This window comes from Bradyrhizobium tropiciagri, assembly GCF_001189845.1.
Taxonomy (GTDB): domain Bacteria; phylum Pseudomonadota; class Alphaproteobacteria; order Rhizobiales; family Xanthobacteraceae; genus Bradyrhizobium; species Bradyrhizobium tropiciagri.
Genome location: NZ_LFLZ01000041.1, coordinates 1 through 57,671, shown reverse-complemented (window position 1 = coordinate 57,671; position 57,671 = coordinate 1). Strand labels below are relative to the sequence as shown.

55 protein-coding genes and 2 pseudogenes are annotated in these 57,671 nt (G+C 60.2%); 16 read left to right on the top strand and 41 right to left on the bottom strand.

The features are described 5' to 3' along the window. Positions 1-166 precede the first annotated feature (166 nt). The 7 genes and pseudogenes from AKN84_RS27860 (at position 167) to AKN84_RS27830 (ending at position 8,352) form a co-directional block, all read left to right on the top strand. Positions 167-1,132, top strand: a complete 966-nt coding sequence (locus tag AKN84_RS27860) for a sugar-binding protein (protein WP_083633148.1) — start codon at positions 167-169, stop codon at positions 1,130-1,132. Positions 1,133-1,195: 63 nt separating this feature from the next. After that, on the top strand, positions 1,196-2,722 hold the full coding sequence (locus tag AKN84_RS27855; RefSeq protein WP_050423746.1) for a sugar ABC transporter ATP-binding protein: 1,527 nt from the start codon (positions 1,196-1,198) through the stop codon (positions 2,720-2,722). Then, positions 2,719-3,780 (top strand): ABC transporter permease, encoded by a 1,062-nt coding sequence (locus AKN84_RS27850; RefSeq protein ID WP_050423745.1) that lies wholly within the window; start codon positions 2,719-2,721, stop codon positions 3,778-3,780. Before AKN84_RS27855 ends, AKN84_RS27850 begins: the two co-directional genes overlap by 4 nt. 307 nt (positions 3,781-4,087) lie before the next feature. Beyond that, a complete protein-coding gene (locus AKN84_RS27845; protein ID WP_050423744.1) occupies positions 4,088-5,440 on the top strand; it encodes a carbohydrate porin in 1,353 nt (450 codons plus the stop codon). 40 nt (positions 5,441-5,480) lie between these two features. Next, positions 5,481-6,245, top strand: a complete 765-nt coding sequence (locus tag AKN84_RS27840) for an ATP-binding cassette domain-containing protein (RefSeq protein WP_050423743.1) — start codon at positions 5,481-5,483, stop codon at positions 6,243-6,245. Then, complete coding sequence (locus AKN84_RS27835; protein ID WP_050423742.1) at positions 6,245-7,327, top strand: ABC transporter permease; 1,083 nt, start codon at positions 6,245-6,247, stop codon at positions 7,325-7,327. Before AKN84_RS27840 ends, AKN84_RS27835 begins: the two co-directional genes overlap by 1 nt. A gap of 93 nt (positions 7,328-7,420) precedes the next feature. Next, a pseudogene (locus tag AKN84_RS27830) lies at positions 7,421-8,352 on the top strand (sugar-binding protein). A 35-nt stretch (positions 8,353-8,387) separates the two neighbouring features. Here the strand turns inward: AKN84_RS27830 and AKN84_RS27825 are convergent. The 18 genes from AKN84_RS27825 to dnaK all read right to left on the bottom strand — a co-directional run bounded on the left by AKN84_RS27825 (position 8,388) and on the right by dnaK (position 25,790). Then, entirely contained in the window at positions 8,388-9,158 is a 771-nt protein-coding gene (locus AKN84_RS27825; protein WP_050423741.1) for an adenylyl-sulfate kinase, read from the bottom strand. A 55-nt stretch (positions 9,159-9,213) separates the two neighbouring features. After that, the gene (locus tag AKN84_RS27820; RefSeq protein ID WP_050423740.1) at positions 9,214-11,139 is read right to left on the bottom strand and encodes a tetratricopeptide repeat-containing sulfotransferase family protein; all 1,926 of its coding nucleotides are present in this window, start codon (positions 11,137-11,139) and stop codon (positions 9,214-9,216) included. Continuing rightward, positions 11,132-12,754 carry a tetratricopeptide repeat-containing sulfotransferase family protein gene (locus AKN84_RS27815; protein ID WP_283805545.1) on the bottom strand — a complete coding sequence of 541 codons (1,623 nt, stop codon included), beginning with the start codon at positions 12,752-12,754 and terminating at the stop codon, positions 11,132-11,134. The genes AKN84_RS27820 and AKN84_RS27815 overlap by 8 nt, the downstream gene beginning before the upstream one ends. Before the next feature lie 18 nt (positions 12,755-12,772). Then, a complete protein-coding gene (locus AKN84_RS27810; protein WP_050423738.1) occupies positions 12,773-13,030 on the bottom strand; it encodes a hypothetical protein in 258 nt (85 codons plus the stop codon). 77 nt (positions 13,031-13,107) lie between these two features. After that, a complete protein-coding gene (locus AKN84_RS27805; RefSeq protein ID WP_050423737.1) occupies positions 13,108-13,530 on the bottom strand; it encodes a beta-barrel domain-containing protein in 423 nt (140 codons plus the stop codon). A 225-nt stretch (positions 13,531-13,755) separates the two neighbouring features. Then, a complete protein-coding gene (locus AKN84_RS27800) occupies positions 13,756-14,181 on the bottom strand; it encodes a thioesterase family protein (protein WP_050423736.1) in 426 nt (141 codons plus the stop codon). 3 nt (positions 14,182-14,184) lie between these two features. Then, a complete protein-coding gene (locus tag AKN84_RS27795; RefSeq protein ID WP_050423768.1) occupies positions 14,185-14,781 on the bottom strand; it encodes a superoxide dismutase in 597 nt (198 codons plus the stop codon). A gap of 463 nt (positions 14,782-15,244) precedes the next feature. After that, the gene (locus tag AKN84_RS27790; protein WP_050423735.1) at positions 15,245-15,436 is read right to left on the bottom strand and encodes a hypothetical protein; all 192 of its coding nucleotides are present in this window, start codon (positions 15,434-15,436) and stop codon (positions 15,245-15,247) included. A 59-nt stretch (positions 15,437-15,495) separates the two neighbouring features. Further along, a complete protein-coding gene (locus tag AKN84_RS27785) occupies positions 15,496-15,888 on the bottom strand; it encodes a hypothetical protein (RefSeq protein ID WP_050423734.1) in 393 nt (130 codons plus the stop codon). 88 nt (positions 15,889-15,976) lie between these two features. Further along, complete coding sequence (locus AKN84_RS47830) at positions 15,977-16,159, bottom strand: hypothetical protein (RefSeq protein WP_050423733.1); 183 nt, start codon at positions 16,157-16,159, stop codon at positions 15,977-15,979. 208 nt (positions 16,160-16,367) lie between these two features. Then, entirely contained in the window at positions 16,368-18,395 is a 2,028-nt protein-coding gene (locus AKN84_RS27775) for a sensor histidine kinase (protein WP_050423732.1), read from the bottom strand. Then, positions 18,374-19,762 carry a sigma-54-dependent transcriptional regulator gene (locus AKN84_RS27770; RefSeq protein ID WP_050423731.1) on the bottom strand — a complete coding sequence of 463 codons (1,389 nt, stop codon included), beginning with the start codon at positions 19,760-19,762 and terminating at the stop codon, positions 18,374-18,376. Before AKN84_RS27770 ends, AKN84_RS27775 begins: the two co-directional genes overlap by 22 nt. 303 nt (positions 19,763-20,065) lie before the next feature. Next, complete coding sequence (locus AKN84_RS27765; protein ID WP_244485516.1) at positions 20,066-20,350, bottom strand: hypothetical protein; 285 nt, start codon at positions 20,348-20,350, stop codon at positions 20,066-20,068. Positions 20,351-20,404: 54 nt separating this feature from the next. Continuing rightward, complete coding sequence (locus AKN84_RS27760; protein WP_050423767.1) at positions 20,405-20,686, bottom strand: chaperone modulator CbpM; 282 nt, start codon at positions 20,684-20,686, stop codon at positions 20,405-20,407. Positions 20,687-20,691: 5 nt separating this feature from the next. After that, on the bottom strand, positions 20,692-21,597 hold the full coding sequence (locus AKN84_RS27755; protein WP_050423730.1) for a DnaJ C-terminal domain-containing protein: 906 nt from the start codon (positions 21,595-21,597) through the stop codon (positions 20,692-20,694). A 335-nt stretch (positions 21,598-21,932) separates the two neighbouring features. Continuing rightward, positions 21,933-23,153, bottom strand: coding sequence for a YXWGXW repeat-containing protein (locus tag AKN84_RS46120; protein ID WP_202814707.1), 1,221 nt, complete (start codon positions 23,151-23,153; stop codon positions 21,933-21,935). A gap of 83 nt (positions 23,154-23,236) precedes the next feature. Continuing rightward, positions 23,237-23,725, bottom strand: coding sequence for a DUF992 domain-containing protein (locus AKN84_RS27745; RefSeq protein ID WP_162240911.1), 489 nt, complete (start codon positions 23,723-23,725; stop codon positions 23,237-23,239). 166 nt (positions 23,726-23,891) lie between these two features. After that, complete coding sequence (dnaK, locus tag AKN84_RS27740; RefSeq protein ID WP_050423727.1) at positions 23,892-25,790, bottom strand: molecular chaperone DnaK; 1,899 nt, start codon at positions 25,788-25,790, stop codon at positions 23,892-23,894. Positions 25,791-26,048: 258 nt separating this feature from the next. Here dnaK and AKN84_RS46115 point away from each other — a divergent pair, with 258 nt between their 5' ends. Then, a complete protein-coding gene (locus tag AKN84_RS46115; RefSeq protein ID WP_128971223.1) occupies positions 26,049-26,468 on the top strand; it encodes a formate dehydrogenase accessory sulfurtransferase FdhD in 420 nt (139 codons plus the stop codon). Here the strand turns inward: AKN84_RS46115 and grpE are convergent. The 9 genes from grpE to AKN84_RS27700 form a co-directional block, all read right to left on the bottom strand. Beyond that, entirely contained in the window at positions 26,414-27,064 is a 651-nt protein-coding gene (gene grpE, locus AKN84_RS27735) for a nucleotide exchange factor GrpE (RefSeq protein WP_244485514.1), read from the bottom strand. The genes AKN84_RS46115 and grpE overlap by 55 nt on opposite strands. A gap of 81 nt (positions 27,065-27,145) precedes the next feature. Continuing rightward, a complete protein-coding gene (locus AKN84_RS27730; RefSeq protein ID WP_244485512.1) occupies positions 27,146-27,721 on the bottom strand; it encodes an HdeD family acid-resistance protein in 576 nt (191 codons plus the stop codon). 485 nt (positions 27,722-28,206) lie between these two features. Beyond that, positions 28,207-29,271: a mechanosensitive ion channel family protein gene (locus AKN84_RS27725; RefSeq protein ID WP_050423725.1), complete on the bottom strand. Its 1,065-nt coding sequence runs from the start codon at positions 29,269-29,271 to the stop codon at positions 28,207-28,209. Between the two features lie 94 nt (positions 29,272-29,365). Continuing rightward, the gene (locus tag AKN84_RS50790) at positions 29,366-29,479 is read right to left on the bottom strand and encodes a DUF2474 family protein (RefSeq protein WP_128971222.1); all 114 of its coding nucleotides are present in this window, start codon (positions 29,477-29,479) and stop codon (positions 29,366-29,368) included. Then, positions 29,479-30,483 (bottom strand): cytochrome d ubiquinol oxidase subunit II, encoded by a 1,005-nt coding sequence (gene cydB / locus AKN84_RS27720; RefSeq protein WP_050423724.1) that lies wholly within the window; start codon positions 30,481-30,483, stop codon positions 29,479-29,481. The genes AKN84_RS50790 and cydB overlap by 1 nt, the downstream gene beginning before the upstream one ends. A gap of 4 nt (positions 30,484-30,487) precedes the next feature. Beyond that, complete coding sequence (locus AKN84_RS27715; protein WP_050423723.1) at positions 30,488-31,900, bottom strand: cytochrome ubiquinol oxidase subunit I; 1,413 nt, start codon at positions 31,898-31,900, stop codon at positions 30,488-30,490. Positions 31,901-31,958: 58 nt separating this feature from the next. After that, positions 31,959-34,226, bottom strand: a complete 2,268-nt coding sequence (locus AKN84_RS27710; protein ID WP_050423722.1) for an FdhF/YdeP family oxidoreductase — start codon at positions 34,224-34,226, stop codon at positions 31,959-31,961. 98 nt (positions 34,227-34,324) lie between these two features. Further along, on the bottom strand, positions 34,325-34,534 hold the full coding sequence (locus AKN84_RS27705) for a hypothetical protein (protein WP_050423721.1): 210 nt from the start codon (positions 34,532-34,534) through the stop codon (positions 34,325-34,327). A gap of 204 nt (positions 34,535-34,738) precedes the next feature. Continuing rightward, on the bottom strand, positions 34,739-34,951 hold the full coding sequence (locus AKN84_RS27700) for a CsbD family protein (protein ID WP_050423765.1): 213 nt from the start codon (positions 34,949-34,951) through the stop codon (positions 34,739-34,741). Between the two features lie 149 nt (positions 34,952-35,100). Between AKN84_RS27700 and AKN84_RS46105 the strand changes: the two genes are divergently transcribed. Further along, complete coding sequence (locus AKN84_RS46105) at positions 35,101-35,370, top strand: hypothetical protein (RefSeq protein ID WP_128971221.1); 270 nt, start codon at positions 35,101-35,103, stop codon at positions 35,368-35,370. A gap of 463 nt (positions 35,371-35,833) precedes the next feature. On the opposite strand, the gene AKN84_RS27695 is transcribed toward AKN84_RS46105, so the two are convergent. Both AKN84_RS27695 and AKN84_RS27690 read right to left on the bottom strand, forming a co-directional pair. Further along, entirely contained in the window at positions 35,834-36,730 is an 897-nt protein-coding gene (locus AKN84_RS27695; RefSeq protein WP_050423720.1) for a bestrophin family protein, read from the bottom strand. 276 nt (positions 36,731-37,006) lie between these two features. After that, positions 37,007-37,279, bottom strand: coding sequence for a DUF1488 family protein (locus AKN84_RS27690; protein ID WP_050423719.1), 273 nt, complete (start codon positions 37,277-37,279; stop codon positions 37,007-37,009). 1,134 nt (positions 37,280-38,413) lie between these two features. On the opposite strand from AKN84_RS27690, the gene AKN84_RS27685 reads away from it, so the two are divergent. From AKN84_RS27685 to AKN84_RS27675, 3 genes are all read left to right on the top strand, one after another. Beyond that, positions 38,414-39,736, top strand: a complete 1,323-nt coding sequence (locus tag AKN84_RS27685; RefSeq protein WP_244485510.1) for a site-specific integrase — start codon at positions 38,414-38,416, stop codon at positions 39,734-39,736. A 238-nt stretch (positions 39,737-39,974) separates the two neighbouring features. After that, the gene (locus AKN84_RS27680) at positions 39,975-41,843 is read left to right on the top strand and encodes an ABC transporter ATP-binding protein (protein WP_128971220.1); all 1,869 of its coding nucleotides are present in this window, start codon (positions 39,975-39,977) and stop codon (positions 41,841-41,843) included. 31 nt (positions 41,844-41,874) lie between these two features. After that, entirely contained in the window at positions 41,875-42,876 is a 1,002-nt protein-coding gene (locus AKN84_RS27675; RefSeq protein WP_050423763.1) for a phospholipase D-like domain-containing protein, read from the top strand. A gap of 611 nt (positions 42,877-43,487) precedes the next feature. Here the strand turns inward: AKN84_RS27675 and AKN84_RS27670 are convergent. From AKN84_RS27670 to AKN84_RS27625, 10 genes are all read right to left on the bottom strand, one after another. Beyond that, positions 43,488-43,949: a hypothetical protein gene (locus tag AKN84_RS27670; protein ID WP_128971219.1), complete on the bottom strand. Its 462-nt coding sequence runs from the start codon at positions 43,947-43,949 to the stop codon at positions 43,488-43,490. Between the two features lie 31 nt (positions 43,950-43,980). After that, positions 43,981-44,376, bottom strand: a complete 396-nt coding sequence (locus tag AKN84_RS49350; RefSeq protein ID WP_050423717.1) for an HlyD family secretion protein — start codon at positions 44,374-44,376, stop codon at positions 43,981-43,983. Then, entirely contained in the window at positions 44,358-45,089 is a 732-nt protein-coding gene (locus tag AKN84_RS27660; RefSeq protein WP_050423716.1) for an HlyD family secretion protein, read from the bottom strand. The genes AKN84_RS49350 and AKN84_RS27660 overlap by 19 nt, the downstream gene beginning before the upstream one ends. A 444-nt stretch (positions 45,090-45,533) precedes the next feature. Further along, positions 45,534-46,190 (bottom strand): hypothetical protein, encoded by a 657-nt coding sequence (locus AKN84_RS27655; RefSeq protein ID WP_430649937.1) that lies wholly within the window; start codon positions 46,188-46,190, stop codon positions 45,534-45,536. A gap of 85 nt (positions 46,191-46,275) precedes the next feature. Continuing rightward, complete coding sequence (locus AKN84_RS27650; protein WP_050423715.1) at positions 46,276-47,025, bottom strand: outer membrane protein; 750 nt, start codon at positions 47,023-47,025, stop codon at positions 46,276-46,278. 129 nt (positions 47,026-47,154) lie between these two features. Then, a complete protein-coding gene (locus tag AKN84_RS27645; protein ID WP_128971218.1) occupies positions 47,155-48,003 on the bottom strand; it encodes a helix-turn-helix domain-containing protein in 849 nt (282 codons plus the stop codon). A 227-nt stretch (positions 48,004-48,230) separates the two neighbouring features. Then, positions 48,231-48,584 (bottom strand): HdeA/HdeB family chaperone, encoded by a 354-nt coding sequence (locus AKN84_RS27640; RefSeq protein WP_050423713.1) that lies wholly within the window; start codon positions 48,582-48,584, stop codon positions 48,231-48,233. Between the two features lie 196 nt (positions 48,585-48,780). After that, positions 48,781-49,452 carry an outer membrane protein gene (locus AKN84_RS27635; RefSeq protein ID WP_050423712.1) on the bottom strand — a complete coding sequence of 224 codons (672 nt, stop codon included), beginning with the start codon at positions 49,450-49,452 and terminating at the stop codon, positions 48,781-48,783. A 569-nt stretch (positions 49,453-50,021) separates the two neighbouring features. Continuing rightward, a complete protein-coding gene (locus AKN84_RS27630; RefSeq protein ID WP_193399692.1) occupies positions 50,022-50,324 on the bottom strand; it encodes a hypothetical protein in 303 nt (100 codons plus the stop codon). A gap of 123 nt (positions 50,325-50,447) precedes the next feature. Further along, on the bottom strand, positions 50,448-50,948 hold the full coding sequence (locus AKN84_RS27625) for a DUF992 domain-containing protein (protein WP_050423711.1): 501 nt from the start codon (positions 50,946-50,948) through the stop codon (positions 50,448-50,450). A gap of 361 nt (positions 50,949-51,309) precedes the next feature. Between AKN84_RS27625 and AKN84_RS27620 the strand changes: the two genes are divergently transcribed. From AKN84_RS27620 to AKN84_RS27610, 3 genes are all read left to right on the top strand, one after another. Further along, positions 51,310-51,792, top strand: a complete 483-nt coding sequence (locus AKN84_RS27620) for a DUF2721 domain-containing protein (protein WP_244485508.1) — start codon at positions 51,310-51,312, stop codon at positions 51,790-51,792. 228 nt (positions 51,793-52,020) lie between these two features. Further along, positions 52,021-53,022, top strand: a complete 1,002-nt coding sequence (locus AKN84_RS27615; RefSeq protein WP_128971217.1) for an AraC family transcriptional regulator — start codon at positions 52,021-52,023, stop codon at positions 53,020-53,022. 223 nt (positions 53,023-53,245) lie between these two features. Next, on the top strand, positions 53,246-54,187 hold the full coding sequence (locus tag AKN84_RS27610; RefSeq protein WP_157863342.1) for a helix-turn-helix domain-containing protein: 942 nt from the start codon (positions 53,246-53,248) through the stop codon (positions 54,185-54,187). A 196-nt stretch (positions 54,188-54,383) separates the two neighbouring features. On the opposite strand, the gene AKN84_RS27605 is transcribed toward AKN84_RS27610, so the two are convergent. Further along, positions 54,384-55,190 carry an LssY C-terminal domain-containing protein gene (locus AKN84_RS27605; RefSeq protein ID WP_050423708.1) on the bottom strand — a complete coding sequence of 269 codons (807 nt, stop codon included), beginning with the start codon at positions 55,188-55,190 and terminating at the stop codon, positions 54,384-54,386. A 202-nt stretch (positions 55,191-55,392) separates the two neighbouring features. Next, positions 55,393-55,923: a hypothetical protein gene (locus tag AKN84_RS27600; protein ID WP_128971216.1), complete on the bottom strand. Its 531-nt coding sequence runs from the start codon at positions 55,921-55,923 to the stop codon at positions 55,393-55,395. A gap of 556 nt (positions 55,924-56,479) precedes the next feature. On the opposite strand from AKN84_RS27600, the pseudogene AKN84_RS27595 reads away from it, so the two are divergent. Next, positions 56,480-57,559 (top strand): annotated as a pseudogene (locus tag AKN84_RS27595) (alpha/beta hydrolase). Positions 57,560-57,671 lie beyond the last annotated feature (112 nt).

Below are 57,671 nucleotides of genomic sequence, written 5' to 3'. Positions count from 1 at the left end.
GACCGAAATACATCACCTTCCTACTATTTTTGCTTGAATAGCTGGACTCGAACATCCTTGACTGGACTTTTTGTCGCGCTAATTTATTAGTTACGTGAATAAAATAAGGCGTGAAAAGCGCCGAGCGTGAAATCCCCTCGCGGGGGGTATCGACAGGGAGGTGCATATGAATGACTCAATGAGAAGATTGATCGTGCCGCTGCTGGCGGGCGCAGCTGCGCTCGCGATGACCACGGGGATAGCACAGGCACAGCAAAAAAAGACCATCGCGCTGGTGACCAACGTCGCGGCCGACTTCTGGACCATCGCGGGCCGCGGGCTTGAGAAGGCGCAGAAAGAGCACCCAGACTACAATATCGAATTGATCGTCACCAACGAAGGCACCGCGGCCGGCCAGCGGCGCGAGCTGGACGACCTGCTGGTGCGCGGCGTCGCCGGCATCTCGATCTCGGTCGACGATGCCCCGCATGCGACCGAAGAACTCAACAAGGTTGCGGCCAAGACCGTGCTGATCACGACGGACAGCGACGCGCCGCAGAGCAATCGTCTCGCCTATATCGGCACCGACAACGTCGCGGCCGGGCGGCAGGCCGGCGAGGAGATCAAGAAGGCGCTGCCGAACGGCGGCAAGATCGCGCTGTTCGTCGGCACGATGGACGCCGACAACGCCCGCGAGCGGGTGCAGGGCATCAAGGAATCGATCGCCGGCACCAAGGTCGAGCTGGTCGACGTGTTCACCGACCAGGTCGACTTCGCCAAGGCCAAGGCGAACATGGAGAACGTGCTCGTCAAGTATCCCGACATCGCGCTGCTGTCCGGCCTGTGGAGCTACGAGACCCCGCTGATCTATGACGCGGTGAAGGCCGCGGGCAAGGCCGGCAAGGTCAAGATCGTCGGCTTCGACGAGGATCAGCGCACGCTGCGGGGCATTTCCGACGGCACGATCGAATCCACCGTCGTGCAGCAGCCGTACGAGTTCGGCTATCTCTCCGCCACCAACATCATCAAGACGCTGAACGGCGACAAGTCCTGGATCCCGAAGGACAGCAAGCTGATCGTGCCGACCAAGGTGATCAGCAAGGCCAACGTTGCGGAGTTCGCTGCGAATCTGAAGGACCTGCTGAAGAAGTAACTTCAGCCGGCTTCACCGCCCGGCCGCAACGGCCGCCGGGCGGTGTGCAGGAGGACATGCCGAATGGCGGAAACGCTGCTGGAACTCAGCGGAATCAGCAAGACCTATCCCGGCGTCCGGGCGCTCGACGACGTCAATCTGCGCGTCTGCCGCGGCGAGGTGCTGGGCTTGATCGGCGAGAACGGCGCCGGCAAGTCGACGCTGATGCGCGTGCTGGCGGGCGTGATCGCACCGAGCGCGGGCGTGATCCGCATCGGCGGCACCGAGCACGCCCGGATGACGGTGAACGAGGCGACGCTCGCCGGCATCGCCTTTGTGCATCAGGAGCTGAACCTGTTCGAGAATCTCGACGTCGCAGCCAACGTCTTCATCGGACGCGAGAAGCTTGCCGGCGGCCCGCTGAAGCTGGTGGACAACGCCGAGATGCGCGCCCGCGTGACGCCGCTGCTGGAACGGCTGGGCGCCGATTTCACGCCGAGCACTCTGGTCGACAATCTGTCGATCGCGGAGCGTCAGATGGTGGAGATCGCCAAGGCGCTCTCGATCGACGCGCGCGTGATCATCATGGACGAGCCAACCTCGAGCCTGACGATTTCGGAGACCGAACGGCTGCTGGAGGTGATCGCCGACCTCAAGGCACACGGCATTTCGGTGATCTACATCTCGCACCGGCTCGGTGAAATCATGAGCTGCGCCGATCGCGTCGTGGTGCTGCGCGACGGGCGCACGGTGGGGGAGCTGGCGCGGGACGAGCTGAGCCACGCCGCCATGATCCGGCTGATGATCGGCCGCGACCTCAAGGCGCTGTACACGCCCCCGGCGCACACGCCGCAGCCTGGCGGCTGCGACATCGCAGGCGTCGTGACGACGGCCTTTCCCGACCGGCAGATCGATCTTTCGGTACGGCGCGGCGAGATCCTCGGCCTCGCCGGCCTCGTCGGCGCCGGCCGCACCTCGCTTGCCCGCGCGGTGTTCGGCATCGACCCGCTGCTGGGCGGCGAAATCAGGATCGACAACGCACCGGTCGGTGTCGCCTCGCCGCGCGATGCGATCAGGCAGGGAATCTACCTGGTGCCGGAGGATCGCAAGAAATCCGGGCTGGTGCTGGAACTGCCGATCCGCGAAAACGTGACGCTCGCGAGCCTGTTGGACTATGCGCGGATGTGGCTGGTCAACGGCAGCGCCGAACGCAAGATCGCAAAGGACCAGGCGAGGCGCCTGTCGATCAAGGCGCCGAGCATCGATATCGAAGCCGTGACGCTCTCCGGCGGCAACCAGCAGAAAGTGGTGCTGGGCAAGTGGCTCTCGATGCAGCCGCGCGTGATGTTCTTCGACGAGCCGACCCGCGGCATCGATGTCGGCGCCAAGAGCGAGATCTACGCGCTGATGCGCAGCCTCGCCGACCAGGGCGTCGCCATCGTGATGATCTCGTCCGACATGGAAGAGGTGATCGGCGTCTCCGACCGGGTCGCAGTGATGCATGAAGGCAGCGTCAGCGGCGTGCTCGAGCGCGATCAGTTCAGCGAATACAACGTGTTGCGGCTGGCGGTGGGCCAAGCGCTCGAAACCATGGAGGCCGCTGCGTCATGATGAAGAAGGAGCTCGGCCTGTTCTTGCTGCTGGCGGTGATCTCCGCCGTCACCGGCGCGATCAACCCGGCCTTCCTGTCGTTCGTGAACCTGCTCAACATGGCCAATTTGATCGGCCTGTTCGGTGTGTTCGCGCTGGGCGAAGGGCTCGTCATCATCACCGGAGGCATCGATCTTTCGCTCGGCTCGATGTTCGCGCTGCTTGGCGTCGTCTTCATCGACCTGCTGACGACGTATCAGGTGCCCTGGCCGTTCGCACTGCTGCTGGTCCTGATGGGCGGGCTGGCGCTGGGCGGCATCCAGGGCTTCCTGATCACCCGGCTGAAGATGCAGCCCTTCATCGTGACGCTGTGCGGGCTTTTGATCTATCGCGGCGCCGCGCGCTACTACACCAGCGATTCGACGCGCGGCTTCGGCTACGGCGACGAGGCCAGCACGCTGAGCAACATCGCCTCCGGCAATGTCGCGGGCATTCCGAACACTTTCATCTTCCTGATCATCCTGGCGGTGATCCTCGGCGTGCTGCTGCATCGCTCGGTCTACGGGCGCTGGCTCTATGCCGTCGGCAAGAACGAGGAAGCGGCGCGCTTCTCCGGCATCAGGACCAACCTCGTGATCGCGACCGCCTATGTCATCAGCGGCGGTCTCGCCGGCGTTTCGACCGTGCTGTTCGTGTTCTATACCAACTCGGTCTCGCCGAGTTCCTTCGGCAATTTCTACGAGCTCTACGCGATTGCGGCGGCCGTGCTCGGAGGCTGCAGCCTGCGCGGCGGCGAAGGCTCCATCCTTGGTATCGTGCTGGGGACGGCGCTGCTGCAGGTGCTGCAGAACCTCGTGAACATCCTCGGCATTCCGAATTCGCTGAACTTCGCGGTGATGGGCACCGTGATTCTGATCGGCGTGCTGGCGGATCAGCAATTGCAGGCCCGGCGGCGGCGCAAGGCCGCGCTGGCCGGCCTCGCCCGCACGGCACCGAAATCGAAGGAAAACACTCGTCTGCAGAACGCGTCTGCGCACGGCGCGGCCGCGTTGCCGACGACGACGGGCGATCAGGCATGACCACTCGATAAGGATGAACCGTGGCCGGGAATAGGGTCGCGGCGACTTGAATAGAAGACCATGGGGAGGAGTTCGATGCGCAGGACCGATGAAGCATACGACGCTGGCGTCCGCATTCGCGCTGCAGGCCGGACCGGCCGGGCGACGGACAGACCCTCACCACCGTCTTGAGAGGCTTTGGTGCGCACGCGATTTCTATCTCTAGTTGAGGGATGAGTGCACTGAAAGGGGCGCGTTCCGTGCTGAAGGGCTTTGGGCGGGAACGTGATGCAAATGGACAAAGCCGGGGACGCTGGGAGTGCAGAAAATGTCACTTAGGTCGGTAGGCACCGCGGGGGCGTGCGGATTGGGGATCGCCCTATTATCTCTATTCGGCGGCGGCGGCGCGCATGCGGCCGATCTGCTCACGAAGGCCCCGCCTGTGCCTTACACGGAGACTGATGATTTTTGGACAAGGCCGTATTTGTTCGGCGATCTCGGCAGGACGCAGCTGAAAGAGCGAGGCATCTCGCTCGCCCTGACGCTGGGCGACGAAGCCGTCGGCAATTTGTCGGGTGGCAACAAGAATGTCGGGGCTAACGCCGGACAGCTGTTCTTCCAGGCAAAGTTCGACATGGCGAAACTCGCCGGTATCCAGGGCGGCCTGGTCGGCCTCACGCTGGTCGACCGCTTCGGTCACAATCTGAACGACGACGCAGGCATTCCGGCCTTGCAGCTGACCAACGAGGTGTTCGGCCGCGGCAATATCCTGCGTCTCACAGAACTCTACTACTCGCAAAAGCTGTTCGATGATCGCCTCGAACTCAAGGGCGGCCGCCTGCCGGTCGGCTCCGATTTCTTCTTCGGTCTGTGCGAGTTCATCAACCTGACGTTCTGCGGCGGCCAGCCCGGCAACATCCAGGGTGGCTACATCTACAATTGGCCGGTGAGCCAGTGGGCCGGTGTGGCGCACTACAACTTCGCCAAGGAATGGCAGCTGTCGGTCGGCGTCTACGACGCCAATCCGAATTATCTGACGACGTCGGATTCCTCGACCTACTTCCTGCCGGGCGTTCCCGGCTCGAGCCGTGCCTCCGGTGTGCTGGTGCCGGTCGAGGTGGTCTGGGGGCCGAGCGGTCCCCTGAACGGGACCTGGAGATTCGGCGGCTGGTATGACAGCGCATCGACGATTGACGGCGGCCTGCCGGGCATCATTGCAGCTATCCCGGGCGTCGATGGTGTCCCGGGCCAAAATCTCGGAGATCAACGCGGCCGCTATGGCGTTTATGAGTCGATCCTGCAGCGGCTGACCGTTGAGGGCGCAAAGGCGCAGGGTTGGTACATGTTCCTCAACACGACTGTCGCCGATCACCGGACGTCGTACCAGGACTACCAGGTCGCGCTGGGCTTCAGGCACACCGGAACATTCTCCTGGCGCCCGGAAGACGAAGTCGGCTTTGCGGTGGGTACGACCCACGTGAATTCGGCGGCCCTCACGCCCAACGCCGGCGGCAACGAAGTTCCGATCGAAGCCTGGTACGGCTGGCAGGCGACCGGCTGGATGAACCTCAAGTTCGATGCCCAGTACGTGATCAATCCGGGCGGACGCGGCTATAACGGCGCCGGCGTCAAAACCGAGAACGCCTGGGTGCTTGGTCTGCGCACGCTGGTGCACTTCTGAGCCGGAGGTGGTTTGCCAGCATGCCGAAGCGAGACCAGCCATGGTAACCCCTCACGACGCCGGGCTGGCAGTCCTGGAGTTGAAGGGCATCGGCAAGGAGTTCGGCGCCATTCGCGCGTTGCATGGCGTCGACCTGCGCGTCTCCCCCGGCGAGGTTGTCGGCCTGATGGGCGACAACGGCGCGGGCAAGTCGACGCTGGTCAAGATCATCGCCGGGAATTTCCCGCCAACTCACGGCGAGATCCGCTTTGACGGCAAGCCGGTTCACTTCGTCCGTCCGATCGATGCCCGCGCGGTCGGCATAGAGGTGGTCTATCAAGACCTCGCGCTGGCCGACAATCTCACGGCAGCGGCCAATGTGTTCCTCGGCCGTGAGCTCAAGCGCAAGCTTGGTCCGTTCGCGTTGCTCGACCACAAGGCGATGGCAGCCCGCGCGCTGGAGCTGTTCGGCGAGTTGCGCTCGGAGACCCGGCCGCACGATCTCGTCAAGCAGATGTCGGGCGGCCAGCGTCAGGCGGTCGCGATCGCGCGGACCCGGCTCTCCAATGCCAAGCTCGTGATGATGGACGAGCCGACGGCCGCAATTTCGGTCCGCCAGGTCGAACAGGTCCTGAGCCTGATCCATCGCCTGAAGGAACAGGGCGTCGCGGTCATGCTGATCTCGCACCGCATGCCCGACGTGTTCGCTGTCTGCGACCGCGTCGTCGTCATGCGTCGCGGCGAAAAGCGGGCCGACAAGGCGATCGGCGACACCAGCCCCGAGGAAGTCACCTCCCTGATCACGGGAGCGAAGGAGGCTGCGTGATGGCCACGCCCCTGGAATCTCCCCTCACCTTCACCAATGTCGGCAAGGCTAAATGGTGGCGAAGCGGCTTCTTCGCCTCGCAGACTGGCTACGTCCTGCTGGCGCTGGTGGCGCTGTTCGTGGTGATGAACTTCGCCAGCCCCTATTTCCTCACCCAGGGCAATCTGCAGAATGTGGCGAAGAACTTTTCCTTCATCGCCATCGCCACGCTCGGCGTGACCTTCGTCATCATCACGGGCGGCATCGATCTCTCGGTGGGCTCGGTGATGTGTTTCTCCGCGATGATCACTTCGATGGTCATGACGTCCATCTCGACGCCGGGCATGCCTGGCGCGGAGTGGTTCGTGCATCTGGCGGACGACGGCAAGACCGTGATCGCCAACATGCCCGGGTTGATCCTGCTCGTCTCGGTGCTGGCAGGGCTCGGCGTCGCGCTGGTGGTCGGCCTCGTCAACGGCTTCTGTATCGCGGTGCTCGGGCTGTCCCCCTTCGTCACTACGCTCGGCATGCTCTCGATCGTGCGCGGCCTCGGCTACGTCGTTTCCAACGGCCGCGGCAGCTTTCCCAGCGGCCCCGAAGCCAGTTATTTCTACACGCTGACATCGGGTGTCGTGTTCGGCCTGCCCGCGCCGTTCATCTATCTCGTGGTGCTCGCGGCGGCAATGGCGGTGGTGCTGCACCACACCGGTTTCGGCCGCCACGTCTTTGCGCTCGGCGGCAACGAGAAGGCGGCGGCCCTGACTGGAATTCCGGTCGTCCGTGTCAAGATCGAGGTCTACGTGATCTGCGCGCTCGCGGCCGGCCTGCAGGGCATCATCATCTGCGGCTGGCTCGGATCCGCGCCGGCCAACATGGCGACGTCCTACGAGCTCAACGTCATTGCCGCCGCCGTGATTGGCGGCGCCAATCTTGCCGGCGGCGTCGGCGGCCCGCTCGGGGCCATCGTCGGCTGCGTGCTGCTGGAGGTAATCCGCAACGGCCTAGTGCTCGCGCAGGTCAACTCCTATTGGCAGCAGACCCTGGTGGGCGTGATCATCATCGCAGCGGTCCTGGTCGACCGCCTTCGCTCGCGCATGGCCTGACAAGTTCATCCTGGAGGATCGTGATGTCCGCCTATCCGCCTCCTGGAGCCACCACCTGAAGGGATAGGCACAATAAGAATGCGGAGGGAAACAATGAGGAAGGCACTTCTTGCCGCCGCGGTGCTCGCCATGATGGCGACGCCCGGCTTTGCCCAGAGCTACAAATTCGTGATCGTGCCCAAGGCGATGAATAATCCGTTCTTCGACTTCGCGCGCGACGGCTGCCAGAAACGAGCCAAGGAGCTCGGCAACATCGAATGCATCTACAAGGGGCCCGTCGAGCACGAGCCGGCAACGCAGGCGCAGATCATCCAGGACTTCATCACTCAGAAGGTGGACGGCCTGGCGATCTCGGTCGCCGACGTTGCCGCGATGACCAAGTCGATCGAGGCGGCAACCGCCGCCGGCATTGCCGTCATCACGTTCGACTCGGACGCACCTAGCTCGAAGCGAATTGCTTATATCGGCACCGACAACAAGGAGTTCGGCACAGCGCTCGGCAAGCAATTGCTGAAGCTCCGGCCCGATGGCGGCAAATACGCGATGATCTCCGGCGGGCCGGGTGCGGAGAACCTCGCTGAGCGTGTCGACGGCGTCCGCCAAGCGCTCAAGGGCTCGAAGTGGACCGAAGTCGGGGGCTCGCCGACCTTCTGCAACGACGACCCCGCGCTCGGCGTCCAGCAGATGACCGATCTGCGCACCGCGACGCCCGACCTCGCGGCGATCATCCCGGTCGGCGGCTGGCCGATGTTCGCGCCGGAAGGCTTCAAGGCGTTCGCCAGCAAGAGCAAGAAGGACATCGACGCCGGCAAGTTCACGCTGGTCGTGGCCGACACCCTCAAGATGCAGCTGGAGCTCCTGAACGAGGCTACGCCAATGCGCTGATCGGCCAACGTCCCTTCGAGATGGGCGAGAAGGCGATGGATACGCTGCTTGCCATCAAGAAGGGCCAGAAGGTGCCGGAGATCATCCACACCGGTCTCGACGTTGTGACAAAGGACAACGTCGCGGCGATGCTGAAGTAAGAGTTAAGCGGCGCTTTGATGGTTCGCCACGCTCGTTATCGAGAGCAGCTCATCAAGCGCCGCACTTCACTCGCCGAGATCGCTTCCGTGCCCTCGTCCAACACCAGCTTCTCCACCACATAGCCGACGTCGCGCCCGTAAAACACGTTGGTGATGTTCGGTAGCGCGACGACGACGAAGCGGCCGACGTGATCTGCGAGGCCTGTTTCGATGCGCTGCCTGATCTCGGAAAACGAGAACGGATTCTTGTCGTCGGTTCCGTGTGTGTCGCGTACAGCCACGCACACCTGCCCGACCCGCCGGATGCCTTCCTCTATCAGCCGGCGGTGGCCTGCGTGAAACGGTTGGTACCGCCCGACGAAGAGTGCGGTCGGCTTTCGTGGATCGAATGGCGGACGCAATCTGGCAAGCACCTTCTCGGCCCAGAATTGCGGAGTTCCATTTCCATTCACGCGGAGATCGAAATTGCCGGGAAGAACGAACATGCGGTTGGTATCTTCAAAGCGTCCTGCATCGATGCGATCGACCCAGATGATAAATGCCTTGCCAAAGGCCGCTCGGGTCTCATCCGTCGGGCAGACGAAATCGGCAATCACGGTACCACCGGCCTCGACGACACGATCGCACATCCATCCCATCCGCCTGGCGTGCTCGACACGGTCTTCGTGACTGAAGCCGAGATCGCGTGACAGATTCTCGCGTACCGCGTCCGCGTTGAACACGACGGCATTGATGAGCGGCGCAAGGGCTTTTGCCAATGTGGTCTTGCCCGCGCCAGGTAGCCCCATGATCAATATCTTGCGCATCTTGTTCCTCTTGGAAGATACCGAACCGCTGCCAGATGCGGATCGGCGACCCGCTTCACGAGGCCCCCATTGTGAGGTTCGCTTGTCGCGGCAGGCTGTTGAATACCCCGAGCCAGGGTTCATAGCGTTGCCAGCGCGAGACGGAGGTTCGATAGATCGGCTGCCGCGCCTGCCACACGCTTGCGGTCTTGATCACCCGCTGGTTTTGCTCCGGCCGCAGACAGGCGTCGTCCCATTGCAGGCCGCAAAATTCGATGATCCGTCGTATGAAGGGTTCGGGAGCCGCGACCACATCTTCATAGCTGATTTCAAGCAGGAATCCCGGCGGCAGCACGTTGCGCCAGTGTTCGGTCAGCCGAGCATATTGCCGGTAATAGTCGACGATCCATTGCCGATCGAACGAAAAATCCATGCCATTCGCAAAGTTGTTGAAGTAGACCGAAAGGCAGGTATCGATCGGATCGCGGCGGCAATGGATGACGCGCGCCCGGGGGAATGTTGCATACAGCAGCCCGATGTTGTGGAAGTTCTGCGGCAGCTTGTCGGTGATCCTGCGGGCCATGGGAGAGATTTGCTTCAGCCTCGTCTGATAGGCTGCTTGCGTCTCCCGGATCCACGCCGGATCGATCCTCCCCTCACGGTCCACTCCGAATTCCGGGGCATGATCGGGCCAGAAAGCCAGCTCGCCACCCGCCGTGACATCGGGATGGCTTGAGAGGACCTGCTCGACCAACGTCGTGCCGGAGCGCGGCATTCCGACGATCAGCACCGGCACGTCCCACGCATGCGCGGCGTCTTTGTTGCGATCAAAGAATTGTGGCGTGAAACGCCGGATCAGCCGATCAACAAGCTCGGCGTGCGCCGCGGCATCGTAGTACTTGCTCTTGACACGCTTTTTCAGTGAGTTCGCTTGGTCGAAATGTCCGATGGCGTGACCGTACTCGCCGATATCGTCATAGGCCTTGCCCAACGCGAAATGGACAAGTGCCGCCTCGTGTCCGGTGATCGCCGGATTTCCCAACTTTCGCTCCAACTGACCGATCAAGGGCCGATCGGCATCCGTGAGGCGCTTCACCTCAACCAAGCCAACAGGTCCCAGTACGTCGTGAGTGTTCAGCGCGTTCGCCAGGTCGAATGACGCGGACGCTTCATCGAAGCGCCCCTGCTGCATCAGGACCGTGCCCAGCATTGCATGCGCATCGCTCTTGCGCGGCTCGAGCACAATCGCGCGCCTGACGAGTTCTTCGGAAGCCAGATCATCGCCCTCGAAGCCGAGTATCCTGGCCTCGCACAACAGCGCAAAGGCCGTGCCCTGTCTGAGCGCAGCAGCGGCGCGAAGGCACTGGATGGCCCGTTTGCGGTAGCCTTCCTCTTCGAGCAGCAGCCCGAGCTTGTAGTGCGCTTCCACCAGATTTGGCCGCAACCGCGCGGCTTCTTGATACCGTTCCATGGCGGCGGGAAGCGAGCCCAGCGCCTCCAATGCAAGCGCCATGTTGTAGTGTGTCAGCCCGCACGATGGATCGATCCGCAAGGCCTCGGCGAAGCAATCGACGGCTCGCTCGAATTGGCTCTCCGCCAGAAGGACAAGTCCACGGTCATTGTGCGCCCCGGCGTTGTCCGGCTGAAGTTGCAGCGCGAGATCGAGCTCGTTGGCTGCCCCGGCAAGATCGCCGTCCTCGCGCAGCAGGTTAGCCAATTGAACGTGGGCCGAAACATGGTTTGGATGCAATGATACGGCATGCCGCGCAATGCGGAGCGCGAGCGGCAGTCGGCCGGTTTGCCCCGCCACGGCGGTCAGGATCTGTAGACCGGCAAGGTGATCAGGCTGCTGGACCAGGATCTCGCGAGCCCGCCGCTCGGCATCATCGCCTCGGCCGTCGGTGTACGCCCCAATCGCGTCCCGCAGCAGGGCCTGAATATCGCTGGACGACGGAGCGGTCGCGGGCGCCTCCCCGATCCACATGGCGAGTTCGTCATTCATGCCGGGTCAACGCTGCGAATAAGGAATCGAGGTGCTTCTCGTAATTCCGCCACCGCCCGACTGAGCTTTGATACAGCGGCTGCCGAACCTGCCAGTAGCTCAAGGTCGATACCGGCCGTTCGGTGAGGTGAAAATTCATGCAAGTCGGCTCCCAGTCCAAGCCAAGAAACTTGATCAAGCGCCGGCTTTGACCTTCGAGGTCGTCGGTCAGGGCCTCGTAATTCATCTCGATGATCCGATCGGGCAACAGGCCGATCCAGTGCTGGGCCAGTCGTCTGATCAGCCGGGCCCTGTGGCCACAGTCCGCCAGATCGTAGGAAAAATGCTGGGCTCCAGGTGCGAACATCTGAAAATAGCAGGACAATGCGATATCGCGATCATCGCGGCTGCACAGGACAAATCGCGCCCGGGGAAACAGCTGCGCAAGAAGGCCAACATGAAGAATGTTGTCCGGCATCTTATCGACGACGCGATGGGCACCTTTCGCATCACCGTACAGCTTGACGATGTGCTCCTTCGCAAGTCTCCGCGCTGTGTCATGAAACGCCTGGGCTGCGCCGGCAATGTCGGGGCGGCTCAGGACGCCGTCCATCCGAATGACATCACCGAGTTCACCCGCACCGAACACACGCGAGTGGCTGGCGCAGATCTGCTCCACCAGCGTCGTGCCGGACCTCGGCATGCCGACGACGAACACCGGCAATTCCGACATGTTGCTGAAGTCCGCAGCTCCGACGCGGGCTCGGTCGCGGTAGCGTTCGATCAACTGTTCGATCCGGGCGGTGAAGCTCTCCTTGTCGAACAGATCGGCTACCTTGGGCCAAATGCCGCGGACCAGGCTGTTTGCAGCGGAATACCGCGCGAACGCCTCATCGTATCGTCCGGTCTTGTCCAGCAGACGTCCAAGGCCAAACCCCGCGGTGATGCGCCCGTCTATGCTGGTGTCTGGCTGCTCGAGCGCATCGGCAAGACGTTGCTCGTCTTCGGTCTCGAGCGCGGAGCCCTCGCTGGATACATGCTTGTACGATCGCAAATCGCCCGGATTGAGAGCGCGAACCTTGTCGGAATAACTGTCAGCCTCTTCGAACCGACCTAGCGATCGCAGTGCCCAGCCGATTCCGGCCAGGGCGTCAGGCAGGCCCGGCGAGATGGTCTCTGCCCGCTGAAAACACACCAGCGCCTCGTCGGCCTGGTTCAGATAGATCAGCGTGGCACCCTTGGCGCACAGAAACTCCGGAATGTCGGGCTTCAAGGCCAGCGCCTTGTTGTGGCAGCGCAACGCCTCCGGCAATTGTCCCATATCTCGAAACTGGGTTCCCAGAACGTAGTACGATTCCGCCCGGTTGGGAGACAGAGCGATGATTTTAGACCAGTGACGCGTGGCGTCCTGCAATCGCCCCGCGGATCTCAGCGTGATGGCGAGTTGAATCTGCGCCGGCATGGAAGCGGGCGCGATTGCGACCGCCGCTTCACAGTAGGAGACCGCCGCCTCATAGCGACCGAGATCCGACAACAATGTCGCAAGTTCGGTATATGCGAGGACCATGTCCTGCTTGATGTTGATGGCGCGCTGATACGCGCCGATCGCCTCGTCGTTCTCATGGATCGTCCGCAGCGCGCTCCCGAGATTGACCTACGCCTCGGGATGGCCGGGATGAACCTTGATCGACCGCCGGATCAGGTCGATCGCACATCGAACGTTGCCGCGCTGCAATTCGATGGCCCCGAGCATGTGCAATGCCTGGGGGTGGTCAGGCAATCTTGCCAGGACGCCGCGATAGCCGGCCTCCGCCTCAGCCAGATCTCCCAGTTTGTGAGCAGCGACCGCGGCCGAGAGAACGTCCATGATCTCCGTCATCTGGTTGCGGAAACTCTCGTTCTCGTCGAACAACCTGGCTAGTCTCGCGCGGAATTCTTCGGCGGGACCAAGCGCCACGCCTGTCAAGGCAGTCGCTGGTGAAGCCGCACTCATCGCTCGCGCAAGCTCTCGTGTCTGTAGCGCATGATCGGCGACAGCACATATTCAATTACGCGCCGCTGCCCGGTCCTGATCTCCGCCGTCACCCCCATGCCGGGCCCGAGCTGCATTTCTCCCTGTTCTGTACCGATCGTGGTTTCCTTCAACGCGATGCGAACCATGTAGGAGGACTCACGCTCGGAAGGGCTCCCGGCAACCTGCTGTTTCGCTGCAAACGGATCCTTGTCGGATGTCTCGGAAGAAGGACGCGTGTAGCGCAGGGCGTCTCGGCCGACGAGTCGAACATTGCCGTGGAGGAGACCGTAACGCGTGTAGTTGAAGGTCTCGACCTTGATCTCGGCTTGCTGCCCCACTTCAACGAACCCCACCTCGCGGTTGCCCCTTGCGCGGTCGGTGTACTTTTCAGCGTTCATAGGACTATCCCTCGGACCCGCGGTCTGTCGTCAAATGGCCAGGAATGGAGCTGCGATCCGGCTCGTATCGGTGCGGCAGGCTGTATGCCCGGGAGCTTCTGCCTCATCTCTTCGGCATTTGGCCTCGGGGGGATGGACGATGACGACGCGATCGGACATGACGATTACTCCCTGCTCGATGCTCAGTTCCGGCTCCAAAGGACGCGATATGAATCGCCCGCCACCTCAGCGTGGCGTCGCGCGGGGGACTGCTGATCGCGCAATCTTGGCGTCGAGGCGCTGCTGTAGTCTGGAGACCTCGACGACCATCCGCTCATGGATCCCCTTGCCGATTTTCTCGACTTCATCGGAGGCGCTGACGACAAACGCGATCCGGCGGCCTTCGACCGCTGTGACCTCGGCTGTGGCGGTCACCGTCTGCCCGACTGTGGTCGCGGTGAGATGTTGCACGTTGACCAAGGTGCCGACCACGCTTTCACCCGGCTCGAGATAGCCACGAACGGCGTTCAACGCGGCATTCTCCATCGCCATGATCATGACCGGCGTCGCCAGCACCGGCGGCAGGATGCTATCCTTGACGCGGTTGGCCAGGTGCTCGGGCCTCACGACAAGCGCGAAGCGTCCAGTTGCGCCAATCGGTACGACCTTCATTGATCACGCCGCCTGCTTGAAGAGATCATCGACATACTCCCAGTTCACGAGGTGGTCGAGAAACGCCCTGATGTAATCCGGCCTGCGATTGCGATAGTCGATGTAGTAGGCGTGTTCCCACACGTCGCAGCCCAATATGGGCTTTGCCCCATGGACGAGCGGATTCTCACCGTTGGGTGTTTTCGTGACGATGATCTTGCCGTTCTCGACTGCCAGCCAGCACCAGCCGGAGCCGAACTGTCCGGCACCGGCGGCGACGAACTCGTCCTTCATCTTCTCGATCGAGCCGAAGTCCGCCCTGATCTTGTTTTCAAGCATTCCGGGTAGCGCACCTCCAGCGTGTAGTTTCATCCATTTCCAGAAGTAGGTGTGGTTCAGGTCCTGGCTCGCGTTGTTGAACAGGGGAACGTTGTGCCCGAAAGAGCCGATCACGACGTCCTCCAGGCTCATTCCTTCCCATTCGGTACCTTTGATGAAGGAATTGAGGGCATTCACGTACGCGGCATGATGCTTGTCGTGATGATATTCCAGCGTTTCCCTCGACATGTAGGGAGCGAGCGCATCATGGGCATAGGGCAGATCGGGAAGCGTGAAGGACATGGACATCTCCTCTGGAGAGAACATCGGCGACGGCATAGTGATTGCCACGCGACCGCGCTGCCTCCCCAAGATCCTGAGCAACTCATGTGCCACATCTGAAGTTCTACGATATCAATCAGTTGCGTTGCGGAGGGAGGTGCATTCGGACAACTTGTCGAAAGCAAACCGGACAAAATGTCCCGCGTGTCGCGTTGGAGCTCGACTCACCAAACTGAGGAAGATCGCCTGTCAAAAACAGCGGTTCGACATGGATCGAACTCGAATGACAGCAAGCGGCGAGCACCCGCGGGCACGTCTACGCCCCCCGACGCACATGGAGCGTATACGCCCAGATGGGCTGCGTCGATAATGCGCCAATGCCGGCCATTTCGTCAGATCGGCCAAACGACGCGAAAGCTCAGCATCAGCTCCTTGATCGAGCTCTGTAGGCGTTTCGGAACCAAGCATCGAGACGACGGCGCAACTAGTCGGCCTCATCGAGCGGCGGCCGGGTCACGCGAAATCCGTGCGCGTCCGCAAAACGAAGTGCCTCTACGATCATCGTCTTAACGACCTTGGGTTCATCATCGTGATTGAGCTCGTACTCCAACAGCATTGAGGCAAACGCCTCCTCGTCAACCTTTTCCAGCGCATCAGCCAGTTCAACCAGCGTCATCACGCATCTCCTCGTTCACGATCTCGCCTGCTGCACGTTCAACGGGGCGCCCGACCCGCCTAGTCCGCCTGATCATACATGACCGCAAGGGCAGCAAGGGCGAGCAGGATGTACTCGCCGTTGTAGTCGGCGTCCTCGTCGGTGGAGAGATCGAATTGCTGCCACACGCCGTCCAGCTTTCCGGCATCATGCTCGGCAACGACCTTGACGGCGACTTCGCGGATGGCATCGAACTGCGAGAAGTCGAAGTGCAGCCCCTCGCCGTCCATGAACAGCCCATGGCTCTGCAAAAAGGTCGCCATCGGCATCGTCGTCTCACTGATGTAAAAGAGCAGGTCGTCCGCTTCCAATGGCCGATCCTGTGCCTGCGGCATGAGACCGACCTGATTGATGAGCAGATGTGCCTTGGCCTGCATATCCTTCGACAGCTGCTGGTTGGACACAACGGTCATTTCTGAAGCTCCTCGCTCTTCACACCCCAGTCGAGCGCCGTCACTATCGGCAGGGAAACATCGGCCGGCGAGAACACCACCCCTGGTATCATTTGATGCGGCGTCCCTGGAAGTAACCCTCGTTGGTGGTGTTCTCGCGGATGTTTGCCGTATCACCCTGTTCCGCGTAGTTGTCCTCACGCTTCTTCGACGACGTATCCTTCTTGACTTCGGGATCACCGCCGGTGCTTCGGGCTCCGGTTGGCCGGCGGAACAGGGGGCATTTTTCCATGATGACGTGGCATTGCTGCGTCTCCTTCTCCTTGACCTCAGACTCATTGTTGCACTCGGTTGAGGCTCCGACCGCCCTTGGCGATTACAGCAACCGCCATGCCAGGCGAGGCTTCATGCGATATCAATCGCTTGATGACGGCGACCACAGGTCGATGGACAATTTGTCTCTGCAAAGGGACGGAATGTCCCCGGCTCCTCGGTCATCATCAGTCCTCCGCAGGCAGCCAGACCGTAAAGGTCGTACCCTTACCGGGCTCGCTCTCAACGGAAATCTTACCACCCTGGCGCGTCACAAGCATCTGGCTGATCGACAGCCCCAAGCCGGTTCCCTCCCTCCTCTTGGTGGTGAAGAATGGATCGAAGATCCTCTGCATCACATCCGGCGTCATACCGCCGCCGGTGTCCGTTACATCGATCACGACGCCACGGCGCCTACCCTCATTCCGATCGAAGGTTCGAATTGTCAAACGCCCGCCCCCGGACGTCGCGTGAATTGCGTTGACGAGGAGATTGACGAGCACCTGCTGCAATTCGGTGCGGTTCATCGAGATCAGACGTGAGGCGTGATATTCCGTGTCCACGCTGATCGTGGTCTTGTTCAGCAGATGTTGAACGAGCGGCAGCGTGTCGGTGACGACGACGGCAGCATCGTATTGATCGGTGAAGCCGGCATATTCCTGTGGCTTGGCGAACTGCAGGAGTCTCGTCACGATTTCACTGACGCGATGCATCTGCTCGTCGATAAGTCGAAACTCGGTTTTTGCTTCGTCAGCCCTGGCGCCCATCATATCCCTGATGATCTCCAGGTTGCCCTGCATCACCGCGATGGGATTGTTGATCTCATGGGCCACACCGGCGGTGATCTCGCCGATTGCCGCGAGCTTTTCCGACATGATGAGTTGCTTGGTGGTTGCTTCGAGCTGCTGGTTCGCATGCACGAGCTTGTTTGTGCGTTCCTCGACGCGCTGGTTGAGCTCCTGGTTCCATTGCCGCAGCTCGGCGTCGCGCTCGTGGATCTGATCGAGCAGCCGATCCAGATGAACTGCAACCTGCTCGATCTCGTCGCGCCCATCGACGGGTCCGGTTCGTGCGCCCAGTTCGCCGCCTTCCACCTTCGAAATCGTCGTCGTCATCCGCTCAAGCGGCCGGAAGATACTTGCCGCCCATGTCAGAAACAGTGGGACAGTCAGTGCAACAGCAACAACGAATGCGAGCGCGATTTCCAGTACGGTACCACGCTTTGCTGCGGTGAACGGTTGCCGGAGATAACCGGCATAGAGCATTCCGACGCGACGATTGTAGCTGTCACGGATCGGCTCATACGCAGAGATGTACCAGTCGTTGACCACGAATGCGCCATCGAGCCAGGTCTGGCCGCGATCGAGAACCGCATCTCGAACCTCCGCAGAGACACGCGTGCCAATTGCCCGCTGCCCCTCGAACATCCTCACATTGGTACTGATGCGTACATCATCGAGGAAGAGCGTAACGGTTCCGCGACTGCCTTCAGGCAAACCCGCCCCGGAGTAGATCAGATCATTGATCGTGTCGACGAAGGCAAGGTTCTGATTGAGCAGCATCCCACCAACCAACGCGGCCTTTCGCTCATTCGGTAGCGAAACCGGCGTCGCCGACTGCAGCACCAGCCCTCGGCTCTCCTGCGTCCGCGTGCTCGGCGCGCTTCCGGGCGTCGTCACGATGTCGATCTGGGCACGCTTCGGAAGATCGGCGGAGATCGCCGCGAGCTCCATGGATTGAAACACGTCAATCGCGGTTCGTGCGCGCCCTTCAAGCGCCGAGCTGATGACAGACCAATTCCATCGTGGCGTGGCCGCCATCTGATATTCACTGGCGATCACCGTGCCATCGTCAGCGATGACGTAGAGAAAATCGAACCCGCGCGCCTGTGCGATGTCCTTGAGATAATCGCTCATGGCCCCGCGCTCATAGCCTCGGACTTGTACAATCGACTGAAAGCGCGCGGAGTTCACCGACGATACCAGATAGTCCTCCGTGTTCTCGAAAATTCGTCCGAGATACTGCCTGGCGATCGTCAGGTCATCATGGACCTTGGACGTCAATACCGCGTCGAACCTCGCGTTCCAGCGATAAATGCTTATTCCAAGAAGCAGAGGAAGGATGACGAGCATCGGCAAGAGCGCCATCGCCAGCAGGCGATACCGCACGGAGGCCCTTGGAGAAAAACTCGCGATCAGAGCTGCCAGCTTGCGCATTTGCGGTCGATCGTTTTGCGCGAGATCCCGAGACGGCGTGCCGCTTCCTCACGGTCGCCCTCCGACTCGCGAAGCACAAAAAGGATATGGCGCCGCTCCACATCGGCGAGTGTGACATCACTGGTCGATCTTTCGCCGCGCGACTTGAGATAATCCTCCCGGAACTCACCGAGGATCACCGTCCGCTCGATCAGATTGCGCAGCTCCCGGATGTTGCCTGGCCAGTCGTACCGCAAGAGGAACGTCCGCATTCCGGCATCGATCGGAACGCGCGGCATGCCAAGCTGCTCGGAAATCTCGCGCATGAAGGTCTCGGCAAGCTCGAGCACATCCTGATCGCGGTCGCGAAGAGGCGGAAGCTCGATCTGCATGATGTTGATACGAAAATAGAGATCCGCGCGAAAAGTGCCGGCTGAAACCCGCTTTTGCAGATCGGCGTTGGTCGCGAAGACATACCGGGCGTCGATCGGCACCTCTCGCTCCGAGCCGACGGGACGTACCCGACGATCCTCGAGCACACGCAACAGCTTGCTCTGCAAATGATACGGCAGCTCGCCGATCTCATCCAGGAAAAGGGTGCCTCCCTGCGCGAACATGAACAGACCCTCTCGGGCCTTCCCTGCGCCTGTGAACGCCCCCCTCACATGGCCGAACAGTTCGCTTTCGATCATTTCCGAAGGGATTGCCCCGCAGTTAACCGGCACGAACAGCTTGTCCGCTCGATTGGACAACGAGTGGAGCGATCGAGCGGCGACCTCCTTACCTGTTCCGGACTCGCCTGTAAGCAGAACCGGCGTCGGCAAAGGCGCCACCCGGGCGATGGTCTCCCGCGCCTTTTGAATTGCTGCGGATGCTCCGATGAGCTTGTTTCGCAGATAAAGCTGCTGCGCGGACGATTTCAGCTCATGGCGTAGTACGAAATTCTCCCGCTGCAGTCTCGCCCGGTCAAGGCAACGTGCAACGGCATTCAGCAATTGATTGGATCGAAATGGCTTGATCACAAAATCAATGACGCCGATGCGCAGTGCGCCAATTGCCGTATCCAGATCGGCATAGGCGGTCATAAGGATGACATCGGTAAAGAACCCGATCGCCCGCTGCTCCGCAAGCCAGTCCAAGCCACTCTTTTCGGGCATGACGTTGTCGAGGATGACAACGTCGAAATGCTGCCCGTCGAGTTTCCGGGATGCATCCTTGGCGTCCGCGGACTCCTCGATCAGCTTGCAGCGCGGTCGCAGGAGTTTGACGAGGAAATTGCGCATGCCCGGTTCGTCGTCAACGATGAGAATCGAGGCTTGCGCAAGCCAGGGTCCGAATTCCGGGTCGACCGCCGGTTCGGCAACGTCACGCGGGGCTTCCTCAGACATCCATACCTCTCCCGACTCCGCTCTTGACGACCACCGTCTCAACGCAGGGCGATGGCCGTCTCCAGCGCAATGAAAAAGCGAAGGCAAAACGATATGCCTACCACAAGCCGCGCCGAGCCATAAGACATTCCGCTCCTCGGCCGGATCGCGAACATCGCGCGAGGCACAAGCCGGCGATTGAAGCCGGCGTCTGCGACCGTCGGTTCGCGATAGAGAAAACGTCCTGACGTTGGCATGTTGTTCCTGCCCATCTCTGGGTTGTTCTCCAAGGCGACGACGCGCTCGCGTTAACACCCGTGCGGGTTACTTTTCTTCGGTCGGTGTCGAGATGAACGATGACTTCCCGGGAAGCGGATCGATCGATACCTTCCGATCGTCACCAAGGAAGACAGGCGCCAGATCCTCATCGACCATGATCTTCGCTGCCTGCGGCGTTTGCGGGCTCCCTTCAACGTCCAGGCGCGTCGCCGCCTCAAAGAGCAAGGCCCTCAGATCATCGGACGACAAGACGTTCTTCGCGAGGAGCGTGCGGACCAGGGCCTCAAGCACCAAGCCAACAATCGGTCCGTTGCCGAGTGTGCGTTCCATTGAATGGCTGCTCCCTAATGCCTGTCCCCCAATCGACCGTGGCCACCCGTTCTGTCAGACCTTTCGTGAATCGTCGTCAAGTACGGTACGCATCAACGCGAAAGCCTGTCGGACACCATGCAGATGATCGATGAGATGGAGGATGACGTCGATCCCCTCATCGTTGACGCCCAGGTCGCTCTTGAGATCGCGGATCAGGCGCGCGCGGGCCACATCCGCGTCAGAGAACTGCGCCCCTGAAGCCGCCTCGGTTGGAAGCAGCCATCGTTGCTCCAGCCAGAATTCGAGTGTCTGCACCCGCAGTCCCGAGGAGATCAGAAATTCCTGTTTGGTCAGGGTCATTACAAGGTGCCTTCGCGCGGATCGAACTCTTTTCCCTTGGCCCAGCTCTCGACGAACGCTTCCAATTCCGGATCCGCAGGCTTCGGCAGGACGATTGTCAGCTTCACCAATTCATCGCCGGCACTCCCCCCTCGGCGCGGCGCGCCCTTTCCTCTGAGGCGCAGTGTCGTGCCGGTATTCGATCCCTTCGGTACCGCCATGGTGACGTCGCCGGTCGGTGTCGGGACCCGGATTTGACCGCCCAGAACCGCCTCGGTCAACGAGATCGGCACTTCGAGCAGAATGTTGTCGCCATCGCGGGTGAAGCGCCGATCCGGCATGACCTCGACTTCGATGAGGGCATCGCCTGGTCCGCCTTTGCCGGCGCCGGGAGCTCCCTTGCCCTTCAGGCGCAAGACCTGCCCGTCGACCAGACCCGGAGGAATCTTCACTTCCAGCGTCCCGCCATCCGGCAGTGCGATTCGCTTGGTTGCGCCGCTGATCGATTCGACGAACGCGATCGGCAGGCGATGGTGCAGATCTTCACCGCGTCGGTTTGCGCGTGCGCGCTGCCCGCGCCTTAGCAGATCGGCGAACGCACCGTCCGAATCCATGAAGTCGGCAAAGCCGGCCCCGCTCGTGTAAGCATGCGGGTCTTCGGCATCGGCGTAGTCGCGATAGAAGTGATGCTGCGGCCGTTCGGCTCCCGTCGCGTCGATCTCACCATCATCGAAGCGCTTGCGCTTGTCAGCATCGCCGAGCAGGTCATAGGCGCCGGCCGCTTCCTTGAACTTCTCCTCCGCGGCCTTGTCGCCGGGATTGAGGTCAGGATGCAGCTTCTTCGCAAGCTTACGATAGGCCTTTTGTATCTCGGCGGCCGACGCTGAGGAGGACACTCCCAACACATCGTACGGGTTCTTAGCCAATGACCGCTCCCGACTTGAAGATGGCAGAGACTGGATTTGCCCGTAGCGAGGAACGGCCGAGCGCCGGGTCCCGATTATTCAACATGACCGGGATCCACGTATTTGGGGTAGTTCTTCAGTTGCTGAGGCGTCATTCGCGCCGGATCCGGAGCTCCGCGAACACCGCGCGGACCCAACTGCGCCCGCACGATGTCGTCTTCCGTCAGCCGCGGCTTGGCGTCGTCGAGTTGTCCGTTGCCTCCGAGACTCGCTGTCATGACCTTCCAACCTCTGCACGCTCTTCTTCAACGATGTTTCAGGCGCCGCTTGCCTGACAGGAATCGCCCGCGTCACGCTCAGCGTTGCTCGGGCCGCCGCTCCTCGGGTCTTTCACCGGAACGCTCCTCTCCCGATGGTCCACGGCGCGGAGGAGCGGCCATTTCCTCTCTCTGCGGTTCCGGCCTCACGGCTGGCGCAGCAGGTCTGGCCTCGATTTCCGGCCTCGCCGCCGGACGAGCCATGGGTTCGGGGCGAGGCTCCAGCCTCGGCGCGGACTCCGGCCTTGCCTCCGGCACGCGGATGTCCTCACGCCTTCGCTCTTCCGGGGCGAGAGATTTCGGGGCGGCCTCGAGCGGCGGCGTCCGTTCACGGTCAAGTTCGCGAGGCGCAACTTTTCCGCCTTCACCCGCTGGCGACTGGCGCGCCGGCGCTTCCGATGGACGTCGAGACTCTTCGCGCCGCTGCCGCGAGGGGTCTTCGGGACGCGTGCCCTTCAGATCCTCAAATCGAGGCTTGTCCGTATTCGACGGCGCGGCCTCGGCGGGCGTGTGCGGCCGAACAATATCCCGCCCGTTCAGGATTGCTGGACGCGGCGTAGCCACTACGGGCGGAGCCCCATTGTTTGCCCTGTTGAACAGACGGGTGTCGTGGCTCGCCACTTCGACGTGTTTGCGTTGTAACGGCGTGGGTGCGAAATGTTGTTCTTTGGCGACGGCCCTGTCCGCAGCTGTCGGACGAGCCTCGATGCCCCCTCGTCCGCCATTGTAGCTGACGTTGTTCACGGTCTCATTGACGATAACGGTTTTCTGATAGACGTTTCTGATCGTCACGTTGCGTATATTGTTGACCGTGCTGTTGTAGTAGAATTGGCCACGGTCCCAGCGGCCGCCTTCGTAGCCAATGCCCGAATAGCCGAAGCCATAGTTGACGCCGCCGTAAAAGCCGACGCGCTCACCCCAATAGCCTGGGTGGAAAATGTAGGCTCCCGCAAGCCAGCCCCAGTAGCCCGGGGTCCATAACAGACCCGGTCGCGGTGGCTGCACCCAGGTTCCCGGCACCCAATAGTAGTCACCGGCATCCTCATCCCACGACCAATATCCCGGAGACCAGAGATACCCCGGCGCAGGTACGGGGGGCTGCTCGTATTGAGGCAACGGCGGCGGCGGCGTTTCCACGGCCGTGACTTGAGAGCAAGCCGCTTCCTGGGACAACGCGGCCGTCGGCATGACGCATGCGCTTCCAAGCAGCAAGACAGCGAAAACTACAGGAGATGTCGTCGTCAACAGTCGCTTCAACATATGAGAACCCTGGCGAGAAAGCATGACTATTCGGGTGATGCACGACACCGTTCGCACCGACGAACGGTGTCGGTCTCGGTACGCTATCGACCCGGCTGCAGCGTCATGCTCTCCAATCCTGCTGCGACGATCAGGCCGGTTTCCGCTTGCACGCTCAGGGGTTGCAGCGCGATGCTGTTGTTCGAACCACCCAGCAGCACATTGCCGCCCACGCCGACGATTGCCGCAGCCATTGCGTCGACGCCGACATAAGTCCCGGCGATATCGCCGCGGCCGGGCTGGGCAATGGGCGCGAACACCGACCAGGCAAGCGCGGTGCTCTCGGTAATGCCGATGTCGAGACCGACCTTCTGAATCGTCGCGATATAGTAATCTTCGGGCAGTCCGTTGATGCGCAAGACACACGCCAGATTGGTTACCGCACCCACGATAAAGCCGATGCTTGGGCCGCCCTTGCACTCAAGTACGCCGACTTGCACCTTTTGAACGGGCTGCTGGGCCTGCGCGGTTGATACCAGGGCGGCCAGCATTGCTCCGGCAAAGGCAGTGAAGACCGTCGAACGTCGTCGCATAAGAAAGCTCCTACAAAATGAAGGCGGAATGCCTTCAAGACATCTGCTGAAGTTTGAGTAAAAGACGCAGCCGGGATTGCATTCCAGCACTTGAGAGCTGGCGTTTCGTCCCGACGGCGGGGCAACGCGCGATTGATCCCCGCGGGCTCGCGCCCGCGGTTGCGCGTTACTTCGAGTTCTTCTTGTCGTCGTCGATTTCGGTGAATTCGGCGTCGACGACATTGTCTCCGCCTGAACCCGGGGCAGCACCAGGCGCCGCCTGCGCGGCGCTCTGCACGGCCTCCGCAAGCTTCATCGAATGCTGCTGCAAGGCATTCACCTTGGTATTGATCGTCGCGGCATCGTCGCCCTTCAACGCTTCGCGCAAGTCAGACATTGCGCTTTCGATCGCGCTACGGTCCGACGCCGCGAGCTTGGAACCATGCTCGGTGACGGTCTTCTCCGTTGCATGCAGCAGTGCTTCGGCGGCGTTCTTCGCCTCGACCGCTTCCTTTCGCTTCTTGTCTTCCGCAGCATGCGCCTCCGCATCCTTGACCATCTTTTCGATGTCGCTCTCCGACAGACCGCCCGATGCCTGAATCTGGATATTCTGTTCCTTGCCGGTCCCCTTGTCCTTGGCCGAGACGTTGACGATGCCGTTGGCATCGATGTCGAACGTCACCTCGATTTGCGGCACGCCCCGCGGCGCCGGAGCAATGCCGACGAGATCGAACTGGCCGAGGAACTTGTTGTCGGAAGCCATCTCGCGCTCGCCTTGGAAAACGCGGATCGTCACCGCGCTCTGGTTGTCCTCGGCGGTGGAGAAGACCTGGCTCTTCTTCGCTGGAACCGTCGTGTTGCGCTCGATCAGCCGGGTGAACACGCCCCCCAGCGTCTCGAGGCCGAGCGACAGCGGCGTCACGTCGAGCAGCAGCACATCCTTGACGTCGCCCTGCAGGACGCCGGCCTGGATTGCCGCGCCGACGGCGACGACCTCGTCGGGATTGACGCCCTTGTGCGGCTCCTTGCCGAATATCTTCTGCACGACCTCCTGGATCTTCGGCATGCGGGTCTGGCCGCCGACCAGCACGACTTCGTCAATGTCCTTCGCTGTGAGCCCGGCATCCTTCAGGGCATTGAGGCACGGCTCGATCGTCCGCTGAACGAGGTCCTCGACCAGGGACTCGAATTTGGCACGCGTGATCTTGACCTGAAGATGCTTCGGGCCAGAGGCATCCGCCGTGACGAAGGGCAAGTTGACCTCCGTCTGGGTGACGGTTGAAAGCTCGATCTTCGCCTTTTCGCCCGCTTCCTTCAGCCGCTGAAGGGCGAGCTTATCCCTGCGCAGATCGATGCCCTGCTCCTTCTGGAATTCGTCGGCCAGGTAATTGACCAGCCGCATGTCGAAGTCTTCGCCGCCGAGAAAGGTGTCGCCGTTGGTTGCCTTCACCTCGAACACGCCATCGCCGATATCGAGAATGGAAATGTCGAAGGTGCCGCCACCGAGGTCATAGACCGCGATCTTGGCCTGCTTTTTCTTGTCGAGACCGTAAGCCAGCGCGGCCGCAGTCGGTTCGTTGATGATACGCAGAACCTCGAGGCCGGCGATCTTGCCGGCATCCTTGGTGGCTTGGCGCTGCGCGTCATTGAAATAGGCAGGAACAGTGATGACGGCCTGCGTGATCTTTTCACCGAGATTGGCCTCGGCCGTTTCCTTCATCTTCTGCAGGATGAAGGCGGAGATCTGCGACGGCGAATACGGCTTGCCGTCCGCCTCGACCCAGGCGTCGCCATTGGACGCCTTGATGATCTTGTAGGGGACGAGCTTCTTGTCCTTCTCGACCGTCGGATCATCGTAGCGGCGGCCGATCAGGCGCTTCACCGCAAAGATGGTATTGGTCGGGTTGGTCACCGCCTGCCGCCGAGCCGGCTGCCCGACGAGACGCTCGCCATCGGAAGTGAAGGCCACCACGGAAGGTGTCGTGCGAGCGCCCTCGGCGTTCTCGATGATGCGCGTGTTCTTGCCATCCATGACCGCGACGCATGAATTAGTCGTCCCGAGGTCGATTCCGATCACTTTTGCCACATCGCGCTCCTCTGACTTTCTCGTTGATCGACTATGTGCGGCTTGCGCCCTGCGCCACTACCGTTGAGCAACACATGTGCCACATCACGTCCCGCGTGATTTCAACGACTTACGCCGCCAGATCGCGGCACGCTGGACATTTTGTCCGGAGTGCGCCGGACAAAATGTCTATTGGCTCAAGCTCGCATGATGCCTCAGCCGAAACGTTGACTAAACGGGTAACGACATCAGATCGTCAGCCAGCGCGGGGCAATGACAATGACCAATCAAACGTTGAATGTCTCGGTACGACGCCTTGCATTCACCGATCGCGATGACGGCGAGTTCATTCGTGTTGTTCCAGTTGAGACTCCCGTTGCGATCGAAGTCTGCGGGATAGGCTATGCCGTGATGATGGCAACGTCGTCGGACCTCCGCGATTATGCGGTTGGGTTCGCGTTGACCGAGGGTCTTGAGCTTGATGCTATTACCTCGTTCGGTCGATGCTCACAAAGTAAACGCGCACTTCGACGAAGGCGTGATGACTGTGATATTTCCCAAGCACAGGTAGTCATCCGTCAGAGGCCATCGCTGCTAAAGCCGTTGGAACTGTCGAGCGGCTGCTTTAGGAGCGAGCAGGCATTTCAGCTCGCCACGCCCACTTTCGCAGGCCTCAACGAACGTGATCCGATCGCGTAACCAGGCTGCACGACGGTCGTGACCGTGCCGCTTGGCACTGACGGATCCTGGACCTGGAACATGGCCTCGTGAAAGTGAGGATCAAACCGGCTGCCGGTCGGATCAAGCTTCTTGACGCCGTGCGCTTCCAATGATCGGAGCAGCTCCTTTTCGGTAAGCTCCACACCCTCGACAAACGTCTTGAAGGGGCCGGCATTGCGGCGCAGCGCCGCAGGAAGACTGGACATCGCGCGTTCCAGATTGTCCGCGACGCTGACCATATCGCCCGCGAACCTGGTCACGGCGTATTGCCGTGTGTCGTTCAACTCGCGCTCGGCGCGCCGACGTACATTCTCGGCGTCCGCGAGCGCCCGAAGCAAGCGGTCCTTAAGATCAACATTTTCCGCCACGAGCCGCGCAATAGCATCATGTGCGTCTTCTGCTGCGGCCGGCGGAGCGCTCGCAGCATCTGGCGATCCGGAGGCTGCTTCCGTTGCGGGATCATCAAGCGTCATCCTCTCTACATCATGCCCCGCCTGATGAGCCCCTCCCTGAGAGTGGTGTGGGTGAATCTGCCTGTTGTGATGAGGATTCTTGGGCGGGCCGTTGTTGGTCATGGCGGCTCTCCTGTCTCGCCGTTGATATGACGTATGAAGGTCGGTCAAAGGAGCGCATCCTCGCTAGTTCGAGCCGACTGTCTAGCGCGAATCGCGAAGCTGCAGGCCCAGGCCAATCAGCGTGCAGCCCTGGAAAACCAGGTCGACCGACAACAACAGACCAAGCAACCAGAGACTGTTGAGTGGCCACCCCAGGAGAAACGCCAATCCTGCGATCGCGGTGAGCAATCCGGAGGCAAACAGCCAGCCCCAGCCACGATCTCCCCTTGCTCTAAAGCTGAGCAGCAGGCGCATGAGGCCGGACGCGATCGTGAAAACGGCCAATATGAGTGTCAGGACAAGTGAAGCGATTGCTGGATCCAGAACGATTGTCATACCGGCCGCGGCATAGAAAAAGCCGCCCAGGCCCCAAAGAAAGAACCCGCGCCAGTCCTTGACCCTAAGCGCATGGACGATCTGGAAAGCGCCCGCGACGATCATCAAGACGCCGATGTAGAAGATCGTTGCGATAGTCGCCAATAGCAGATTGCTGAGAGCTCCGAAGCCCAGCACAACAAAAATGCCCAGAACAACGAACCAACCCCACTTCCCTTGCGCTTCGGTCATCAATCCCGTGAACGCTCGCCTCGGTTCCGACATTCCAGTTGTCTGCGTCATGATGAATTGCCCAGAGATTGAGTTGTTGGTGGCTCGCTGCACACGGGCCGGCCCTGCAATGCAGACGACGACATTCTTGCAAGTGACGACAACGCAATCGACGTGCCAGACCGCGAACGCCGTGATTTCAATCAGTTATGACAATCGATGTCGCTGAAAGGTCATTTTGTCCGGAATCTCCGGGCCAAAATGACCAAAGCGCGGACGGCTAACTCGCCGGCGAGAACCGTCTGCGATTGGCGGAATTCGGTCTACCGGCAGGGCCTCGAGTATTCGTCAACAGGGTCAGCGACCCGCAGTTCAACGCTCGATCCGGTGCTCCTGAGCAGGATCTCCGCGGATGCTGGGATTCATGTCACCCCCCCTTCGGAACAGCCGCCCGCATCCCGTTCGTCGGATCATTGCCCGGCGCCGTGTCGTGAGGAAACAGCTCGATCCCTGTTGGAATGGTCTCCACGTAGAGCGACTGGCTTGGGAAGGCGAAATCAGATCCAGCCTTTTTCACGATCGCCTTGATGGCATACGCCAGCTCCTCCTTGATCCTCAACCAATCCCCCCCAGACCGTGGTGCGGGTAAAGCAGTAGACCATGAGATCAATCGACGAGTCATTGAACTTGTCGACTCGCACGAACGCCACGGCTTCGGGTGGGTGAACGAAATCCGGACTACCGAGGATGTACGCCTCGATCGCGTCACGGATGTCACGGAGTTGACTGGTGGTCGTGCTGTAGTCGAGCCCGATGATCCAGGAAATGCGGCGGAACGTCATCTGCGAGAAGTTCGTGACGGCATTGTCCGCCAGATACGAGTTCGGGACGAATACAGGCGCTTGATCGAACCGACGGACCTTTGTCGTTCGCAGACCAATGGTCTCGACCGTGCCCTCGACAATTCCTTCGGCGAGGATCCAATCGCCGTTTCGAAAGCGCTGCTCTCCAATGATGAAGACTCCAGAGATCAAGTTCTTGAAGAGATTCTGGGCGCCCAGCGCCACCGCAACACCGACGAGCCCGAAGCTTGCCAGCACCGGTCCGACGTGAATGCCCCAGACCTCCAGGATAGCGGTAGCGCCCAGCGCAACGATGATGGCGCGTCCGACCCTGACCGTCCAACCGATCATGGCCCGACTGAATATCGGTGTCCGGCCATCCAGAACCGCGCATAGCGGTCCGATCACCTCGAACAACGCCCAGAAGATCGTGAATGCGATCAACGATTGATCGACCTGGAGGAGCCCGTCCTTGAGCCTCTGATTGGTGAGAATGAACTCGCCGATAATAAGAATGGCCAAGACGATTGGAATGGACTGGAGGTGAGGAGCAAGGGCCTCAACGATCGTTCGGTTGAGGTCTCCTTCTTTGCCCGAAGACCATGCGTGGATACGAGAGATGACAGTGCGGCTAAAGAAGCGCCGGATCAGCACCGCGATTGCAAGAATGACGATCGAAACGATGAGGTGTCCGACAGTGAGGTCCAGGATGCTTCGCTGCCAGAAGGAAAGAAAGATCGTCCAGAGTGCTGTCAGATCGTAATTCGCGGTATGTGTCATTTGGGAACGTGCCGAAGCCGACGATGCTTTCCCGCTATATTCGCTGCTTCGCGACAAGCGGGACGGTTTGGAAATCGGGATGAATGGAGGGGAGCTAACGTAGCCACAGTCTGATCACGCCAGAGGCGAAGCCGACCGCCACAACGCTTGCGATCCAGATTGCGGCCAACCACACGAGCCGTTGCCATAGCGGAAGTCGCGCCTGCATCAGTGATATCCTGCGGTGCCGGCCTTGCCGCGAAATACCCAGTAGGCCCAACCCGTGTAGGCAAGAATGAGCGGAATAATCACGCAGGCACCCACCAGCATGAACAACTGGCTTTCGACCGGTGCCGCGGCATCCCAGATCGTAATCGCGCGTGGAACAGCGTAAGGATAGATGCTGATTCCGAGCCCGATGAAGCTCAGCAGGAAGAGTGCTAACGCCGTGAGGAACGGCAGCCGCTCGAACTCACGCTTCAGACTCCAGAAGAAGGTTACCGCGCAGATCAGCACCAACAGCGGCACCTGGGCCGTCAACAAGACGCCGGGCATTGCGAACCATCGCCGCCAGTAGTCATAATCGAGAAACGGTGTCACCGCGCTGACGGCTCCTAGCGCCAGAAGCGTACCGGCGCCGAGCCAGAAGGCGGCACGGCGTGCGTGACGTTGGCTCGTCCCCTCGGTCTTCCAGATCAGCCACGTTGCGCCGAGCAGCGCATAGCCGATCACGACCGCGACGCCGGTCAGGATGCTGAATGGGCTGAGCCAGTCGAGCCAGCCGCCGGCATACGCATCATTGACAACGTGGATACCCTGCAGAATTGCCCCGAGGGTCACGCCTTGCGCAAAGGCGGCCACCAGGGAGCCCAACCAGAACGCAATGTCCCATAATGGCCGATGCCCTGGATCGCGCCAGCGGAATTCAAAGGCGACGCCACGGAAGACGAGCCCGAGCAGCATGGCGATCATCAACGGATAGGTGGCCGGAAGGATGATCGCATAGGCGAGCGGAAACGCCGCCAGCAGACCGCCGCCGCCCATCACCAGCCACGTCTCGTTGCCATCCCAGACCGGCGCGATCGAATTCATGGCCTGGTCGCGCTCGTCGCCGACCGCAAAGCTCGGGAACAGAATTCCGATGCCGAGGTCGAACCCGTCCATGACGACGTAAGCCATCACCGCAAAGCCGATAATGGCAGCCCAGAAGGTGGTAAGGTCGATGCTGGACATGGCCTCACTCCGCCGCGGTCAGAGGCACGCCGACGCTGCCCGCCGGAGTAATACCCGCGGCGCGCTGGGGTACCTTCGGCGGCTCCTTCTCCCCCGGAGCGGGCGGCTTCGCCATCAGGCGCAGGAGATAATAGGTGCCGGCACCGAACGCTGCGAAGTACACCAGCACGAAAGCGATAAGCGAGGCGGCCACCGCCGGCGCAGCCAACGGCGAATGCGATTCCGCCGTTCGCAACAGCCCATAGACGGTGAAGGGCTGCCGACCAACCTCCGTCGTCACCCATCCAGCGATCACCGCGACAAAGCCTGCCGGTCCGAGCGCGACACAGGCGCGATGCAACCAGGCCCAGTCGTAGAGCCTTCCCCGGAAGCGCGCGAGCAGGCTCCAGAGACCGACAGCGAGCATCGCAAATCCAAGGCCGACCATGATCCGGAACGACCAGAACACGATCGGCACCGGCGGCCATTGATTCCTGGGGAAGTCGCTGAGCCCCGGCAGGGGTGCGCCCGGATCGTGTTTGAGGATCAGCGATCCGAGACGCGGCACTTCGAGCTTGTAACGGACCTGCGCTGCCGCGTTGCTGGGGAAGCCGAAGAGGATGAGCGACGCGCCATCGGGACTGGGTTCGTAATGCCCTTCCATGGCCAGAACCTTGGCGGGTTGGTGTTCCAACGTGTTGAGTCCGTGGGCATCACCCGCGAGGATCTGGATCGGGGTCACGATCGCGGCCATCCACATCGCCATCGAAAACATCTTGCGCGCGCCGGCATTGGCGCGGTCCCGCAGCAAATGCCAGGCGCCCACACCGCCAACCACGAACGCCGTCGTCAGATAGGCCGCGATCACGGTGTGGACGAGGCGATACGGAAAACTCGCGGTGAAGATGATCGGGATCCAGGATCCGGCGGGCACGAACTGGTCCTTCGCATTGATCGCAAATCCCGCTGGCGTCTGCATCCAGCTGTTCACGGCAATGATCCAGGTTGCCGAGATCAGCGTCCCGAGCGCGACCATGCAGGTTGCAAAGAAATGAAGACCTTTGCCGACCTTGCTCATGCCGAACAGCATGACGCCGAGGAAGCCCGCCTCCAGAAAGAAGGCCGTCATCACCTCATAGGCCATGAGCGGCCCGATGATCGGTCCAGCCCGCGTGGAGAATACCGACCAGTTCGTACCGAACTGATATGAGAGCACCACCCCTGAGACGACACCCATTCCGAACACAACGGCGAAGATCTTCAACCAGTAGCGGAACAGGTTGGCATAGACGCCCTGCCCCGTCTTCAGCCACAACGCCTCGAGCACCATCAGATAGCTCGCAAGCCCGATCGAGAACGATGGAAATATGAAATGGAACGAGACGGTGAACGCAAACTGGGCACGCGCCAGAATCACCGCATCGAGATTGTCCAGCAATGTCCCCTCCTTGCCTCAGGATAAGAGCCCCGGCACTTCGTCACCGGCATCCGGCCGACTAAGCGGCAACAACCCGTACCGGAATGGACTTGGCTGCGGGCGTCCCGCTGATCTTGTCGTAGTAATCGAGCGGCAGCAGCGGATTGAGCTCGGGGTAATATCCCGCAACCGATCCGCGCGGCATCGGATAGTCCAGCACCTTCAATCCGCTCACGCGCCGCTGTATGCCATCATCGCTGATCGTCTCGAGCGCAATGCTCGCGCCGTCTTGGAGCCCTCGCGCCGCTCGATCCTCGGCGTTCATGAACAGCACCATGCGGTCATTGTAGACACCGCGGTAACGGTCGTTGTTGCTGTATATCGTCGTGTTGAATTGATCGTGCGAGCGAATGGTCGCCAGTCGCAGCATCTCGGGATCCGAAACGGATGCGTTCACCTCCAGACCCGGCAGAAGCAGGAAGTTCGCCTTGCCGTTCGGCGTCGGCCACACCCGTTCGCGTGGCGGCACGTCGAGGTGAAAACCTCTCGGGCTTTCGATACGCTCGGAAAAGTCGCTGTAGATCTCCGGATAGACCTCCGCGATCTTGTCGCGGATCAAGCCGTAGTCCTTGCTGTAGCTCTTCCAGTCGACCTTGCTGTCCGGCAACGTCGCTTGCGCGATCCGACAGACGATTTCCACCTCGGGCAGAAGATGCGGGCTCGCCGGCGACAATACACCGCGAGACGCCGTGACGTTCGACATCGAGTCTTCGATCGTCACGAACTGCTCGCCGGCTGCCGTCCGGATGATTTCCGAGCGCGCGATGACAGGCAGCATCAAGGCGTCACGACCGTGAACCAGATGGCCGCGATTCAGCTTGGTCGTGATTGCGACCGTCAGCGCAAGCTTTCGCATCGCTGTGTATGATCGTTCGGTATCGGGTACCGCGCGTACGAAATTGCCGCCGAGGCCGATGAAAACCTTTGCTGTCCCCGCCTGCATCGCGGCGACCGACTCAATGGTATGATGACCGTGTTCGCGCGGAGGTTCGAACCCAAAGACATCGCGAACGCGATCGAGATAGTCCTGGCTCGGCTGTTCGTCGATACCGACGGTGCGATCTCCCTGCACATTGGAATGACCGCGAATGGGTGAAATTCCGGCGCCCGGCTTGCCGAAATTGCCTTTGAGCAGGAGCAGATTGACCAATTGCTGCACCAGCCGCGATCCCTCCTGATGCTGGGTGATGCCCATCCCGTAGCAAATGATCGTCGCGCGCGAGCGAATATAGATTTCGGCGCAACGGCGGATTTGCGATTCCTCAAGTCCCGAGACCCGCTCCAATTCCGACCATGTCTGCGCCAGCGCGTCGTTCCGGACCGCATCCAGACCGACGGTATGCTCACGGATGAACTCCCAGTCGACGATCTTTTCGCCACGTTCCTCTCGTTCGAACATGACTTTCATGATGCCCTTCAGGAGGGCGAGATCGCCTCCGATGCGGACATGAACGAACTCGCTGGCAATCCTGGTCGAACCGAAAGTTGCCATCTGGATGACATCTTGCGGATCAGCGAAGCGCACCAGCGCACGTTCGGGCATCGGATTGACGGCGACGATCGGAACCCCGCGCTTGCTCGCTTCGACCAGATTGCTCATCATCCGCGGCGAGTTCGTTCCGGTGTTCTGCCCGATGACGAATATCGCTTCGGCGTGCTCGAAATCATCCAGGATAACGGTGCCCTTTCCGACACCGATGGAGGGCGGCAAGCCCCGGCTCGTCGGCTCGTGGCACATGTTCGAGCAGTCGGGAAAATTGTTCGTCCCGAACTCCCGGACGAATATCGAATAGAGAAACGCCGCTTCGTTGGGCGTACGGCCGGACGTGTAGAATTCCGCTTCGTGCGGACTGTCGAGAGATCGCAGATGCCGACCGATCAGCGCGAATGCGTCGTCCCAGTTGCACGGCACGTAGCGATCCGACGATGAGTCGTAACGCATCGGCTCCGTCAAACGTCCCTGCATCTCGAGCCAGTAGTCCGACCGCTCCATGAGCTCGGACACGGTGTTCCGCTCAAAGAACCCTCGCGTGACTCGAAACTTCGTTGCCTCAAATGCCAACGCCTTGGCGCCATTCTCGCAAAAATCGAGCGTCTTCTTGCATTCCGCGTCGGGAAACGCACAGCTCGAGCACTTGAATCCGCCGGGCTGGTTCATTGACAGAAGCGCGCGCGATCCCTTCGTCACCACACTCTGCTCGAGAAGAATCTTTGCAGTCGCTGCGGCGGCACCCCAACCACCGGCGGGATGATGATACGTCTTGAAGCGCGGCTTACCGTCCAACATAAATCAACTCCGCAATTGCCAGATCTTCAGTAAGGTCTTCATTCGGTCCACCTAAACGGGATCGCCCGCAGCCCGTCGGGCCGTGCTACCGGCTCGCTCTATCGATCCTGATCGAGGTTAGCGACGATCACCTTGTCGATCAGACCTTCGTTGTGCCGAATGAAGTCATCGCGCGTCATGCCGGAAGCGCGCCACGCATCCTGAAGGCCGGCGTCTCTGTGAAGCCACTCGTTGCGCGTTTGATGATCGATCTTGTGACGTCGCGCGTCCTGCGATCCGTGTGACGCTTCGTCGTGATCCTTGGACATTGTATCTCCTCGTGTATCCTGTCCTGGCTTGGTGCTCTCGCCGGGGGCGCAAATCGCTGTCCGAGAGAATCTTGAGGCCGGACTTCGTCGATCCAAGCTCTGCGCGGCGTTTCGATCCGCTGTGATCGTCCGGTGCGGACGATGAATATAAATCGGGAGTCGATGCTGCTTCGCCGCAGCCGTCGATGCGCCGGGATCACTCAATCAGGGTCGATCCCAGTTTGCTTCCCTGCCCCACTTGTCGACTTCTTTGCGGACCTGGTTCTTGTCGATGCCGTAGAGATCTTGCAGCTTGCCCTCCAGCCGCTCCCTGTCGCCATTGATGATGTCAATGTCGTTGTCAGTCGGCTTGCCCCATGTTGCCTTGAGTGCGCCCTTTGCGGCCTTCCAGTTTCCCTCGATGCGATCCCAGTTCATTTTCATCTCCTTCTTTTGCCTAACCGTGAAACGTGCATCGAGGAGTGGTTAGCAACAGGCGTGCCAGTCTGAGCGCATCGTCATATCAATGAGTTAGGCGGCGCGGGGCCATCGGCAATGGACAATTTGTCACGACGGATTCGGCCAAGTTGTCCGCCGTGGCTGGTTGCAGCACGTGCGTTTCCGGCCGCGACTTCATCCATTTTGGCGCTACGCTTAACGTCGTCGCCGTGGACACGAATCCCGCATCACGGGCCATCGAATCCCGAATGCATTTGCTCGGCGCAATGGATGGCTTGCGGAACGCGATGACGAATGACTTCACTGCCGCTTTCGCTTACGTTCACCAACGTTGGGGTACCGTGTTCATGCGCAAGGACACTTCGTTGATTATTCGTGCATGTGAGGAGATCGAATGAAGCGCGATCCGGGAAGCCGACGACCAATCCATCATTCGCCCGTCTTCTGGGTTGGCATCGCCTTATGCCTGGCAGCTATAGCCATCTACGTTTGGTCCGGCGATCTTTCCTGGCGACCCGCAGCACCCCCACACTGACCGTCGGCGTACGAGGAGCCCGCTCCGTCCTCTCCAGGTCAGCTGCGACGATTATGCCGTGAGCATGACGTCCTGCCTCCTGCGGCTCGCACCACTCATCGTGAGTTGACAACAAGAAAGACGATACCGGCCGTCAGCAGCGCCCATGACACGAGCACGATGATCGTCTCGAGTGGCTTTCGCGGCCTCTTCTTTTTCGAGACAATCATTTGGACTGCGCTCCCACCGTAGGGTTACGACTGATCGAGATCATTGCAGGCCGCGTGCGTTCCGACGAACGTCGTGCGCCGTGACTTGCACACTCCGACACCCGGCGGTTACGAGAGTTACATCAGCACATTCTGGCGAGGCTCTATCGGAGCCGGTAAATCACGCTCTCCGAGCAGGGCAAGCATCTCGCGCTCGATGGCTCGCCTCATTGCGTCAAGCGGAAGGGCATTTGGCTCCAACCCAAAGGGAGCCTCAAGCTGATGGCCAAGCGCGTCGAGGCCGAAAAACGTGTAGGCGACGAGCAGAACGGGCAGCAGCGTCCACCAATCGAGCGATCCGGCGAGCGCGAACGGCAACGTCACGCAGAAGATCAGCGCGGTCCGATGCAGCAGCAGCGAATAGGCGAATGGCACCGGAGTGGACGCGATGCGCTCGCATCCGCCTTGCACGTCCGAGAGAGCGGTGAGCTGCCCCTCCAGAACCGCGTAGTGGATCGGCTCGATCCGATCCCGCTTCATCAGCATCAAGCAGTGCAGTCCGATCTGGCTGAGCAAGGCATTGGTCGGGTTGGGGCCTGCTGCAGCGGCGTCGATCTCGCTCCATGGCCTGATCGCCGCCACTTCATCCTCACCCCGCAGGCGCGCTGTTAGTCCGGAGCAAAAGCCACATAGGCCACGGAGCAGGACGCGCCGGTCATCGTCCTCAAGGGTGGAGATCTGACGCGCGAACGAGCGGCAGGCGATGATCAGCTTGCCCCAGAGCTCGCGTCCCTCCCACCAGCGGGCGTAACATGTGCTGTTTCGGAAGCTCATGAAGACCGACAGCGCGATGCCGATCAGCGTGAACGGAACCGCACTGATGCGCGCGAAAATGCCCGGATGCTCCATGGCAGCAAAAATCGCCAACACACTGATCAGTGCTATCGCCACGAGGTGCGGCGCGATCCGCGGCAAGATCGATCCATTGACCGCAAACGCGACGTCCCAGAAGCCGGGCCTGGAGCGCACGATCATTGCAGCCTCCCCGACATCCAGGGTTGATCGCCGTAGCCGTCTTGCAATGCTACGCGGGTCTCAGCTTCGCTGCCGCGGGCAGGCCAGAGCAGCCGTTTTTTCGATCGGGAAACTGGATTGGCTCGGCAAACCCCTGAAGGCGCGCCGAGCGGCCACCAACCGGGTCTGATCACTGTGGGGATCGATGCTTCGGATCCGGGACGATTTCCCTGTGACGAGGCAGAGAATGCGGCCGCTATGTCGGGTTGCAACATCATCTATGGGGCTGAGTTAAGCTCAGAAATCTACGTCAAACCGATCGAGCGAAACCACACGGGTGACGCTGGACTGACGGTTTTCAAGCTTGTCGCTGGCGGCACGTTCGATTCGCGCGCGACTCATGAGGAAGAATTCCTCGGCGCTTAAAATGGGATGAAACCGCACGCGCATCACGTTGAGAGCTCTGCGCGCGATCATGCACGTGACCTCAGCACTATCCTTGTACATCACGAAATAGATTCCATGACGGTGGACCTCATACTGACCATCGGGATCTCGAGCGAGCGCCATCTAACGGTCCCAAACGATGGTTGCTCCCGATCAACCCGGACCGAGCGGCCATGCGATCATTGACTTGGGTCCTCCCAGCAAGGACCACGCCAAATCCCAAGACGATGCAGATTCAATAAATTAGAGCGAGACCAGCGCCCTTAGGGCAGACATTTTGTCCCCTGCGACGGACAAGTTGGGATCGGGGGTCCCCCTGATGCGGCTAACTCCTAAGCCGACACCACCGCGGCACCGCCGGCATCTTCCAGCGCCCCTCATTCAGCCAGATCGAGAGCATCGGCGCGAACTCAGTACCGTGCTGACACCTGCTTAGGCCTTCACGGCGACGAGAAGGTCCTCATGCCTGTGCCCGCGCTTGAGGACGGCGATGCAGGCCCTTTAGGGCTACGAAATTGTCGAAAGTCGTGGTTTGGCGTGGAAAATCGTACGCTTGGTAGCGGGGGAGGGACGCGCTACCAGACCAAAATTACAAGCTAAATCCTGAGGTTTTACAGCAGGTTGGTCGCAATGTGGTAGCGGATTTGAGGGTGTTACATCCCGCCCGGATGTCTCACCCTCCCCGCACCCCGGAAAGGCTCATTCGTGGCGCGTCCCTCCTACCTCGCCCGGCGCGGCGATGGTCGCTATTTTCTGCAAATTCGGTTGGGAAACAGGCGGCAAAACTCTTTGGGCTCCCCCTCCTCCGTGTCAGCCTCAGGACCGGGGATTTTGATGAGGCGAGGCGCCGGCCGGTGGACAATCTCGGATGGGTACAGGAGCTAATCGAGGCTCCGGACCTGGAAGCTTTGGGGGCCGTGCTCGGGGCGCGGTTGCAAGCCTATGTCGGCGGCGGTTCGCCGGCCGACGAGCGAAGCTTGGCCGAGCGCTGTGCCTTCGAGCATGGGGTGCGGCGCTTCTTCACACGGGCGCAGGAACGCGGCTACGCCTACCCGATACGCTTTCCGAGGATGCCGAACCTCTGGGTCGACTTCGTTGATCAGAACAAGGCCGCCGAAACCAGCATCGCTCGCCAGAACGTTCGCCGCTCCTACGAGGCCGGGCGCCGCGATGCTACGGAGGCAGCCAACGAAGGCTGGGCGCCGGAGGTGAAGGCGCCATCGGCCGTCCCGTCGGAGGCGTTCGACCCCGATCGCTATGATCGATCGCCTCGTTCAGGACGCAGTGGCGCAGCGCGTGGCCCAGCTCGTCCCGGCCAACGTCGCCCCATTGGCGCCGGCCATCGCCCCGACCGAGACCGGTGCCGCGACCGGGCCGGCCAAGTCGGATGGTCTGGCTGCGAGCAGTTCGGAGCGCATGTCGGTGCCGCTGCAGGAGTTTCTGCGGCCGGCTGGGCGCAAGCGGCAGCACAAGATGAAAGGCCGTGGCGAGGCAGAGTCGGTCGTGCAGTTCGCGATCGACTTCCTGGGCGATCCCCGCATGAACGAACTCACCGAGGAGAAATGGAAGCTGCTTGACGATGCGCTTCCGGACATTCCCAATCGCGAAAACATCCCGGCTGAATCTTCGAAGTCGCTGTTCAAGCGTTACAAATACGCCGAAACGCACGGCTGGTCCGAGCTCGTTCGGGTCACCACCACGACGATCAAGAGTCGCTACTGGGGTGGGCTCTACAAGTTCATCGATTGGGCTATTCAGGAGAAGCACTACCGCGGATCCCGCTACACGTTCGTGTGTATCGATCCCGAAAACCTAGCGCCGCTGCCACGTGACGCGTTCGACGAGGAGGAGCTGCTCACTCTGTTGAAACAGCCGCTGTTCACGGGTTGCAAGAACAAGCTCCACGTCTGGCAGACGGGCGGTTGTTTCGTGCAATCTCACATCTACTGGGGTTTTTTGATCTGCATCTTGACCGGCATGCGACCGGGCGAGGTCGGCCGGCTCAAATGCGCCGACATCAGAACCGACAATCAGTTCTTTTACTTCGATCTCAGGCCCTTTGATGCACGGGGCGGACGCGTCGCGCTGCAGGACCTCCGCGATCTAAAGACCAACGCCGCGGGACGCGTAATCCCGATCCATCCGCTGCTGATCGAATTGGGCCTGCTCGAGCGGATGCAGGAACTGATGGACAAGGGCGAGACACGTCTATTCCCCGAATGGGAAGTCTACGTCAGAAAGGATGGCACCGAGCGCCGGTCCCAGCCGCTCAGCAAGTCCTGGCAATACGTGAAGAAGCTCCAGAAGCTGAGCCGCGCCGACCTCACGCTTTACAGCACGCGGCATCTCATGGCCGATTGGCTTGATAGCGACGGTATCGCGCAGCGAACGCGCGACCGGATCCTTGGACACGCCAGTGATGTTCGTGGACGTTATGGCCGTAAGGGCGTTCTTGATCCGCAAATCGCCGCGAAGATTGAGGCGCTCGGACCGCCGGCGATCAAGCAGATGAGGGAGATATTGCTCGTTGCAAAGAACCGCGCCGACACTGGCGAGCTCACGCTGCTGAAGACGTACTGAATGTCAGAGCTCATAGTCGTGTTCTGAATGGCGCGCCATTCGGAACAAAACAGCGAACTCATATACCCTTGAAATTTCTATATAATCGACGCTGCCGCCATTAGCGCGCAGCTAAGTGCGGCTGGTGATGTCCCAGTCGCAGCAGAAGCTTTTGCTGATGCCCCGGTTTGTCTGTTTTTGCATAGCGGCGCAGGCTCGTTACGCACATGATCGCACGACGTTGGAGGCCGTAGCCGACATGTTGCTGAAGACGATTGTCGCCGTCGTTTCGAGCGCCGCCGTGGCGCTCAAAAAGCCGCACGAAGGAAAACGGCTCACCTCGATGGTTCTGGGGTTGCTCAGGCCGTATCGAGGCTGGCTACTCATCGTTTTCGCCGCCATGCTGATTGAGATTGCGATGAGCCTGGCGGCACCCTGGCCACTAAAGCTGGTCCTCGATGACGCGCTGGGACGGCACCGAATGCCGGACTGGCTGGCTTGGGCGCACGATTATGGGTTCGGACAACACACCGCAGGCGTTGCGCTGTTTGCTGGCATCGCAACCCTGCTGATCGCCGTCGTCGGCGCAGTCGCGGCCTATATCGACAACTACTACACCTCCAGTATCGGCCAATGGGTTGCCAACGATTTACGCGTACAGATCTACACGCATCTGCATCGGCTATCGCTGCGCTACTATGACAATATCAAGACCGGGACCCTGATGTCTACGATCACCAGCGATGTCTCGACCATCCAGGATTTCGCATCGTCCGCGACACTCGATATCCTCGTCGATCTCATCACCATCCTGTTTATGCTCGGATTGATGTTCTACCTGGATTGGGATTTCACGCTGATCGCTGTCGCGCTCGTGCCCTTTCTGCTGGTGTTTCTGTTTCACTTCAAGAAGGCCGTGAAAGAGGTGACGCGAACCGTGCGCGCCCGGCAGAGCGAGATTGTTGCAGTCGTACAGCAGGGAATCGGATCGGTTCGTGCAGTAAAGGCATTTGGCCGGCAGGACCTTGAGATAGCGCACCTGGAAGCAGCAAGCCACGCCACGGTGGAAGCTGCGCTGAAGGCGCGCCAGATCAAATCCTTGATGTCACCGACCGTGAGCATTGTTGTTGCGATCTGCACCGGCATTGTCCTTTGGAGGGGGACGTCGCTGATCGTTGCGGGCGCCCTGACGGCCGGAGCGCTGACGGTCTACCTCGCGTACCTGGCCAAGTTCTTCAAACCGGTAAAAGACCTGGCGAGCATGACCAGCACGATCGCACAGACGACCGTTGCGCTGGAGCGCATTCAAACGATTTTGTCGGCCGACGATGTCATCAACGATCCTGTAGACGGCGTCGATCCTGGACGGGTCAAGGGCGCGATCAGCTTCGATAAGGTGGCCTTCGGATATGACGACGTCCCGATACTGCGAGAAGTGAGCTTCGAGATAGAGCCCGGTCAGGTCGTAGGCCTTGTTGGCCCCACCGGCTCCGGCAAATCAACTGTACTTAGTCTGCTGCCGCGGTTCTACGAGGCGCGCAGCGGGCGGGTGCTGATTGATGGCCTGGACGTTTCTTCATACAAGCTCGCGACCCTGCGCGCGCAGGTGGGATTCGTGCTTCAGGAAACAGTGCTGTTTCGCGGAACGATCCGCGAGAACATTGCCTACGGTTGCCCAGGTGCCACAGAGGAACAGATCATCGCCGCGGCAAAAGTCGCCAACGCTCATGATTTCATCAGCGCCATGCCGCATGGCTACGATTCGATGGTCGGCGAGCGGGGCGACACTTTGTCGGGCGGCCAGCGGCAACGTATAGGCATCGCCCGCGCCGTTGTGCGCAACAGCCCGATCATGATTCTCGATGAGCCCACCGCCGCGCTCGACACAGAATCGGAACACCTCATCATCGACGCATTGGGTCGACTGATGAAGGGGCGCACGGTCATCATGATAGCCCATCGCCTCAGCACGATTGCCAACGCCGACAAGATCGTCGTGCTGAAGGATGGCGTTGTGGTTGAACAGGGCTCGAACGACGAGTTGCTCGCCCTGCGCGGAGTTTACGCCGAACTTCATCGCATTCAATACGAAACTTCGAACCAGGTTCCTGCGAAGGCGGTCTCTTGATTGCAGCGTTTCGGCCCGGAGATTCATGAACATGTCGCACAACCTCATCGTGCTTCCCGACGATACCGTCAACTCGATTCTCGATCCGATCAATGCGGCCAAGCGCTCGCTCAATATCCGCATGTTCCTGTTCACCGACCCGACGCTGCTGAAAGCGGTGATCGCAGCCAGGCAGCGTGGCCTTAACGTTCGTGTCATGCTCAATCCGGCCCGCCGCGACGGCAACAGCGAGAACGAAATCGCGCGCGAACAGCTGACCGCCGGCGGTGTCGAGGTTCGATACAGCAGTCCTGATTTTGCCGTTACCCACCAGAAATCAATGGTGGTCGACGACGAGCTTGGCTTCATCGAATCTCTGAACTGGGAAACACGCGACCTGACCGAAACACGGGATTACGCGGTTGTCACGACCAAGAAGATCGAGGTTTCGGAGATGGTGAGGTGCTTCGACGCCGATTGGATGCACCAGAAGTTCGATCCCAGTGCGAGATCGGGGTTGATCTGGTGCCCGAACAACGGGCGCGAACGTATTGCACGCTTCATCGATTCCGCCAAAGAGACGCTCTGGATCCAGAACGAGCGCTATCAGGATACGGTGATCATCGAACGCCTGGTCCGCGCCATTGAGCGTGGTGTCCGAGTTCACATCATGGCGCGCCCGTCCCATAAATTGAAGAAGAACAAACTCGTCGAAGGAATCGGCGGCCTTCGGATCATGCATGACGTGGGAGCTAAGATCCACACGCTGAAGCACCTGAAGTTGCATGGCAAGATGCTGCTCGCCGATGAGGAGCGGGCGATCGTCGGGTCGATCAACCTCACACCAGGCAGCTTTGACGATAGGCGCGAGCTTGCCGTCGAAACTGATGCCCATCATGTTGTCAAACGACTGGTCGAGACCACTCGACACGACTGGAAGCATTCAAAAAAGCTTGATCTTTCCGATGCGGGTATTCTTGCGGACTTCGAAAAGCACGGCACCAAGGGGGTTGATTTGCTTGCCCTCGACCCCTCGCAACACGAGAACGACTAATTCGCTGAGTCGGTTGATAATCAAGAACAAGAGCCCCCTATCTGGCAATGATCTCCTGCATCGCAGGTGCCTGCGAGAAACGGGACTGCGGCACATGTTTGCATTGCGCACCGACGGAGTTGCAAACGAACCATCGCCCCTGTGAGAGGACAGCCACGGACTCGTCATTTGGATATCTCGGCTCGTCGTCGAGTGGACGCCACGGTGCTGGTCGGCGCCGATACGGCAAGTCGGAATTTTTCCGTTAAGCGTTTAAGGCCGGCTCTCGTCGAACGCCTTTCTATATTCGACTATCATTTCCCGAACGGTCGGGACCCGATGACGCCAGAACATTCAACCTATCCCGTGTGCCAGGCATGCTACTGCGATCGCCTCGACGATGCGCTGGTCGGGACTGGCGTAACTACTCCGATCGCCCTTTGCATGCGCCAATTGGATAATCGCAAGGCTCGACGATGCCGCCGCGACGGTCGTTTGCCGCCCGGTCCCAGTTCCTGCTGTTCGCCCGGAACAGTTAGAGTTGGCCTTTCGCTCGGAAGCTCGTGTCCGACGAAGTGACGGCATAGCGCGGTGACTACGATTGAAAGTATCCATTGATTCATCCGAGCGGCTTAAAAGTCCGGACCGAACACATCGTTATTGAACTCGGCCGAGGCCTCGTCGTTGTCCATGCTGTTGATCAGGTTCTGCTCGGGATCCGTAAAGCCACCTGCCGAAAGCGTATCTGCCGGCAATACGCCAAAGCTGGCGCGATATTTGTTCATCGCGGCCACGCTGCCGACATACGCACAGGTGCATCCGGTAGGATCGGCGTAGACATAGTAGGGTCGCCCGCCCTTTTGCCGCAGCTGGAATTGATTGGGCGGAAACGACATCAGTCGTTTCCGCATCTCCGGCGTGGTGGCGGCGATGGGATTGAAACCTGACGATATCAGCAATTGGCCCGTCGATTGCTGAGCGTAGACGCGGGCGCCCGAATATACCTCGGTGAGAAGAACGATCGAGACGATGGTGGCGGCGGTGCATGCAGATCGAAGACTCATTTTCTCCTCCAGGATGCCTAAGTGGACCACCGGTTCGAGCCGGGAGTGAAACGGAAGGCGTCTATAGATATGCCGTGTACGAACCGATCCATACCAAGATCGACATGAGCAAGCCGATGACGCCGGCGTTGTCCGCGAACACGGTGGCGGTGCCGGGCATGCCGAGCCTGAGCTGACCGCGGTCGATGGTTTTCGGTATGGAAATGGCGGCCGGATAGACCTTGGCGCCGCCGATCGAGCCGACGCGCGCCAGTGAACCCGAGACCGCGATCTGGCCTTGGCCTACGCCTTGCGGAATGGCAGCGACCGTCGCTTCGTGGATGCGGCCGGGGTCATCGTCGAAAACCAGCTTGACGCGTGCGCCGGGCTTGATGGTCTTGAATCCGTTAGGGGCGAACATGCCCGCGATTAAGATATCGTTCGTGACGACGAACGACATCACCGATCGCGCCGGCATCGCGCGGTCTCCAGCGGCGAGAGCATGATCGTAACGATGCCGTCGCCGACAGCACGGATCGTCGTTTGCTCGAGCTCCCATTTGGCCTGGTCAAGCTGTGCCTGGATCTGCGCGACCGTCGTGTTGACCCCGCCGATTTCCGACTCCATCCCCAATTGCGCACTCAGTTGTGCAGCCTTGGCCGCCTGAAGCTGAAACTCGACGGTGTCGTATTGCACCTGGACGTCTTGCAGACGAAACTCGGTCTGCGCCTGCTCGCTGGTGAGCTTTCGGTAATCGGAAAGCCGCTGGGCGCGAAAGGCAAGTTGCTTGGTCAGCCCGTCGACATTTGCAGTCGCCTGCTGGTAACTGGCCGTCAATTGCTTGACCTGCTGGCGCGCCTGGGCGAGCGAGGCTTCAAGTTGGTTGACCTTGTACTGGAACGGCACCGGATCGATGCGGAACAGCACGGCGCCGGCTTTCACCGGTTCGTTAGGCTTGACCGGAATGTCGATCACCTCGCCGGAGACATTCGGCGTAACCTCCATGACGCGGGAAATCACGACAAAGCTTCCCGACGGGGTGAGGTAATTGAACATCGCGAGGAACGTCGCGAGGATGAAGGCGCCGAACAGTCCTGCGACGGTGCCGGACGCCCAGCCCCATCGCACCAACTTGATCCTGAAGAAGACGAGCCACACCAGGATCAAGTACAGCGTCAGGATGATGAGCACGATCGAATTCCTCTAACTGGCGAGTACCGGATTGGGCACCAACAAGCCCGGTAGCACGGCAGTATCGGCCAAATGCTTGCATCCACGACTGTCGCCTCGCATCTAGCCGACCCAGATGCGATCTCCATGAGAGTCGCTTGAAGCCGGGAGAACTTCGACGTCCCCTCACGAGCCTTCAGAATCGATGGCGGCGTGGCTCCCTTTCCGTGGTGGACGGGCCCGACACGCTAAGCATCATCTGGTCCGCTAGCCAAGCTACCGAAAATGCGGCGACCCGCTATGCAGATTCGGCAAGCCGCGACTTCCGGCCGCGGCGTCCGATCTGTTGCCTGGGCTCGGCCTTCAAACCCGTAGTGCGCGCGCCGGATAGATCCAGCGCGGGCATCAGACCGAAACTGGCCCGGCCCGGCGCAAGAACGCCGGGCCAAGTTACGCGTAGTTCCGTTAATAGCATGGAGGATAAGGATAGTACCCGCAAACGGGTGGCCGATAGTACGGGCCGTACGCGTAAGCTGCTGCGGCACCGGCCGCGGCGGCAGCTCCAGCATAATACGCACCCCGATAGGCCGTGCGTCGCGCAACGCCCGCGAATGAAAGCGGCGTAAAGGGAAGGCCGATGATGTCGATGAAGACGGAGGCAGGGCCATCGGCGCCCTTGATGTCACCTTCGAGAAGGTCGACCTCGAAGGCAAGGTTGTCGCCTTCGAGCTTGGGATTTTTCAAGGTAACAACAACATCGCGCACGGTGTTGCCGTCCTTCTGGAATACGGACACTGTGGCGTTAGGCGGATTCTTTGCAAAATTGTCGCTGCCGGCTCCCCAATCTTCAACGATGTGACTGGTCAGGTCATGGCCAGCCGAGCGAACCGGCCGATCCGCAAATATGATCGCATTTGGCGCAATGCCAGTAAGAACCAGTTTGCCGGGCTGCAGGTTTGCTCCCCTGGAGTTGAAGACGATCAGCGATGGAACGATCTCGGGCTTGCTGGCCCCGATCGTCTTTAGTGGTGCATGGGGCGCAGTATCCTGCGCTAGGGCCATGTTTGCGACCGTCAGAGCACCGAGAAAGGCAACTGCACGCATCGTATTCGACAACATGATTCAACTCCAAAATCAGGGATTATCCTGGCCGAGGCATGATGGGAAAGAATGGAGGCCGGCCGAACCGGCCGGCCACCTTTCTTCATTAGTAACCACCGAACTTGTAGTTGAGGCGAACCGCGAGAAGATTCGCATCCGTCTTCGTGTTGGTGGTGATCGACGCGATGGGCGCCAATGACGGCGTCGAGAAAGTGTTGCTCTCGTTCACCCGCCACAGATAGTCGTACTCGATGCCGGCCGTCCAATTCGGAGAGAAGCCGTACTCGAAGCCGACCCCCACGACGCCGCCCCAGCGGGTCCGCTTCGCGAAAGCGAGGCCCGTGCCGGTCACGCTGTCGAGGACGGCAAAGTCCTGGCTACCAACCGCGCCGCCACCCTTGACGTAGAACAAGGCCTCGTTGACCGCGTAGCCAATTTGAGCCGTGAAGAGGCCCAAGCCGGCGAGGGTCGACTTGTACGTGCGGGCCGGATCCTGAGCACTGATGCGCGTGTTGCGGATGTTGGCCCAGTCGCCTTGCGCTTCCAGACCGTACACCAATTGTCCGGCCTGCCAGCGATAGCCAAGCTGGCCACCGACGATGCCGCCGCCTTTGCTATTGCAACCTTCCGCGAAGACGCCGCCAATTCCGTTGATGGCGGTAAGATCGACACACTGGTTGCTCCAACCATATCCGGCGTTCGCGCCGAGATAGAAGCCGGACCAGTTATACATCATCGGCGCCGGGATCGGAGCCGCCTTGTAGACCGGCCGCTGCGGAAGGTCCGCGGCCTTTGCAATACCGGTGAACGCAACGGACATCACCGCCGCCGTGGCAAGCAAACCAACTTTTTTCATAACCTGACAACCTCATCGAAGGTGGAGAACACATGAGCCATGTGCCATCGACCTTCACTCAGTTGGTATGCAGAAACTGTCATAGCCGAGCAATTCACTGTGGTGTTGCACCAAAACACCACTCCAACCTCACAGCGATTTGTCAGGCCTCAATGCGCTAGACCGGCGATGTGCCTCGGATGGCAACTCGCCGAACAGCCACCGGTAGCGGCCGGCAAACCTGCCGAACTCGGTAACGCCATGGGCTACCAGGATATCGACGAGCCTGTCGGCCGAACCCATGTGACGGATCTCATGGTAAACCAGATTTAACTGCCGCAGCTTCAGATAGTGCTTTGGCGAGACGCCTAGATAGCGCTCGAAAGCACGCAGCAAGGTTCGGTACTCCACCTTGGTAGCTTTTACGATATCCTTGATATGGATGATGCTTTCCGGATTTTTCCTCACGAACTCGAGGGCCTCCAGAACGATACGCTCGGACCCGACCGTGTATTTGTTGGGCAGCAAGGCTTCGCTTGCGCGATTGTCCCAGACGTCAGCAAGTTCATCCATCAAGGCGAGCTCCGTCTCCCAGGCGATCACCGGCCGGTCGGCGGGAGCAGAATCGGAGATAGAGCGCAGAGCCTGCCTCGATGCTTCGATCAGTCGCGATGCGATTCGTTCTGGCAACCGAACGAGATGTTTGGCCGTCTTCGGCGAAGGCTGGCTCGTGACGGCGGGAAGGATCTTCGTTGCAATACTCTCTTCCCGCGGCAACGACCACGCTACCCATTCGACATGACCGGAACGAACAAAGGTGAAGTGACAACCCGGAGGCAAAATGACCAGGTCCGACGCTTGGCACCGCGTGCCATCGAGCAGGACGCGATCGTCGAAGTTGGACGACTGGATGATCAGGGTCGTAAAATTCAGGTCGGTGACGCCATGGACGATTCCCGGGCCGCCGTCTGCGCCGAATTGAAGAATCGCGCGACGCAATGCGAGATACCTCACGCCCCACCGGTGCGAGGACGGAGCGGACTTTAGAAATGTCACCCTCGCGCCCCGAATGGCGTCGGTGTATTCCCCGAAATCATTCAATTCTAAAATACTCCGCCCGTCAGAGCGGCAAATTCAAGCGAACAAGATAGGAGGAAAGTGTGCTGCTTCGGCAAAACTGCACGAGCGGATCGGGTCCGCAGATGACCGATCCGCTCGCGGACGATCTACTTCATCTGAATGCCCATCAGCTCCCGTTCGGCTTTGAACACCACAGCAATGGCATCGATGATGCGTTTTTCGGGATTGGCCTTGCAGTAGACGATCACCTCGTGCTCCGCGATCTTTCCCTTACGCAGGTCGAGGAAATGCTTCTTGGCAAGGCCGTTGTACCACCCGCTGTACCAGGCCGTTAGCGCATCGGCGTCTTCCTGATAGGTCCCTGCGAGTTGCGCGCAGGTCAGCGTCTGGACGTCGATGAATCCATTCGCATCAACATAAGACGACAGCGGCACCTGGGCCCTGGCTGACGTCATGGCGACAACGAGCAGCGTAGCGGAAAGCAGCAATCTCAAACGCATTGGGACTCCATTCGCAGGTGAATCAGAGGTGGAGAGATTCCGGCGATCGAATTGCGAAACGCCGTCAGCTCGACCGGCATCCGAACTGAAACCGTCGGCTCGGATGCGCGATCAGGATCAAGACAACACTACAGGATGGTCTGCACCGCGCAGACTGGCCCGCAGCTTGTCGGGACGACTGAGCATGCGGTTCCGCTCAGAACCGATAGTTGACGCCGGCACGCACGATATTCAGGTCATCCGTGCTCACTCCGGTGCCGACGACTTTCGTGTAGAGATACTCGGCTTTCAGAGACCAGTTCGGCGTGAAGCCATATTCGAAGCCCAGACCAGCCGAGATGCCCGGACGCCAGGACGAGCCCGAACACGGCAGGACGCCAAGCGTGCCGCAGGGCACGCCGGCAATGGTCGATGCATTGGCGCTCGACTTGACGAAGGCTCCGCCGCCCGTGACGTAGAGCAAGACGTTGTTCATGGCGACGCCGACCCGCGCCCTCGCCGTTGCAAGCGCGCTAATGCTCGACGAGGTGTTCAGCGTGACGCCCTGCCCGAGGCCGAAAATCCTGGGTGTTACTACGGACGAGCCGCTGATGTTGGCCCAGTCAATGTCACCTTCCAGACCGAGCACAACATATCCTTGCTGAATTTGCGCGCCCAGCGTGCCGCCGATCATACCGCCGTTGATGTCGAAACCGGCACGATCGAACCTGTTTGAGAACAGCACAAGCGGGTCCTGGTTACCCCAACCATACCCAGCGTTGCCGCCGACATAGAACCCTGTCCAGTTATAGACGGCGACAGCCGGAGCCGGCGCTTTGTAGGCGGGCGACGCTGGCAAATCCGCCGCAATCGCATAGCCGCCCATCATCCCCGAAGCTGCGATCGCAACTGCAAACTTACTAATCTTATTCATTGCCCCACCTGAGTGATTGAAGAATTTCGTGCTGCATCAAATCGCATCTGGCGCGCGCAACCCGCTATGCAGAATCTGACGCCTGCTTTCAAATTTTCCACCTGTGGCGCAGTTGCCGCAGCGGAAGCACCGCGCCACCGACGTTGACCGCACGCCTACCTTCGCGAATTGCCTCTTTGTGCAACGCGCGCGGGTTGACGAATATGCAAATTCTGACAGTCCGGTGATCTGGAGCGGCAGTCGGGTGCTCTGGCTTGGTTGAACTTTGCCGAACGCCATCATGGTCAGCAGCGTGCAAAATGCAGCGGCGTCTTCGGCGGATCATCGTCGCCAGCACGGGCAATTCCGCTCGAGCAGAAATCAAAACGGAGGACACAGCGAATGCAATTGCCGCGCGTTGGCGCCCAGCTTTTCAGTCGCGCGCAAGACGTATTCCTCGATCTTCGTGGAACGATATCGACAACACGCCAAAACGGCCTATGCAAAATGTGCCAGCGCATAGGCCGCCGCATTGCGGTCGGCTCCTACGGCAGATCTGCATCCTTGGCGTCCTCGAATGAGGCCGGCTCAACAAATGGCGGCTCGGACATTTCCGCAAGCCAATGGTGAATAAGCGTCGAGGGAATCGCCCGTCGCGGTGTGCAGGGATTGATGGTGCCCGCGGTCACGATGTATCCTTGCTCGAATTTCTCGCGCGCAAACCTCTGGGCATCGAGCTTGGTCGGAAAGCTCTCACTTTGTCTCGGACGTCGTTGCGCCGATGCTTTGCGCACCTTCTTCGGCACATCAAACGAAACATACCATGTTTTCGACAGGTCAGTTGGCACCGGGTCTTCCGATTTATTTTCCTGTTGGCTCGCCTATCTCCGCGCGCTCGCTCCCGCCAAGCGCTTTCTGCACCACGAACTGGAGCCGCGTCCCATCCCGTCGCGCAAAAAAGGTGCGGAGCTTCAATAGACCGGACGCAGCTGCAGGCCGGAAAGGCCGACGGTGACATCAATGGCAATTGATCCCTCTACGGAAACGGGCTGCAATGCAAATGACCGCCCCGAGCCACCGACAAGGACATTGACGCCGGCGCCTAGGCCGAGGCCGATATCGCCTGATGCCCCGACATATTCGCCGGCGAGAGCTCCGACCGGGGGGCCCGCCGTCGGAGCAAGAACCGCCCAAGCGAATGCGCCTCCGGCCGAAACGCCGATATCGATTCCGACGGTGTTGAGCGCGCCTTCATAGAGTTGAATCGGGAACGGCGGGTTTTGAGTAAAGCGACATGACATCGATTGATGGCCAAATATAATAAACCCGACGCTAGGGTCGACCTTGCACGCCAGCATGCCGATCTGGGTCCAAGAAGCCTGTTGGGCGCCCGCGGAAGACACAGAGCCAGACCATGCCCCAAAGGCGCAGAGGACAGCCAGAACCTGTACGCGCACTCGCTTCCCGATCATCTCGCAAAACCTCGTTGATCGCGGGCAGGCGCTAGTCCCGAACCGCCTTCTGCTTTTCGTAGATGAGCATGCGCAGGGCCGATGAGACTATGCAAAATCGGCAGGCCGAACCCGCCGTGGGCAAAAAATGCACCTCGACGGCTGAATAGCGGGGCGGCCCATTAGTCGAGCCGCTTTGCGCATGCGCGCATCTGCCTAGCGCAAGCGGGAACGACGAGGCTGGACAAACCAGTGGTTGCTCTGCCAAAAATTGCTTAGTCGATCCTTGAAAGCACGCGCTAGCCGATTTTTCAATCCGGGCATTTCACCCCAACTGCCGCCTGAGATTCGGGACTCGCGTATCTGGTTAACGGAGAAAAGGATGCAGATGCTGATCGACACACCGACCGCCGCGCACCTGTCGCAGGTCATTTCGCAGGTGACGGCACCGGCATTTCTCCTTGGCGCAGTTGCAGCTTTCGTTTCGATTCTGATCGGACGGATGAACCGCATTGTCGACAGGCTACAGGCACTGCACGCTACAATCGACGTCGACATTTCCCCAACGCACCCCGATACGCCGCACCTCAGGCGCCGGGCGGTGCTTTTGAACAAGGCGATCGTTCTTTCGACGATCAGCGCGATTGTCACGTCGCTCCTGGTGATCCTGGCGTTCGTCTCCGCCTTCTTCCAGTTTCAGCATGAATACGGGGTTGCCCTTCTCTTTGTTATTGCATTGAGCTTCTTCACCCTTTCGCTGGTGGATCTGGTCCGCGAGGCCCGCCTGTCGCTGCATGATCTCAGCCATCACAAACCAAGCCGAAACCCGCGGCAAAATGCCTCGTTTCAAAATTCAAACGTCTGAGCGCTCCAATTGTCCATCATTCCTCGTGATGGCCCAGACCAAGTCGGGAGCTGGATGCGCCAACATGAGACACGACTGCCCTTTCGGTTTAAAAAAACAGCTTCATTGAACGGAAGTTGTATGCGATAGGATTTCAACCTACATTTTAGAAGACGATGTTTCGTTCGAGCGATCTCTCTCAGGCATCCAAATGTTGCGGAGGTATCCGAAGTGTTTTGGGTTAGAAGGATGAGGATCGAGGATCCGCTGCTTTGCCCGAGTGCCGTTCAAGGAATGGAGACCAACGTATTTCCGACGAAGCGTGGCCAGCTCGATCTGACGATTGAGCAGATTGGTTTGGATCGGCTTTGGATGAGCCGGTACGAGGTGAATCTGCCTCAAATCGCTAGATTTGCCGTTCGGCCCGGTCGCAGATCCATCAGCTTTCTGCCGCAGTTGGAAGGCCCCTCGATTCAACACTGCGGCATGGACGTCGCGCCGGGCGATATCGTCATCGACAAGCTCGACGTGTTGCAGCACCAGCGCACCGGCGCCAACCATCGCTATTGTGGAATGTCGCTCCCCGAGGATGAACTGAGTGCAGCGCTGGCGACCGTCGTTGGAACTGACTTTCTGGAAAAGCAGCTGGCAACCCGCGTGGTTCGGCCCCGCCCGGAGTTGATGTCGCGCCTGTTGAAGATGCACCAAACCGCCGGCGAGCTAGCCCGTACGACGCCGGATGTTCTAGAATCGCCGGAGCTACGTCGCGGATTCGAGCAACAAATGTCTTATCTGATGGTTCGATGCCTTGCCGAAGGCGCCGGCATCGAGACCACAGCCGGCAGGCGGCGCCACGATGCGATTATCGCGCGGCTCGAGGACTATCTGGCTGAAAACTCGGACCGTGCCATCTATCTGACCGAACTCTGCGCTGCGACGAACGTTTCCGAGCGAACGCTGCGATCGGCTTGCGAGGAACATCTCGGCATGGCTCCGATCCGCTATCTCACGATGCGAAGAATGTATCTGGTCCGGCGCGCGCTGCTGCGCGCTGACGCATCCAAGGCGACCGTCACCCATATCGTGACCAATTACGGGTTCTGGGAGCTCGGGCGCTTCTCGGTCGCCTACCGTACGCTGTTTGGAGAGCTACCCTCGGAAACACTGCGACGGCCCGCGCAGGATCCCGATGTCCGCCTCATTCGTCCCACAACGCTGCCAACCGAAGTCTTCGTGGGACGGCTTCACTAGTCGCAGCATTTGCTTTACCCGAGCGCGCAAATCGACCGACCGATTTGCATCAGCGCAGCTTCCGAGCGAAATATCCTTCCGATCTTTTGAAGCGCCCTTTTGTCTCATGGCGCAGGAATTGCATAGTCGACCCCTGTCGATTGCCTGATGGTGCCTCATCGACGGGCCCTATGGGCATCAAATGGTCGCAAGAGCCATCCGCCCGTCCGATGGGACGAGGGATATGGCTGAACGCTCCATTTCAAGGTTTGACGATCCCGGAGCCTGCGAAGCCGGCTTTGGCGATATCGGTGTCAATCTCACGATAACCGGTCCTGGAAATTTCGAAGCGGAGTTGCTGCGGCTGAAACTGGACCATCTCGTCGTCGTGCGGCTACGCGAATTGCTGCCGCGCATTGCCTGCATTTCGCTCGCAGCCGACAAGGTCTTTTTGTCCTTTCCAGTTGGCCGGGTGAGCCTGGAATGCGACGGGCTTGCCTTCCAAAGCGACCAGATCGCCTTTCACGGCCCCGGCCAGCGGATGCATCAGCGATCGAACGGCAAATGCCAATGGGGCCTGATATCGTTACCCATGGAGCTGCTTGCAAAGAGTGGTGCGGCATTGACCGGCGAGCCAATCTTGCCCCCGCGCTCCACCAGACTACTCCGCCCTTCCCGTGCGGACTTGTCCCGTTTTCAGCAGCTGTTCCAACACGCCTGTCACCTGGCGGCTCCTGCAAACAAACTGATTGAGCAGCCCGAAGTGGCAAGGGCGCTCGAACAGGACACAATTCATGCCGTGATCCATTGCCTCACCGGCGACGGGACGGAAGACAGGTCCAGGACCCGCTCCGATCACACAGCCTTGATGACCCGTTTCGAAACAGCGCTGCGCAAATCCATCAACCGGAAGATCACGTTGCCCGATCTTTGTGCCGAAATCGGCGTGGCCGAACGCACATTGCGGATGTGCTGTCACGAGATTCTCGGCGTAAGTCCGATGCGATACCTCCTGTTGTGCAGGCTGAATAAGGCTCGCGCCGCGCTACGGCACGCCGATGCCTCCAGCGCGAGCGTCGCCAGCATCGCGCGGGAGCATCAATTCTTCGAGCTCGGACGCTTTGCTGCGACGTACCGTGCTGCTTTCGGAGAAGCGCCGCTGACGACGCTTCAGCGCAAGGCTTAGCTGTGTTCCGGAGAGCTGCTCGATGACAGCAGGCGGAGCGCGAGGACGAGTTGTCCGAGATGGACAACCGGGTTGATCACGGAAACAACGATTGGCGGGTTGGGCCAGAAGTCAGATCTTCGACCGGCTTTGGCCCACCCCGACGCAACTAGTCGCGACGACGAGAGCGGGTGACGAGTTGGTCCAGCGATCCTCGCTATTGGCTGATCGCGTTGCGGACGCCATGCCAGATTTGGTCCTTCAGCACGATCAGCGCCGGCGGCGACAGCGTGGGTGCCGGCTGGGCCTGCCTGATGCCCTCGACCACGAGGGTGGCAACATCGATCTCGCCGTCCGTATAGTAGGGATCGCCTTCGCCATTTCGGCCAAAGAGTGTCGGACCCGTTCCAGAAATCTGGAAGAAGTATTGAACCATGCCGGCGTCGCGCAGATCGCGCATCAACCCGTCACGCTCGGCATCGACATCGGGAGCAATGTGATGTGTCACCTGCCCCGTGTCATGGCTCAAGCCGACCCCGCGGTCGAAGGTTACTGAACCGAGCCAAACCGGACGGCCTTCCGTTCCCTTGTCGAGGACTTGCCAAAAGCGGACGTGGTGCCGTCGGTCGGCACTCTTGCCCTCGGGCTTCTCGAAGGCGAGTTGTTCCTTCTTTCCTTCGTAGTAGAGCGGACTGACGGGCGCGTCGTGATATGGCCGATCAAGCACCACGCTGCCAACGATCTCGATGCTTGTCCGTAACGTGATCGGATCGGCCGGATACCAGCCGTCAGAGTGCATCGCGCGAAGGACGTCGTTCCTGCTGCCAACAAGTCCGACATTGAGCGCATCGCCTGGAATACCGTCACCGGTACGCGTGACCATCGGTAGGCCGGCGACGCCCGGCTCGCGCTCGTGATGGCTCCATAACGCGGGCAGCACGATATAGGCCAGCAGGAGGTAGGCGATCAGCGCGCCGCCCACAAGAATGATCCACCGTCGTCGCCTGCCTTCAATCTGCGTCATGTGTCGCCACCACCGCCCAGTCGGTTGCGATAGCTCGTTCTGCAGCCTCCGTCCGCGCCCCTCGCGCCTCAACCGGCGGACGAGCCCTTGTTGCTGGTGGATGCGATCAGCAGGGATCCTTACCGGTCCGCAAGCCTGCCGGCATCTTGCCGGCAAGGTCGCTCCTGCTGCCAGTCCTCGCCGAATCGGCGCTCTGCCAAGCTTACCAGTAAGCCCTTCGATAGGCGCGTCGACCGACGCCGGCGAATGACATCGGTGTCAATGGCCGCCCGATGATGTCGATGAACACCGATACGTCGTTGGCTTTCACTGGAACCTCACCCTTGAGAACCTTGATCGTGTAGCTAAGATTGTCACCGTTCAGCACCGGCTCTTGCAGTTCGGCTATGATTTGCGTGAGCCCTCCGTTTTCGAGCAACGAAATATCTGCGTTGGGCGGATCTGATTTGAAGCTATCCTTTCCTTCGCTCCAGAAGGGAATGAATGCCGCAGTCTTCATATTGCCCGCAATCCGTTCAGGGCGATCGGTAAAGTAGACCGTTATCGGACTTATGCCGGTCAGCGTCAGCTTGCTCGAACCCTTGTCGAAAGTCATGCCTTTCGAGGTCTGAACAAACAGAAACTCACCCATCTTGGGCGCTTCTCCCGCGGCTCTGGCGCGATTCCATTTTGTCGAGGCCAGCGCCGACGTGGCCACCGCCGCGCCGGCGAGAAATTTACGTCTCGTGGCCATGATATCCTCCTTGCGATCTGAAAAACGACTGTTAGCTCACGACCTGACCGAATTTGGTCGGACGACGCCCATGAGGTCGATGCTCGGTTGATGCGCTACAAACCATGCAAAGGATAAACGTGGTTCGCAGTGATGACTATGCAGTTTCAGACCTGCGCTCGGCGGCGTGGACGAACTCTCTCAGTGTTTCCTATGTACGGTCGGACAATAACCTTCCTCGACGAGCCTGTACGACAACGGCCGGGCGCGGATTGATCCACCACCTTAGCCTTCGACATCTTTCAACGTAGCCGTAGTCCAAAGTGTCAGATTTTGCATAGGCCAGCGCTCTGCCAGCTGGTATTGCTGAAGGGGACATCCTCCTGACCAGCCCAGCGCAAGGATTGAGCGTCGATGCCGGCACCATCACCGATCTGACGCAGTCACTGGTCGACATGGACCAGCCTTCTGCCGGCGCTCGGCCTCGCGTAAGGTTTGGGCTTGATGGGATTCTCGCGGTGGACGAAAGCCGCGCCAGCGCCGCCAGGTCATCGCCACCTCGCAGAGTTATTGGACCATGTTGCGCTCTCTGATCCTGACAGCACTAGCATTGACCTGCGGCGCGTGCGCCAGCCTCCCCGACAAGATGATGACGCCGGTCGACGTCACCGCGGACGGCGCGACGCAAGTGCCGATTCTTGTGGCGACGACCAGGCAGGCTGTCCCCGACAACCCGGGAATGATGTTCAGCGGTGAACGCGCGAGCAAGGTTTCCTACGCCACCGTCACAATCTCGATTCCGCCGGATGCGGCGCGGACGGTCGGGCAGGTCCAATGGCCGGCATCAGCGCCGGGAAATCCCCAGCGCGAATTCGTGACGACGGCCGCGAGTTACATCGACAAGGTAGAGTTCAGCTCAGCGATCGCCCGGGCGACGCAGGCCGGCCCAAGAAGGGTTCTCGTCTTCGTCCACGGATTCAACAACCGGTTCGACGAAGCCGTATTCCGGTTTGCGCAGATCGTCCACGACTCGAAGTCGCAGGCTGTCCCAGTTCTCTTTACATGGCCTTCCCGTGGCGAAGTGGCATTGTCTGCCTACACCTATGACCGCGAGAGCGCCAACTATTCGCGCGATGCGTTGGAACAATTACTGGCGACACTCTCACGGGACCCCAACGTGGCTGAGATCAACATCGTCGCGCACTCCATGGGCAACTGGGTCACGCTGGAGGCATTGAGGGCCCGGTCCATTCAAATGGCAGCGGTGACGAACCGCGATCGCTCCAACAAGTTGAAAAACGCGCTCCTCGTTGCCCCGGACATCGACGTCGATGTCTTTCGCAGCGAAATCCAGCGGATGGGTCCATATCGGCCACGCATCGAGTTGTTCGTATCACGCGATGACACGGCACTCGACGTCTCGAAAATCATCTAGGGTGGCATTCCGCGGATGGGCGACGTGAACGTCCATGAAGAGCCGTACCGCAGCGAGCTCGCGCGCGACAATATCGCCGTGTTCGATCTCACCAAGCTGAGGACTTCCGGCGACAATGCGCATAGCCGGGCCTTTGACGACATCACCGATGTTATGACGATGATCGAGCAAAGACTGCCGGACGAGCAACGATCAGCTTCGGCTCAGGTAAAGCACAGATAGCATGGAGTCTGGCAAGCAAGACAACTCAATAGATCTCGTCAGATCTCGTCGCGAACGTGTAGTCGGGATGTATCCATCCGAGCTAGGCCGCGGACAGGGGCTCACCGATTTC

Excerpts from the sequence above, each read along its gene's own strand:
- AKN84_RS27860 (WP_083633148.1), top strand. The coding sequence starts at position 167 with ATGAATGACTCAATGAGAAGATTGATCGTGCCGCTGCTGGCGGGCGCA.
- AKN84_RS27855 (WP_050423746.1), top strand. The coding sequence starts at position 1,196 with ATGGCGGAAACGCTGCTGGAACTCAGCGGAATCAGCAAGACCTATCCC.
- AKN84_RS27850 (WP_050423745.1), top strand. The coding sequence starts at position 2,719 with ATGATGAAGAAGGAGCTCGGCCTGTTCTTGCTGCTGGCGGTGATCTCC.
- AKN84_RS27845 (WP_050423744.1), top strand. The coding sequence starts at position 4,088 with ATGTCACTTAGGTCGGTAGGCACCGCGGGGGCGTGCGGATTGGGGATC.
- AKN84_RS27840 (WP_050423743.1), top strand. The coding sequence starts at position 5,481 with ATGGTAACCCCTCACGACGCCGGGCTGGCAGTCCTGGAGTTGAAGGGC.
- AKN84_RS27835 (WP_050423742.1), top strand. The coding sequence starts at position 6,245 with ATGGCCACGCCCCTGGAATCTCCCCTCACCTTCACCAATGTCGGCAAG.
- AKN84_RS27825 (WP_050423741.1), bottom strand. The coding sequence starts at position 9,158 with ATGCGCAAGATATTGATCATGGGGCTACCTGGCGCGGGCAAGACCACA.
- AKN84_RS27820 (WP_050423740.1), bottom strand. The coding sequence starts at position 11,139 with ATGAATGACGAACTCGCCATGTGGATCGGGGAGGCGCCCGCGACCGCT.
- AKN84_RS27805 (WP_050423737.1), bottom strand. The coding sequence starts at position 13,530 with ATGAACGCTGAAAAGTACACCGACCGCGCAAGGGGCAACCGCGAGGTG.
- AKN84_RS27800 (WP_050423736.1), bottom strand. The coding sequence starts at position 14,181 with ATGAAGGTCGTACCGATTGGCGCAACTGGACGCTTCGCGCTTGTCGTG.
- AKN84_RS27795 (WP_050423768.1), bottom strand. The coding sequence starts at position 14,781 with ATGTCCTTCACGCTTCCCGATCTGCCCTATGCCCATGATGCGCTCGCT.
- AKN84_RS27790 (WP_050423735.1), bottom strand. The coding sequence starts at position 15,436 with ATGACGCTGGTTGAACTGGCTGATGCGCTGGAAAAGGTTGACGAGGAG.
- AKN84_RS27785 (WP_050423734.1), bottom strand. The coding sequence starts at position 15,888 with ATGACCGTTGTGTCCAACCAGCAGCTGTCGAAGGATATGCAGGCCAAG.
- AKN84_RS47830 (WP_050423733.1), bottom strand. The coding sequence starts at position 16,159 with ATGGAAAAATGCCCCCTGTTCCGCCGGCCAACCGGAGCCCGAAGCACC.
- AKN84_RS27775 (WP_050423732.1), bottom strand. The coding sequence starts at position 18,395 with ATGCGCAAGCTGGCAGCTCTGATCGCGAGTTTTTCTCCAAGGGCCTCC.
- AKN84_RS27770 (WP_050423731.1), bottom strand. The coding sequence starts at position 19,762 with ATGTCTGAGGAAGCCCCGCGTGACGTTGCCGAACCGGCGGTCGACCCG.
- AKN84_RS27765 (WP_244485516.1), bottom strand. The coding sequence starts at position 20,350 with ATGGAACGCACACTCGGCAACGGACCGATTGTTGGCTTGGTGCTTGAG.
- AKN84_RS46120 (WP_202814707.1), bottom strand. The coding sequence starts at position 23,153 with ATGTTGAAGCGACTGTTGACGACGACATCTCCTGTAGTTTTCGCTGTC.
- AKN84_RS27745 (WP_162240911.1), bottom strand. The coding sequence starts at position 23,725 with ATGCGACGACGTTCGACGGTCTTCACTGCCTTTGCCGGAGCAATGCTG.
- AKN84_RS46115 (WP_128971223.1), top strand. The coding sequence starts at position 26,049 with ATGACCAATCAAACGTTGAATGTCTCGGTACGACGCCTTGCATTCACC.
- grpE (WP_244485514.1), bottom strand. The coding sequence starts at position 27,064 with ATGACCAACAACGGCCCGCCCAAGAATCCTCATCACAACAGGCAGATT.
- AKN84_RS27730 (WP_244485512.1), bottom strand. The coding sequence starts at position 27,721 with ATGACGCAGACAACTGGAATGTCGGAACCGAGGCGAGCGTTCACGGGA.
- AKN84_RS27725 (WP_050423725.1), bottom strand. The coding sequence starts at position 29,271 with ATGACACATACCGCGAATTACGATCTGACAGCACTCTGGACGATCTTT.
- AKN84_RS50790 (WP_128971222.1), bottom strand. The coding sequence starts at position 29,479 with ATGCAGGCGCGACTTCCGCTATGGCAACGGCTCGTGTGGTTGGCCGCA.
- cydB (WP_050423724.1), bottom strand. The coding sequence starts at position 30,483 with ATGTCCAGCATCGACCTTACCACCTTCTGGGCTGCCATTATCGGCTTT.
- AKN84_RS27710 (WP_050423722.1), bottom strand. The coding sequence starts at position 34,226 with ATGTTGGACGGTAAGCCGCGCTTCAAGACGTATCATCATCCCGCCGGT.
- AKN84_RS27705 (WP_050423721.1), bottom strand. The coding sequence starts at position 34,534 with ATGTCCAAGGATCACGACGAAGCGTCACACGGATCGCAGGACGCGCGA.
- AKN84_RS27700 (WP_050423765.1), bottom strand. The coding sequence starts at position 34,951 with ATGAACTGGGATCGCATCGAGGGAAACTGGAAGGCCGCAAAGGGCGCA.
- AKN84_RS27695 (WP_050423720.1), bottom strand. The coding sequence starts at position 36,730 with ATGATCGTGCGCTCCAGGCCCGGCTTCTGGGACGTCGCGTTTGCGGTC.
- AKN84_RS27690 (WP_050423719.1), bottom strand. The coding sequence starts at position 37,279 with ATGGCGCTCGCTCGAGATCCCGATGGTCAGTATGAGGTCCACCGTCAT.
- AKN84_RS27685 (WP_244485510.1), top strand. The coding sequence starts at position 38,414 with ATGATCGATCGCCTCGTTCAGGACGCAGTGGCGCAGCGCGTGGCCCAG.
- AKN84_RS27680 (WP_128971220.1), top strand. The coding sequence starts at position 39,975 with ATGTTGCTGAAGACGATTGTCGCCGTCGTTTCGAGCGCCGCCGTGGCG.
- AKN84_RS27675 (WP_050423763.1), top strand. The coding sequence starts at position 41,875 with ATGTCGCACAACCTCATCGTGCTTCCCGACGATACCGTCAACTCGATT.
- AKN84_RS49350 (WP_050423717.1), bottom strand. The coding sequence starts at position 44,376 with ATGCCGGCGCGATCGGTGATGTCGTTCGTCGTCACGAACGATATCTTA.
- AKN84_RS27650 (WP_050423715.1), bottom strand. The coding sequence starts at position 47,025 with ATGAAAAAAGTTGGTTTGCTTGCCACGGCGGCGGTGATGTCCGTTGCG.
- AKN84_RS27640 (WP_050423713.1), bottom strand. The coding sequence starts at position 48,584 with ATGCGTTTGAGATTGCTGCTTTCCGCTACGCTGCTCGTTGTCGCCATG.
- AKN84_RS27635 (WP_050423712.1), bottom strand. The coding sequence starts at position 49,452 with ATGATGGGCGGCTATGCGATTGCGGCGGATTTGCCAGCGTCGCCCGCC.
- AKN84_RS27625 (WP_050423711.1), bottom strand. The coding sequence starts at position 50,948 with ATGATCGGGAAGCGAGTGCGCGTACAGGTTCTGGCTGTCCTCTGCGCC.
- AKN84_RS27620 (WP_244485508.1), top strand. The coding sequence starts at position 51,310 with ATGCAGATGCTGATCGACACACCGACCGCCGCGCACCTGTCGCAGGTC.
- AKN84_RS27615 (WP_128971217.1), top strand. The coding sequence starts at position 52,021 with ATGAGGATCGAGGATCCGCTGCTTTGCCCGAGTGCCGTTCAAGGAATG.
- AKN84_RS27610 (WP_157863342.1), top strand. The coding sequence starts at position 53,246 with ATGGCTGAACGCTCCATTTCAAGGTTTGACGATCCCGGAGCCTGCGAA.
- AKN84_RS27605 (WP_050423708.1), bottom strand. The coding sequence starts at position 55,190 with ATGACGCAGATTGAAGGCAGGCGACGACGGTGGATCATTCTTGTGGGC.
- AKN84_RS27600 (WP_128971216.1), bottom strand. The coding sequence starts at position 55,923 with ATGGCCACGAGACGTAAATTTCTCGCCGGCGCGGCGGTGGCCACGTCG.